The following is a 56,562-nucleotide window of genomic DNA, read 5'->3' as shown; positions in this document are numbered from 1 at the left end:
TATCTGTTATACGCAAAAAAACCCTCTTGCGACCGTAGTCGTAAGAGGGTTGATTCCGTTCGTAATCCAATCTTAACGTTTCGAGAACTGAGGCGCACGACGAGCTGCTTTAAGACCGTATTTTTTACGCTCTTTCATACGTGGATCGCGCGTCAGGAAGCCTGCTTTTTTCAAAGACGGACGAAGCTCTGGATCAGCTTTCAGCAATGCACGGGAAATACCGTGACGAATTGCGCCAGCTTGACCAGTGATACCGCCGCCATGAGCCAGAACCAACACGTCATATTTGCCGAGTGTTTCTGTAAGGTTCAACGGTTGCTTCACGATAAGCTTCAAAGTTTCCAAACCGAAGTATTCATTAAGGTCGCGTTTGTTGATAACGATGCGGCCTTCGCCCGGTACTAGGCGAACGCGCGCTACCGAATGCTTACGACGACCTGTCCCATAGTATTGTACTTGTGCCATGAAACTGTCCTCCCCTTTCTATTATCCGCGAAGTTCGTAAACTTCAGGTTGTTGTGCTTGATGTGGGTGCTCTACGCCGGCATAAACTTTAACACGAAGTTTCATTTTATTGCCCATGCGCGTTTTTGGCAGCATGCCTTGAACAGCGAGTTCCACCATACGCTCAGGTTTTTTGTTCAACATTTCTTGAGCGCTTGTCACTTTCAAACCACCTGGATAGAAAGAGTGACGGTAGTACATTTTGTTTTGCAATTTCTTGCCAGTCAACACGATTTTGTCAGCGTTAACGATGACAACGAAGTCACCTGTATCAACGTGAGGCGTAAATGTTGTTTTGTGTTTGCCGCGAATCAATGCAGCTGCTTCACTTGCCAGACGACCAAGCGTCTTACCTTCAGCGTCAATAATGTGCCATTTGCGCTCAACTTCAGCTGGCTTGGCCATGTATGTGGTACGCATGAAATATCCTCCTCTGATGACATTTGACGCAACAGTAAGTTGCGTTACAAATTCATTGTTAACGTTCATTCCATTGTTGCATGTCTATATTCGTTCAACTCAATGTTATGTCTTGTTAAAAACTGCTACAAGCAGTGTGATTTCTTTATCGGGGCCGTGGGAAGCCTAAAGAAACACAAATGTTATTTTACAATATTAAAGCGATTTTTGCAAGGGATTTTTTCGATTCACTTGGATGCGTTGTTATCCGTGTGAAACTGTTCTTCTCCATTGTAATCCACGTGCCAGAGTGTAAGTCCGTGGGGTACTGCAGTTGGACCGGCGGCTTTTCGACTCTTGGCTTCCAAAATGCGTGGAATATCAGCCGGAATGAGCTTTCGTTCGCCAACCCGCAAGAGTGTCCCTGCAATGATGCGCACCATATTGTATAGAAATCCGTTTCCGGTCAGTTCCAAATGAAGGCGGCCCCTGCCCTCTTCCCCTGTCTCACTTGGCTCAATATCCAACCGAGCGGTGTAAAGGGTACGCACATTGGACGTTTTCGTCGATTTCGGCGAAACGAAAGAAGTAAAGTCATGCTCTCCAACAAAATAGCGGACTGCCTCTTGCATGGCTGTCATATCAAGAGGTCTGTGATAATGGAATTCATAATTCCGGCGGAACACATCCGGTTGCCGTTCTGCACATATGGAGTAACGATACGTCTTGCGTTTCGCCGAGTAGCGAGCGTGGAATGACTGCGGCGCTTCCCAGGCTTCTCGAATGACGATGTCATCAGGTAATCGTGAATTCAACGCCAGACACCAGCGGTCGGCAGGAATCATCGATGCGGTTGCAAAGTTGAACACTTGACCGTACGCATGAACTCCTGCGTCTGTGCGGCCAGATGCCATAATGGACGTCTGTTCGTTGGTCAGCATGTATATCGCGCGTTCGATGCGGCCTTGAACCGTATCCAGCTCCGGTTGAGCTTGAAAACCGCAGTAAGCTGTCCCGTCATAGCTTAATACCATTCCAATGTTACGCATTGGTTGTAACCCTCCCGATAAAAAGAAAAGCTCCTCAGGGGGAGCCTTCCTTCACGCCGCAAAATGCGTCGTTATCGTACGTGTGACATCACCGCGATTACGCGCGGTCAACCAGTTCCAAATACACCATAGGCGCGGAGTCGCCACGGCGAGGACCAAGTTTCAAAATGCGCGTATATCCGCCCGGACGCTCAGCATAACGTGGTGCTAGCTCCGAGAACAGCTTTTGAATTGCGTCTTGTTCGCCATTCAACGTTTCGCGGCGCACGAATGCAGCCACTTGACGACGAGCATGCAAATCACCGCGTTTTGCAGACGTGATTAGTTTTTCAGCGATGGAACGAACTTCCTTCGCCTTCGCTTCTGTCGTTTGAATGCGCTCATACAAGAACAAGTCAGTTACCAAGTCGCGGAACAATGCTTTACGGGCACTGGAATCGCGACCCAACTTTTGGTATGCCATTGCTATTTCCCCTCCTTCTAAGCCAAGTCCCGTTTAGTCTTCCATGCGTAAGCCCAATCCGAGTTCTTCGAGCTTCTCTTGAACTTCCTCCAAAGACTTGCGGCCCAAGTTGCGAACCTTCATCATATCTTCTTCGGTCTTCGTAATCAGCTCTTGAACCGTATTGATGCCTGCACGCTTCAAGCAGTTATAGGAACGAACGGAGAGATCGAGCTCTTCGATAGTCATCTCAAGCACTTTCTCTTTCTTGTCTTCCTCTTTTTCGACCATGATTTCTGCGTCTTTCGCTTCATCCGTCAATCCGACGAAAAGCATCAGATGCTCCGTCAAAATTTTCGCGCCGAGGCTCACCGCTTCTTCTGGTCGAATGCTTCCATCCGTCCACACTTCAAGGGTTAACTTGTCGTAGTTGGTTACTTGACCTACACGCGTATTTTCAACGCTGTAGTTTACACGCGAAATCGGTGTGTAAATCGAATCTACCGGGATAACCCCGATAGGTTGGTCTTCCCGTTTGTTTCGATCCGCAGGAACGTAACCACGTCCACGATTTGCGAAGATTCGCATGTGGAGTCTGGAGCCTTGTGCTAATGTCGCAATGCGGAGATCCGGGTTCAAAATTTCCACATCGCTATCCGCTCGAATATCGCCAGCCGTTACAACCCCGTCGCCTTCCGCATCGATTTCGAGAACTTTCTCTTCATCAGAATGGATTTTCAGCGACAAGGACTTCAAATTCAAGATAATTTCAGTAACGTCTTCATAGACGCCTGGAATCGTCGAGAACTCATGTAAGACGCCGTCGATTTGAACAGACGTCACTGCCGCGCCCGGCAACGAGGAGAGCAGAATACGGCGCAGGGAGTTGCCCAGCGTTGTTCCGTATCCTCGCTCTAATGGTTCTACGACAAATTTGCCGTATGTGCCTTCCTCATTGACGTCAACGGTCTCAATTTTCGGCTTTTCGATCTCAATCACTGTATAACCCTCCTTCAAACGTCGCTGGCGTTTATCAACGTCAAACACCTAAGGTCGGTCGATTCATGCAGTATGCCTAAACAACCATTATTCCCAACAGGCGCTAGCTTAATACTACACGCATCGGTGTGCCATCATTAAACGCGACGACGTTTTGGTGGGCGGCAGCCGTTGTGCGGGATTGGCGTTACATCTTTGATCATGCTAACTTCCAAACCTGCAGCTTGCAAGGAACGGATGGCAGCTTCACGACCTGCGCCTGGTCCTTTAACCATAACTTCAACCGACTTCATGCCATGTTCCATTGCTGCTTTAGCAGCGGACTCAGCAGCCATTTGAGCTGCGAATGGCGTCGATTTACGAGAGCCTTTATAGCCCAAACCGCCGGAACTAGCCCAAGAAATTGCGTTGCCGTGTGGATCCGTGATAGTTACGATCGTGTTGTTAAACGTAGAACGGATGTGTGCCACACCGGTCTCAATATTTTTACGGTCACGACGTTTAGTACGTACGACTTTTTTTGGTTTAGCCATTGCTACTTATCCCCCCTTACTTCTTCTTGTTCGCTACCGTACGACGAGGGCCTTTACGTGTACGAGCATTTGTCTTAGTACGTTGTCCACGAACAGGCAATCCGCGACGATGACGGATACCACGATAGCATCCGATTTCAACCAAACGTTTCACGTTCAGAGAGATCTCACGACGAAGGTCACCCTCAACCTTTACCGTTTTGTCAATCAGCTCACGAATTTTGTTCACTTCGTCTTCCGTCAAATCGCGAACGCGAGTATTAGGGTTAACGCCAGCCTCAGTGATTACTTTTTTAGAAGTTGTTTTACCAATACCAAAAATGTATGTCAAGGCGATCTCAACGCGTTTATCCCGTGGCAAGTCTACACCAGCTATACGAGCCATTTACGCTACACCCCCTTCTTATCCTTGTTTTTGTTTGTGCTTTGGATTCTCACAGATTACCATAACATTGCCCTTGCGTCGAATGACTTTGCATTTTTCGCAAATTGGCTTAACAGAAGGTCTTACCTTCATGCTGAATACCTCCCAGTTCTCAAGTTGCACGTCAAACCGTCTTCTGACGCGTCGAACGGTCTGCAAGTGCATGCAAGCGCTGCTCGGAACGAGCCGAGTGCTACTTCCGATAAGTGATGCGACCTTTGCTCAAATCATATGGCGACAGTTGCACGACCACTTTGTCCCCCGTCAGGATACGGATGAAGTGCATCCGCAGCTTTCCGGAAACGTGGGCAAGAATTTGATGACCGTTCTCCAACTCAACCCGAAACGTCGCATTCGGCAACGGCTCAATGACCGTACCTTCCACTTCAATTACGTCTTCTTTGGCCACCGTCATTCTCCTCTCTGTTCAGCATGCTGAGCGGCTTGTTCCTCGGCAAACTTCGATATAACGTAACGAAGCTTGCTATTGGTTACCCGACCGCTTTCATTTAAACTTTGGACAACTTCATGACTCATTGCGGTTTGCAATTCGAGATGAAGCAAGTTTTTTCGTTTAGGCTGGTCAAACTTACGTTTGTCCCCATCCGCTATCTTGACGTAGCGCGATTCTTCAATGCCAATGATGACTGCATACTTGCTGGCATCACGACCTCGAAGCACCTTGACGAATTGGCCGAGACGTGGTTCTCGCACTTCATTCATGTAAGTTCACCTACTCAACCAGCTTCGTCAAAATTTCGCAACCGTCCGGCGTCACAGCTACTGTATGCTCGAAATGAGCGCACAGCGTCCCGTCCACCGTCACGACCGTCCAGTTATCCGCGAGCGTCTTGACGTGTCGTTCTCCGGCAATGACCATCGGCTCAATCGCCAACGTCATGCCCGGTTTGAGCCGCGGGCCGCGATCCGGGATACCATAGTTCGGGATTTGCGGCTCTTCATGAAGCTCCGCACCGACCCCGTGCCCGACGTACTCCCGCACGACGGAAAAACCTGCATCTTCGATAACGCGTTGAATCGCGTGGGATATCGTGTACAGACGAACGTCTGGCTTTACCAAAGCGAGTCCCGCAAACAGCGATTGCTCGGTTACGTCAAGCAACTGCTGAGCCGACTCCGAAATGGCACCAACCCCGTAGGTCCAAGCCGAGTCGCCATGATACCCGCGGTATTCCGCACCGATATCGATGCTGATGATGTCGCCTTCGTTTAATTTGCGTTTGCCGGGAATGCCGTGTACCAGTTCTTCGTTAACTGATGCGCAAATGCTGCCAGAAAAACCATTATAGCCCTTGAACGAAGGTGTCGCTCCTTGACTGTGAATGAACGTTTCTGCGATTGAATCGAGTTCACGAGTCGTTATGCCCGGCTCAATCGATTTAGCCAGAAGACGATGCGTTTCCGCTACAATTCGTCCAGCTTCCCTCATGAAGCCTAGTTCCACTTCGGACTTACAAATGATCATTTGGTTTAACCTCGCAGTAAAGATACGATTTCAGATGTCACCGTATCAATTTCCTTCTCCCCGTCAACCTGACGCAACAAACCTTTGTTCTCATAATATTCGAGCAAAGGAGCCGTTTTGTTGATATATTCGTCAAGACGCGTGCCAACCTTCTCTTCGGAATCATCCGAACGCTGGTACAATTCGCCCTGGCATTTATCACAAACGCCCTCTTGTTTTGGCGGGTTAAACATGACATGGTACGTCGCGCCGCAAGATTTGCAAATGCGTCGTCCCGTAAGACGTGCCAGCAGCAAATTGCGGTCAACACTCAGGTCGATGACGTGATTCAGCTTGCGATTCAATTGTTCCAAAATTTCATCCAGAGCTTCGGCTTGCGCCAAAGTACGCGGGAATCCATCCAACAGGAAGCCTTGTTCACAATCCGGCTGCGCGAGACGTTCGCGCACGATGCCGACCGTAACGTCATCTGGAACGAGCAGACCTTGATCAATGTATTCTTTCGCTTTCAATCCGATGGGTGTGCCCTCGCGCATTGCTGCACGGAACGCGTCACCGGTCGAAATGTGTGGAATGCCGAATTGTGTAACGATACGTTCGGCCTGCGTTCCTTTTCCTGCCCCAGGAGGCCCCATGAATAGAATGTTCATCGAATGTCACTCCCTTTACTGTAAGCACAGGCTTAACTTCGTCGGAAGTGGGGTGCTTCGATGCCATTCGTTAAGCCTCTGCCCTACAAGAAACAGCACAATAGGTGCCGATGAGCCGTTCTTGGCTTCATCAGTACCTATCGCCTATTTGTTGATGAAACCTTTGTAATGGCGTTTAATCAATTGGCTCTCAATTTGCTTCATCGTATCCAGCGCAACGCCGACGATGATGAGAATTGAAGTACCACCGATTTGAACGGAACGCGGCAATCCGGCAAGTGCTCCGAAGAACACAGGCAAGATAGAGATAAGCGCCAGGAACAGCGCACCTGCCAACGTAATGCGGGACATAACCCGAGTCAAATACGTAGCAGTCGCTTTCCCAGGACGAATGCCCGGGATGTATCCGCCGTTCTTTTTCATTTGATCCGCCATTTGTTGCGGGTTCAATTGAACGAACGTGTAGAAGAACGTGAACCCGATAATCAACAGCACGTACAAGACCATGCCAAGCGGCTTGTCATAGTACATGTGGGTGATTACCCATTTGGCCCACGGCTTATCCGCCCAGAACTGCGCAATCGTAATTGGGAACATCAACAGCGATACTGCGAAGATGACCGGAATAACGCCAGCGCCATTTACTTTGAGTGGAATATGCGTGTTCTGCCCGCCGTACATTTTGTTACCAACAACACGTTTTGCGTATTGCACCGGGATTTTGCGGTTACCTTGCTGAATGAAGATAACACCGACCACTATCAACACGATGAACAACGCGATTAGAATCATTTTGACGATGTTCAGGAACATTTGTCCGCTGCCATCGATAAATTGCGAACGATAAATCTCGCCGATATGCGTAGGGACTCCCGCAACGATACCCGCAAAGATTAGGATCGAGATGCCGTTCCCGATGCCCTTCTCTGTGATTTGTTCACCAAGCCACATCAAGAAGGCCGTACCGGCAGTCAGTACAATGGCGATTACAATATAATCCGCAAATGTGGCTCCCGGAACCAATTCCATGCCATACATACGGTTAAATCCAATCGCTGTACCGAATGCTTGAATCAATCCCAAAATAATCGTGCCGTAGCGCGTAATCTGGGCTAGCTTACGTTTGCCGACTTCTCCTTCTTTCGCCCATTCCGCAAACTTTGGAATAACGTCCATGGTTAGAAGCTGCACGATAATGGATGCCGTAATGTACGGCATGATACCGAGCGCAAAGATGGAAAACTTGAACAACGCACCACCGGAGAACGTGTTCAGCAGGCTGAACAGGTCCGTTCCTTGGTTTGCTGAAGCAAAGACCGAAGTATCTACGCCAGGAACCGGAATGAAGGAACCGACGCGATATACGATCAAGACCATGAGTGTAAATAAAATCTTACGTCTCAGATCCTCGACTCGCCATATATTCGATACGGTCTTGAACATTAGATCACCTCGGATTTACCGCCGGCAGCCTCGATCTTCTCTACCGCAGATTGAGAGAACTTATTTGCTTTGACCGTCAATTTAACGGACAATTCACCATTACCCAAAATTTTGATTCCGCTCATTGGGTTTTTCACGATGCCTTGTTCCATCAGCAATTCCGGAGTTACTTCCGTGCCTGCTTCAAAGCGGTTCAATTCCGTCACGTTAATAACCGCATACTCTTTGCGAGTAGGGTTGATGAAACCGCGTTTTGGCAAACGACGGTACAGTGGGTTTTGTCCACCCTCGAAGCCTGGACGAACACCACCGCCGGAACGAGAATTTTGACCTTTATGACCACGGCCAGATGTCTTCCCATTTCCTGTCGCGATACCACGGCCAACGCGCTTACGTACGCTGCGGGAACCAGGTGCCGGAGAAAGTTCATTCAACTTCATCGTTCGACGCACCTCCTTAAATATTTATGCATTCATCATTAATTGTTGTACATGTTTCGAACAGTTGAATAGAAGCATGCAGTAGAGAACCTTATGCTTCGATTTCTTTTACTTCAACCAGATGTTTCACTTGATTGACCATTCCGCGGATCGCATCGTTGTCATTATGAACAACCGTCTGATTCATTTTGCGCAAGCCCAATGTGTTCACCGTGCTACGTTGAGTTTGCGGGCGACCGATCAGACTGCGAACGAGGGTAATTTGCAATTTCGCCATCTTTGTCCCCTCCTTATCCTAACAGTTCTTCAACGGATTTGCCGCGCAATTTCGCTACTTGTTCTGCCGTCTTCAGACGGGACAGACCTTCAAGCGTTGCGTTAACCATGTTCATAGAGTTCGAGGAACCAAGCGATTTCGTCAAGATATCGCCTACACCTGCCAACTCTAACACGGCGCGAACAGGACCGCCAGCGATAACCCCTGTACCTTCGGAAGCTGGTTTCAAGAGAACTTTACCAGCGCCGAACTGACCCATAACTTGGTGAGGGATTGTCGTGTTAACAAACGGAACATGAATCAGATTTTTCTTTGCGTCTTCGATGCCTTTGCGGATAGCGTCAGGTACTTCGGATGCTTTACCGATTCCTGCGCCGACCCAACCATTGCCATCTCCAACAACTACGAGTGCGCTGAAGCTAAAGCGGCGTCCGCCCTTTACGACTTTAGCTACGCGGTTAATTTGAACAACTTTTTCAGAAAGTTCTAACGTGTTTGGATCAACTCGCAAGTCGTCTACCTCCTTCGATTGAATTCATTAGAATTCAAGGCCAGCTTCGCGTGCCGCGTCAGCCAACGCCTGAATACGTCCGTGATACAAGTAACCGCCGCGATCGAATACGACTGTTTCGTAACCTTGTGCTTTTGCACGTTTCGCGATCAATTCTCCCACTTTGCGTGCCGATTCGACGTCACCGCCGTTTTTGATATCGGCATTAAGCTCTTTGTCCATCGTTGATGCAGATGCGATTGTTACACCTTTAACATCATCGATAAGCTGAGCGTAGATATGTTTAGAGGAACGGAATACGTTCAAACGCGGACGTTCTGTCGTTCCTTCAATTTTCTTACGGACACGAAGGTGTCTTTTCAAACGAGCTTTGTTTTTATCGGCTTTCGTAATCATCTGATTGTTTCACTCCCTTCAGTTTGACCGTCAAGCTACTAAGGTAAGTGAGCTAGGCAAGATTTTATTTCTTCTTGCCTGCTTTACCTTCCTTGCGAATAATACGTTCGCCTTCGTACTTAATCCCTTTACCTTTGTAAGGCTCAGGTTCGCGTACAGAACGAATCTTCGCTGCGTATGCACCAACGCGCTCTTTGTCGATGCCTTTAACGATAATTTTTGTTTGAGCAGGCACTTCGAACTCAATGCCAGCTTCCGGTGTAATTTCAACCGGATGGGAGTATCCAACGTTCAAGACGAGCTTGTCGCCGGACTTGTTCGCACGGTAACCTACACCGACCAACTCCAGAGTTTTGGAGAAACCTTCCGTTACTCCATTCACCATGTTGCTGATAACACTGCGAGTAGTTCCGTGCAACGAACGATGAGTTTTATTATCAGAAGGACGTTCTACGGAAATGAGAGTTTCTTCAACGGACACTTTCATGTCTTTATGAAGTTCACGCGTCAATGTTCCTTTCGGTCCTTTTACAGTAATAACGCTGTTATCCAGAGTGACAGTTACGCCACCTGGCACGTTAATTGGCTTGCGACCAATACGAGACATGTGTTGTTGCACCTCCAATCTTATGCGAATGGTTTACCAAACGTAGCAGATTACCTCGCCACCAGATTTTGCTTGGCGAGCTTCTTTGTCTGTCATAACGCCCTTAGACGTCGAAATAATTGCGATACCGAGACCGCCCAATACGCGTGGAACCTCTGTGGATTTCGTGTACACGCGCAAGCCTGGTTTACTGATGCGCTTCAAGCCTGTAATAACACGCTCGTTGTTTGCACCGTATTTCAGGAAAACGCGGATCATACCTTGTTTGTTGTCATCGATATATTCTGCATCGCGGATAAAACCTTCACGCTTCAAGATTTCAGCAATTTGCTTCTTCATCGTCGAAGCTGGCATTTCCACCGTTTCATGACGTACTGTGTTTGCATTGCGAATGCGTGTAAGCATATCTGCAATCGGATCGGACATAACCATTAGTGTAAACCTCCTTCCCGCAACAGGGTTGATTACCAGCTAGCTTTTTTAACGCCAGGAATCTGGCCTTTGTATGCCAATTCGCGGAAACAAATTCTGCAAATTTTGAACTTACGTAATACAGAGTGCGGACGACCACAGCGCTCACAGCGCGTATATGCCCGTACTTCAAACTTCGGTTTGCGTTGTTGCTTGATTTTCATCGAAGTTTTTGCCACGTAGTTGACACCTCCTAGAGATTTGTGTCGATGTATTCGGAACGAATGCTCTCCGTCCGTTTCACAATCTTAACCGTCCTGCGCGAATTACTTCACGAAAGGCATGCCGAGTTGCGTCAACAGTTCGCGGGACTCTTCATCCGTATTCGCCGTCGTTACGATGACGATATCCATACCGCGCACTTTATCTACTTTATCGTACTCGATCTCAGGGAAGATAATTTGCTCCTTCAGACCAAGTGTGTAGTTGCCGCGGCCGTCAAACGCTTTGTTCGAGATACCGCGGAAGTCGCGGACACGAGGGAGCGTGACATTGAACAATTTGTCCAAGAAGTGATACATACGCTCACCGCGCAGTGTCACTTTCACACCAATCGGCATTCCTTCACGAAGTTTAAAGCCTGCGATAGACTTCTTCGCGCGTGTGATAACTGGTTTTTGACCAGCGATTTGTTGCAGTTCAGCAACCGCTGTATCCAATACTTTGGAGTTCTGAACAGCCTCACCCATACCCATGTTGATGACGACTTTCTCCACTTTTGGAACTTTCATAACAGATGTATAGTTGAACTTCTGCATCAACGCAGGAGTAATTTCGTTTAAATAACGTTCTTTCAAACGAGCTGCCATGTAAAAAGGACCTCCTTTCCGTAAGCGTTAGTCGATGATTTCGCCGGAGCGTTTCGCTACGCGCACTTTTTTGTCGTTCACTACTTTGTAACCGATGCGCGTTACTTTACCCGACTTCGGATCCACGTGCATAACGTTCGATGCATGAATTGGCGCTTCTTGCTCGAGAATGCCGCCTTGTGGGTTCATAGCGTTAGGCTTCTGATGCTTCTTCACCATGTTTACGCCTTCTACAAGAACGCGGTTCTCACGAGGGTAAGCTGCGATAACGCGGCCTTTTTTGCCTTTGTCTTTACCCGTGATGACGATAACCGTGTCGTCTTTTTTCACGTGCAATTTATTGTTATGCGACTCGAGAATTTTCTTCAATCGTGGCATGTGTCACACCTCCTGAGTCTTGCCTGGCGGGCAAGTTGATTAAATAACTTCCGGAGCCAGGGAAACGATTTTCATGAAATCTTTTTCGCGAAGCTCGCGAGCAACAGGTCCGAAAATACGAGTCCCGCGAGGGCCCTTGTCTTCTTTCACGATAACCGCTGCGTTCTCGTCAAATGCGATATAAGAACCGTCTTTACGACGAACAGCGCGCTTTGTACGAACAATAACCGCTTTTACAACGTCACCTTTTTTGACAACGCCGCCTGGTGTTGCTTGTTTTACGGAGCATACGATCAAATCACCAACGTGAGCTGCTTTACGTCCAGTACCGCCCAACACGCGAATGCACATCAGTTCCTTCGCACCAGAGTTGTCTGCTACCGCCAAGCGTGAAAATGGCTGAATCATTCGATTGTCCTCCTTTCGGTGAAACTATCCGTCCATTAAACGAGTACTGCTTTTTCTACGACTTCAACGAGTCTCCAGCGCTTGTCTTTCGACAACGGACGCGTCTCCATGATTTTAACTGTATCGCCGATCTTTGCTTCGTTATTCTCGTCATGCGCTTTGAACTTCTTCGTATATTTGATGCGTTTGTGGTACAAGTTATGCTTCTTGTACGTCTCAACCGCAACTACGATTGTTTTGTCCATTTTGTCGCTAACGACTTTTCCGATCTGCACTTTACGAGCGTTACGTTCTTCACTCATGAGTGTAAAGCCTCCTTCCTGGATACAGGATGTCTATATTCCGAAATTGACATCAAGGTCAATTAACTGGTAATCCCAAGTTCTCTTTCACGAACAACCGTTTTTGCACGGGCAATCGCTTTACGTACGTCACGGATGCGAGTTGGGTTGTCAAGCTGTCCGGTAGCCAATTGGAAACGGAGGTTGAAGAGTTCTTCCTTGAATCCGGCAATCTTTTGTTCAAGTTCAGCAGTGGTCAAGTTGCGGAATTCACTAGCTTTCATTTGCTTCACCACCCATTTCTTCGCGTTTCACAAACTTCGTCTTGATCGGCAGCTTATGAGCAGCAAGACGCATTGCTTCGCGTGCTACATCCTCAGGGACACCAGAAAGTTCAAACATGATCTTACCTGGCTTAACTACAGCCACCCATTTCTCGACGTTACCTTTACCGCTACCCATCCGAACCTCAAGCGGCTTCGCCGTTACTGGTTTGTCAGGGAAAATTTTAATCCATACTTTACCGCCACGTTTGATGTAACGAGTCATCGCAATACGGGCAGCTTCGATTTGACGGTTCGTAATCCATGTAGGTTCCATAGCTTGTAAACCGTATTCACCGAAGTTCAACGTCGTGCCACCCTTAGCTTGACCTTTCATGCGGCCTTTTTGATGCTTACGGTGTTTGACACGTTTAGGTACCAACATGATTAGTTGCCTCCTTCCTCAACAGCCTTTTTCTTAGCCGCAGGAAGTACCTCTCCACGATAGATCCATACTTTTACGCCGATGCGGCCGTAAGTTGTATGAGCTTCAGCTGTGCCGTAGTCTATGTCGGCGCGAAGCGTATGAAGTGGCACTGTCCCTTCGCTATATCCTTCCGAACGAGCGATTTCAGCACCGCCCAGACGACCGCTAACTGCAGTTTTAATCCCTTTTGCGCCTGCACGCATGGAACGTTGAATTGCTTGTTTCAATGCACGACGGAATGAAACACGGCGTTCCAACTGTTGTGCAATGCTTTCAGCAACCAGAATAGCGTCCAAATCTGGAGTTTTAATTTCCGAAATGTTGATGTGCACTTTCTTACCGCCAGCAATTTTCGTTACTTCACGGCGAAGAGCTTCAACCTCGGAACCACCTTTACCGATGACCATGCCCGGCTTAGCAGTGTGGATTGTGACGTTAACGCGGTTAGCCGCGCGTTCAATCTCAATCTTGGAAACGGCTGAATCTTTCAATCTATTTTTAAGGAATTCACGAATTTTAACATCTTCGATCAGTAATGTGCCGAAGTCTTTCTCAGCATACCACTTGGATTCCCAGTCACGGATAATACCAACTCGAAGTCCGACTGGATTTACCTTTTGGCCCACACGTTATCCCTCCTTATTTCTCAGATACCACGATTGTAATGTGGCTAGTTCTCTTGTTGATGCGGCTTGCACGTCCCATAGCGCGTGGGCGGAAACGTTTCATCGTAGGCCCTTGGTTCGCATACACTTGCGCAATAACAAGTTTGTTCACGTCCATTTGGTAGTTATGTTCTGCATTGGCAATTGCCGAGTTCAACAATTTCTCCACCACTGGGGACGCCGATTTCGGCGTGTGGCGCAAAATTGCGATTGCTTCGCCCACTTCTTTACCGCGAATCAAGTCGATAACGAGCTTGACTTTGCGTGGAGCAATGCGAACATTATTCGCATGTGCTTTCGCTTGCATGGAAGTACCTCCCCTCAAATGCTATATCTCAAAATTATCGTCTGCCCGTTTTCTTATCGTCATCATGACCTTTGTACGTACGCGTTGGCGCGAATTCGCCAAGCTTGTGTCCGACCATATCTTCCGTTACGTACACAGGCACGTGTTTACGGCCGTCATAGACTCCGAATGTGTGGCCGATGAATTGAGGAAAAATAGTAGAACGACGGGACCAAGTCTTAACAACAACTTTCTTGCTGGACTCGTTCAACTCTTCAACTTTCTTCATCAGATGACCATCGACGAATGGTCCTTTTTTCAAACTGCGACCCATGTGTGAATCCTCCCTTCACGAGACCTTATACTTGCGCATGTTACGCCACTTCGTATTCAATCCGTGAAATATTATTTCGTGCGGTGACGAACAATATATTTATCGGAATGCTTACCTTTTTTACGCGTTTTGTAACCAAGTGTCGGTTTACCCCATGGAGACATAGGAGACTTACGACCGATCGGCGCGCGACCTTCACCACCACCGTGTGGGTGATCAACCGGGTTCATGACGACACCGCGAACGACTGGGCGTTTACCCAACCAACGGCTGCGTCCTGCTTTACCGACTTTGATAAGCTCATGGTCACCGTTACCAACGGAACCAATTGTCGCACGGCAAGTTCTCAAAACTTTACGAACTTCACCAGAAGACAAACGAACCGTTACATACTTTTCTTCTTTACCGAGCAATTGGGCTTCCGTACCAGCGGCGCGAACCAGCTGACCACCTTTACCCGGTTGCAACTCGATATTGTGGATAACTGTACCCACTGGAATGTTCTCAAGCGGCAATGCATTACCAATTTTGATGTCCGAACCCGAACCCGATTCGATAACATCGCCTACTTTCAAGCCTTTCGGTGCGATGATGTAACGTTTCTCACCGTCAGCATAATTGATCAAAGCGATGTTGGAAGTACGGTTTGGATCATACTCAACTGTAGCAACGCGGCCTGGAATGCCATCCTTGTTGCGTTTGAAGTCGATAATACGGTATTTACGTTTGTGTCCTCCGCCTTGATGGCGAACCGTAATTTTACCTTGGTTGTTCCGGCCTGCTTGCTTGCTCAAAGGTGCAAGCAACGATTTCTCCGGTGTGCTTGTCGTAATTTCTTCGAACGTAGACACGCTCATACCACGACGAGCCGGGGATGTCGGTTTGTACTTTTTGATTGGCACTAGTTTTCCCTCCTTACTTTACAAGTCGTGTATTTATACCGTTTCGAAGAACTCGAGCGGCTTGCTGTCTTTCGTCAACGTTACGAATGCTTTCTTCCATTCGGAAGTATAACCAGAGTAGCGGCCATAGCGCTTAGGCTTTGCTGGCACGCGAAGCGTGTTCACGTTCGCTACTTTCACTTTGAAAATCTGCTCAACAGCTTGTTTGATTTCCGTCTTATTCGCACGGATATCAACCTCAAATACGTATTTCAGGTCGTTCATCATGTCAGCTGTGCGCTCAGTGATAATGGGACGCTTAATGATATCGCGAGGGTCTTTCATTACGCGAACACCTCCTCTACCTTCTGAACCGCATCTTTCGTAATGATGAGCTTCTCATGGCGAAGAACATCATATACGTTAACACCGTCTGCTGCAACCAACTTCACCGAAGGAATGTTGCGAGCGGAGAGTGCCACGCTGTCATTGTACTCAGGGAGCACAACAAGCGCTTTGCGATCCACTTTCAGATTGTTCAAGATCGCCGCAAATTCTTTAGTTTTCGGCGCGTTCATAGCCAATGCATCCAATACGATGATTTGCTCTGCCAATACTTTAGAAGACAATGCGGATTTAATCGCCAGACGGCGTACTTTCTTAGGAAGCTTAAAGGCATAACTGCGTGGCGTTGGTCCAAATACGACTCCGCCGCCTTTCCATTGTGGCGAACGAATAGAACCTTGACGCGCACGGCCTGTTCCTTTTTGTTTCCAAGGTTTACGACCGCCGCCGCGAACTTCGGAACGGGTTTTAACTTTGTGCGTACCTTGACGCATCGATGCAAGCTGCATAACAACCGCATCATGAAGCACGTGTTTATTCGGTTCGATACCGAATACTGTGTCGGCCAATTCAATCTCGCCGACTTGTGCGCCGCTAATGTTGTATACTGCTACTTTAGGCATTCTGAGCTCCTCCTTTCCTCACCAATTACTTTTTAACTGCTTGTTTCACGTTAACGAAGCTGTTTTTAGGACCTGGAATGGAACCTTTAACGAGGATGATATTACGTTCTGCATCCACTTTAACAACTTCGAGATTTTGAATTGTAACCGTATCTGTACCCATGTGACCTGGAAGGCGTTTGCCTTTAGGTACGCGGTTCGCTTGAATGGAACCCATGGAACCTGGTCCGCGGTGGTAACGGGAACCGTGAGTCATTGGACCGCGGTGTTGTCCCCAACGTTTGATAACGCCGGCGAATCCCTTACCTTTGGAAATACCAGTAACGTCTACGAATTCACCTTCTGCAAAGATGTCGGCTTTCAACTCCTGGCCAACTTCATATTGAGAAAGTTCCACACCACGAAGTTCTTTTACGTAGCGCTTAGGCGTTGCATTTGCTTTTTTAGCGTGACCGATCTCTGGCTTCGTCGAACGCTTTTCCTTCTTATCAGCATAGCCGATTTGGATAGCTTCGTAGCCATCGTTCTCAACGTCTTTCTTCTGAAGAACGACGCAAGGACCAGCTTCGATAACAGTTACCGGCACTACATTACCTTCAGCGGTAAAGATTTGAGTCATGCCGAGCTTTTTACCTAAGATACCTTTCATGTTGACACCTCTTTTCCATCCTTAATCCGTTCATTCTAATGAAGAAATCAGTTATTCAGTTGTGGATAACTGTTCTCCAGTAAAGTTTATAGCTTAATTTCAATATCTACACCGGACGGCAAGTCCAGACGCATCAGTGCATCCACCGTTTGCGGCGTTGGATTCACGATGTCGATCAAGCGCTTATGTGTGCGCATTTCGAACTGCTCGCGGGAATCCTTGTACTTGTGCACCGCACGAAGCACGGTGATGATTTGCTTCTCCGTTGGCAACGGGATTGGCCCGGATACTCCTGCACCGGAACGTTTTGCCGTTTCAACAATTTTCTCAGCGGATTGGTCAAGAATTCTGTGATCGTATGCTTTCAAGCGGATACGAATTTTTTGCTTTGCCATTTTAGTCCCTCCTTTTATCGCCCAATTTTGCATCGGACATACTCCGTGAAAATTTTCCTCGCACCGCCATGGCAAAGGGGCCAGGTGTGTCGGTAACCTCTCACTTCATCGCAACGTCGACGAACAACATTCATTATTATATATAAATGTCCCGGTGATTGCAAGTTTTTTTCACAACGATTTTCATCGGCTGCTTGCATCCTACTAGGACATTGTATAATCCGACTCTAGCAAATCTGCTATATGAGTTTAACATGAATACCGCACATATTGTAAGATGCAGGTTTTGGATATGGATTCATCATTCAGTGACTATAAAAGTTGCAGGGCTGCAGGCTTGCCGTCCCCCTATTGTCTGTCCCATCTTACAATGCATGAAAACTGCCGCTATGCCTCTTTAGAGCAGGCTTCATTGGAATATGCAGCAGCATGATAGAACGAATTTTTTTCATTCTTGGTGATGGTAACGGAACGTCGACAGGGTGGTTTGTCCAATGTTTTGGTCGCTTGTACCGCAGATATCGCTGAAATAGAGCCCGATCCACTGTACGATATCCAGTCCACATTCTATTCTGCCGACCAATCGATACATTTGACTGTATATTCTACAACTGGGCTCACATCGATTGCAGAAACTTCTACTTATATATAAGCAGCATCGTAATCCGTTTCATCATTATTTTCATCTTAATCCTCCTGCTCTCTATATATGAAGTATGACGATTGCAATCGTATCATGTCCTATGTTCGAAACACAGAAAAAGACTGGCGTAATAGCTCAGCCTTTTCCAATAAAGATATACGCACCATTCTCTCAGCGGCTTCCCTCTCTATAAATGCAGCGTCGCTTCATTCAACCGTTCCGCCGAAGCGGCAACTTCGTCAGTTGATTGGCCGATGCCTGTAGTGATCTGCAGCAGCGTCTTCATTTCTTCCTGCATGTGCTCCATGTCCGTCGTGCTCTGCTCCACCTGTTCTACGATGTGGCGGAACGTGTCACCCGTCGCATCCGCTTGTTCTCTGACGGTGCTTACATTGCCCTTCACCTGCGTAATGATATGGACAACCGCATTCGTGACCAGCGTGGAATTCCCAATCAACTCTTCAATATCCGTAACCGTATCCTTCGTATGCGCAGCCAGCTTGTTGACTTCTTTGGCAACGATCGCAAAACCTGCCCCATGCTCGCCGGCACGCGCAGCCTCGATTGAAGCATTGAGCGATAACAAATTCGTCTGGTCCGCAATTTCTTTTACAGCTCCTACAATCGAACGGATACGCAAAGATGTATTTTTCAATTCGTCAATGCTGGATTTCATTTGATGTGTATGCGCAACGATTTGCTGCATACTGCTCTTAAATTGCATTATGAGCCGTTCTCCGTCTTCCGCTCTGGCCTGCGTATGACGGGCTGAATCGCTCGTTTGCACGACCTTTTCATTCAAATTCATACCGCGCGCGATTAAGCTTTGTATCGTCTCATTCGTACTAGCGGTAAGCTCTGCCAAGCGACTGCTTAACTCCGCAATATTACGTTTCAGCTCATCCTTTACCTCTTGATACTGTTGTTCTCGTTCTATCCGATGTCGCTCCTCGTAAGATTCCAACACAATTTGCTGTTCCAGATTCATGATCTTCATAATGGCCATCATCATCCGTATTTGCAGCTGCGAGTCACCGATGTGCTGATGAATGATGTCGATTAACCCGGTCTGCACATTTTGAAAGGCACCCATGTACCATTTGGAATCCAAGCCGATACGATGGTGGACTTCCGCAATCTTAAAGCGCTTCTTCAAAAAAGCCTCATCGATCACTCCGTCAAATATTTCCGAAATATGCTGTTCCAACGTCTTCTTCAGACGATCTATTGTACTGTGACTTTGAATCATTTCACTGAGGCTCGTTACATCAAGGATAGTGGCATAAAAAACGTCCGTTATGGAGGCGATATGAGGAAGAAGATGAGGCTTTATCGCTCTAAGCAATGATAAATCGCTATCAGTTATTCCAATCATACCTATTTGCTTATGTATGGGATGACTCTCTGGCAGTCGAATTCCTTGTTCCATCATGAATTCCGTATCGATATCCCAATACTTCACGTGACTTGGTTGGGCAACAGCTCCACCATCGGTCTGTGTCTTTCCAGCTGTATCTCTCCACCGTTTAACCCATTGCTTTACACGCATGTTTTGCTTCCTTTCTGCTAGTACATTCTAACAACATTCGACACAAAACAGGTCTATAAGCCTATTTAAATTTCAATGAATGCATGATTTAAGCTTTATTATACAAGTCTTGCGTAAAAAACAAAGAGAGAACGATGAACGAACTGTGAATTCCAATGATGGTTATGTAAAAAAATAATATAAAAAACCCCTGTCCCGAAGGACAAGGGGTTCTATGAAGCGCCGACTACTGCCGGCAGCTTACATTATTTGATGATGGATGCAACCGCACCAGCACCTACTGTACGGCCACCTTCGCGGATAGCGAAGCGAGTACCTTCTTCAATCGCGATTGGATTGATCAGGTTAACAGTAACTGTGATGTTGTCACCAGGCATAACCATTTCAGTGCCTTCTGGCAAATCGATTACACCAGTTACGTCCGTTGTACGGAAGTAGAACTGTGGACGGTAGCCAGTGAAGAAAGGCTTGTGACGGCCACCTTCTTCTTTAGTCAACACGTACACTTGTGCAGTAAACTCAGTGTGTGGTTTAACCGAAGCTGGTTTAGCCAATACTTGACCGCGCTCGATGTCTTTACGGTCAACACCACGGAGCAATGCGCCAATGTTGTCGCCCGCTTGAGCGGAATCAAGAAGTTTACGGAACATTTCAACGCCCGTAACAACACATTTACGAGTTTCTTCTTGAATACCAACGATTTCAATCTCGTCGCCGACTTTAACTGTACCACGCTCTACACGGCCAGTAGCAACTGTACCGCGGCCTGTGATGGAGAATACGTCCTCGACAGGCATCAAGAAAGGCTTATCAGTGTCGCGCTCTGGAGTTGGGATGTACTCGTCAACTTGGTTGAACAATTCGACGATTTTTTCAGCCCATTCTCCTTCTGGGTTTTGAAGAGCTTCACGAGCAGAACCGCGAATGATTGGAGTATCGTCGCCAGGGAATTCATATTCGCTAAGAAGATCACGAATTTCCATTTCAACCAATTCCAACAACTCTTCGTCTTCAACCATGTCGCATTTGTTCATGAATACGACGATGTAAGGTACGCCTACTTGGCGGGAAAGCAAGATGTGCTCACGAGTTTGCGGCATTGGGCCGTCAGCTGCGGATACAACGAGAATCGCGCCGTCCATTTGAGCAGCACCCGTAATCATATTCTTAACGTAGTCGGCGTGACCTGGGCAGTCAACGTGAGCATAGTGACGGTTATCCGTCTCATACTCAACGTGGGAAGTGGAAATTGTGATACCGCGTTCGCGCTCTTCTGGAGCTTTATCGATTTGATCGAATGCGATAGCGGATCCACCGCCGTATTTTTTTGCCAGAACTGTAGTGATTGCAGCAGTCAAAGTTGTTTTACCATGGTCAACGTGACCGATCGTACCGATATTAACGTGCGGTTTCGTACGTTCAAACTTAGCCTTTGCCATTTGAACTAGTTCCTCCTTAATAAGTGGAATGTATGGTTTAATGGCTGGAAGCGCACGGGCAAGCCATGCGCTCAGCCGATTGAAAACAATTCAAGGACGAATTACTCGCCTTTGTTCTTAGCAATAATCTCTTCCGAGATGTTGCGTGGAACTTCTTCATAGTGAGAAATCTCCATCGAGAACACACCGCGGCCTTGTGTACCGGAACGAAGTGTTGTCGAGTAACCGAACATTTCTGCAAGAGGCACTTTAGCACGGATAATTTGTGCGCCTGCACGAGAATCCATACCTTCGATGCGACCGCGGCGAGAGTTCAGCATACCCATAACGTCGCCCATGTACTCTTCAGGCACAGTGACTTCGACTTTCATGATTGGCTCGAGCAAGCAAGGATTACACTTCTCTTTTGCTGCTTTAAGCGCCATAGAACCGGCAATCTTAAACGCCATTTCACTGGAGTCGACATCGTGGTAAGAACCATCGAAAATTGTCGCTTTAATATCAACGAGCGGGAAGCCGGCCAAGACACCGTTCTTCATCGACTCTTCGATACCGGCTTGTACCGGTGCGATGTATTCACGCGGAACGACACCACCGACAATTTTGTTCTCGAAGGTAAAGCCAACACCTGGCTCTTGCGGTGCGAATTCGATCCATACGTGCCCGTATTGACCACGGCCACCGGACTGACGTACGAACTTACCTTCAACCTTAGCAGCTGTACGGAATGTTTCACGATAAGCAACCTGAGGTTTACCTACGTTTGTTTCCACTTTGAACTCACGACGCATACGGTCAACGATGACATCAAGGTGAAGCTCACCCATACCGCCAAGAATCGTTTGTCCCGTTTCTTCATCCGTGTGGGCACGCAGTGTTGGATCCTCTTCCGTAAGCTTGGACAAAGCTACACCGAGTTTGTCTTGGTCTGCTTTTGTCTTCGGCTCAACGGCAATGTGGATAACCGGATCAGGGAAGTTCATGGACTCCAAGATTATCGGATTTTTCTCGTCGCACAGCGTGTCGCCTGTACCTGTATCTTTCAAGCCAACTGCAGCCGCAATGTCACCGGAGAAAACTACGGCAATTTCTTCACGGCTGTTCGCGTGCATTTGAAGGATACGACCGATACGCTCGCGCTTGTTCTTCGTTGCATTCAGTACGTAAGAACCGGAGTTCAGTACGCCAGAGTATACGCGGAAGAATGTCAGCTTACCAACATAAGGGTCAGTCATAATCTTGAACGCGAGGGCCGAGAACGGCTCTTCGTCCGAAGAATGACGAATGGCTTCCGTACCATCTTCGAGATGACCTTGAATATCAGGCACATCCAATGGAGACGGCAGGTAGTCAACAACAGCGTCGATCATCATCTGAACGCCTTTGTTGCGGTAGGAAGATCCGCATACAACAGGGAAGATTTGAACGCTGCATACCCCTTTGCGAAGAGCTGCTTTCAGTTCAGGAACTGTAATCTCTTCGCCTTCAAGGTATTTCATCATCAAGTCTTCGTCGAGTTCTGCAATCTTCTCAACCATTTCCATGCGAAGCTCTTCAACTTTGTCTTTCAACTCAGCTGGAACTTCAGCTTCATCTACTTCTTTACCGAGGTCATCTTTAAAGATGTACGCTTTTTCCGTCATCAAATCGATGATACCTACGAAATCATTCTCTGCGCCAATCGGCAATTGAATTGCTACAGCGTTCGCTTTCAAACGATCTTTCATGGAATCAATAACGCCGAGGTAATCAGCGCCGATGATATCCATTTTGTTCACGTAAGCAATACGAGGCACGCCATAACGGTCAGCTTGACGCCATACCGTTTCGGATTGCGGCTCAACGCCTTCTTTTGCAGAGAAAACGCCTACGGCTCCGTCCAATACGCGAAGGGAACGCTCAACCTCTACCGTAAAGTCAACGTGGCCCGGAGTATCGATAATGTTAACGCGGTGACCTTTCCATTGTGCGGTTGTTGCCGCAGATGTAATGGTGATACCACGCTCTTGTTCTTGTTCCATCCAGTCCATTGTTGCAGAACCTTCATGAGTTTCACCGATCTTATGAGTACGACCAGTGTAGAACAAAATACGCTCCGTTGTCGTTGTTTTACCGGCATCGATGTGAGCCATGATCCCGATGTTACGCGTATTTGCCAAGGAGAACTGTCTTGCCATGGAGTGATCTCCCTTCAAAATGGGTTTGGTGACTCGATATTCGAGACCCGAATAGCTTTATTCTACCAACGGTAGTGAGCAAACGCTTTGTTTGCTTCAGCCATTTTATGCGTATCTTCACGTTTCTTAACAGCTGCGCCAGTGTTGTTGGAAGCATCGATAATCTCTGCTGCCAAACGCTCTTGCATTGTTTTTTCACCGCGGTTGCGCGAGTAGTTAACCAACCAGCGCAATCCCAAGGATGTGCGGCGCTCAGGTTTAACCTCGATAGGTACTTGATAGTTAGAACCACCTACACGGCGAGCTTTAACTTCAAGGACCGGCATAATATTTTTCAATGCTGCTTCAAACACTTCCATAGGATCATTCCCTGTACGTTCACGAACGACTTCAAATGAATCGTACAGAATTGTTTGAGCAACACCACGTTTACCGTCGATCATGATGCGATTAATCAGGCGAGTAACCAACTTGCTGTTATACACCGGATCCGGCAACACGTCGCGCTTAGGAACTGGACCTTTGCGTGGCATGTGAATCCCCCTTTCCAATTGACTTCATAAACGCGAACAATTACTTCTTCGCTTTTGGACGCTTCGTACCGTATTTGGAACGAGCTTGCATACGGTTGTTCACACCCGCAGTGTCCAATGCACCGCGAACGACGTGATAACGAACACCCGGAAGGTCTTTAACACGGCCGCCGCGCACAAGCACGACACTGTGCTCTTGCAGGTTATGACCGATACCGCCGATATAAGCATTCACTTCAACTCGGTTCGTCAAACGAACACGTGCATATTTACGAAGCGCGGAGTTCGGTTTCTTCGGAGTCAATGTACCTACACGAGTGCAGACACCGCGTTTTTGAGGCGCGCTCAAATCCGTTTCTTCGCGTTTCAACGCGTTGAACCCTTTTTGCAATGCTGGGGATTTGGATTTTTTGATTTTAGCTTCGCGGCCTTTACGTACCAATTGATTAATTGTTGGCATGTTGCCACCCCCTTCCCATAAAATTAAACACCTTTACAACTCATTCATTTAAGCCCACAGATCCAGGTGGTTCATAAATGAACAAATGAAAAGTTTTTGCCGTAGGACTTCACCCTTAACAAAAACATAGGTTTCCTTATTCATCACCATCGACGACAGCCACCATGGCAGCGCCCACTTCAATGCCGCATGCTTTGCCGAGATCGCGCATCGTGCTTACATATGTAAGCTTAACGCCCTTCTTCTCGCACAGCGCAATGACCTTGGACGTTACACGCGAGTCTGCGTCTTCTGCAACATACACTTCAATGGCCTTGTCATACTCAACCATCTTTAACGTTTGTTTCGTCCCAATTCTTACATTGCTATCCTGTAACCCTTTATCATTAGACATGAAACATGTTCCTCCAAAAGTACAGGTCATTGTCTCGGGCACACTACGATATAGTAGCACTTCAAAAACCGAGTGTCAAGCATTCTTTTTACTTTTTATTCAAACTATCACTTCAAAAAAAACGAAGGAAGAGGCTCATACCACAACTGCAGCAAGAATCCTCTGCGCTCGTGAAACAGAAAGCCAGTTGGCACCCTATCTTGCCGGGGTGCCAACTGACACATTCCGCTATCCATTGTACAGCTAAGTCAAGCTTACTCCGAAGCGCCTACACCAGCAGGGTCCAGAGCTTCCGTCACTTCTTCTTCCAGCGGATTGATTAGCTTCACGCTGCGGTAACGGTTCATACCAGTACCTGCAGGAATCAGCTTACCGATAATGACGTTCTCTTTCAAGCCGAGCAATTGGTCGACTTTGCCTTTGATCGCCGCATCGGTCAACACGCGCGTCGTTTCTTGGAATGATGCTGCCGACAGGAAGGAATCTGTCTCAAGAGACGCTTTGGTGATACCAAGCAAAATTGGCTTCGCCACAGCAGGTTCTTTTCCAGCAAGAATCGCATCTTTGTTGGCTGCTTCATATTCATGCATATCTACAAATGATCCTGGCAGAAGAATCGTGTCTCCCGCATCAACAATGCGGATTTTGCGTAGCATCTGCTTGATCATGACTTCAACGTGCTTGTCGTTGATTTCTACCCCTTGGTTCCGGTAAACGCGCTGAACTTCCTGCAAAATATAGTTCTGCACGCCGCGGATACCTTTGATGCGGAGCATTTCTTTTGGATCGATCGAACCATCTGTAATCTCGTCTCCGGCTTCGATCTGCGTGCCTTCGGCTACACGAATACGGGAACCATAGGTGACCGGGTACACTTTCGTCTCGGCTTCACCTTGGACTTCCACTTCACGACGGTCTTTAGCTTCACGAATCTCTTTGACGACACCATCGATCTCGGAGATAATCGCTTGACCTTTCGGATTCCGCGCTTCGAAGAGCTCTTGGATACGCGGCAAACCTTGTGTAATATCGTCTCCAGCAACCCCACCGGTGTGGAACGTACGCATCGTGAGCTGCGTTCCTGGTTCACCGATGGATTGCGCCGCGATAATACCGACGGCTTCCCCGATTTCCACGTGTTTGCCTGTTGCCAAGTTGCGGCCATAACAGATCTTACATACGCCATGACGGGCACGGCAGCTAAGCACAGAGCGAATTTGCAGCTTTTTAACACCGGCATTGACAATGGCTTCCGCCTTATCAGTGTCGATCAAATCGTTACGGTGAACGATAATCTCACCTGTTTCCGGATGACGAATCGTTTCAAAGGAATAACGGCCTTCAATTCGGTCGTACAAGCCTTCGATGACTTCTTTACCATCGGAGATATTGCTGACCATGAAGCCCTTGTCCGTACCGCAGTCGTCCTCGCGGACGATAACATCCTGCGCAACGTCAACAAGACGACGGGTCAAGTAACCCGAGTCCGCTGTACGGAGCGCCGTATCTGCGAGACCTTTCCGCGCACCGTGAGTGGAAATAAAGTATTCCAAGACCGTAAGGCCTTCACGGAAATTCGATTTGATTGGCAATTCGATAATCCGACCAGATGGGTTCGCCATCAGACCCCGCATACCGCCGAGCTGAGTAATCTGCGATTTGTTACCCCGTGCTTTCGAGTCTACCATGAGCATGATGTTGTTATAACGATCCATCGATTTCATGAGAATCTCGGTAATTTTATCCTTCGTCATGGACCAGACTTCAATAACACGGTCATAACGCTCGTCATTCGTAATCAGACCACGACGATATTGATTCGTAATGACTTTAACCTTCTCTTCGGATTCCTTCAGGATATCCACTTTCTCCGGAGGTACGATAACATCCGACACCGCAATCGTAATTCCGGCGCGTGTGGAGTACGTAAATCCGATCTGCTTGATACGGTCCAAAATGACCGACGTCTTCGTCGTATGGAATATATCGAAGCAACGGGCAATGATTTGACCGAGATAGTCTTTACCGACTGCCCCGGATTGCGGAATATTCTGAATAATTTCATGAATATTCGCGCCTTTTTCATAAATAAAGTAATGATCCGGAGTTCCCTCGAACAAGTTGCGCTTAGTCGCTTCGTTGATGTACGGGAAATCTGCCGGGAAGATTTCATTGAAAATAATGCGTCCAACCGTCGTAACGATAAACGCCTCTTGTTGCTTATCTGTAAACGATGTCTTCTTCAAAGCTTTCGCCGGAATTGCGACACGCGCGTGCAAGGATGCCGTACCGCGTTGGTATGCGGACACTGCTTCATTGGCAGTAGCGAAAATCATGCCCGAGCCTTCTGCTTCTTTGTTGTCCATCGTCAAGTAGAATGATCCGAGAACCATATCCTGAGATGGCGTAACGACCGGTTTACCGTCTTTCGGGTTCAAGATGTTACCGGATGCCAACATAAGCAAGCGTGCTTCTGCTTGCGCTTCTGCCGACAACGGAACGTGAACAGCCATCTGGTCACCGTCAAAGTCCGCGTTGTACGCCGTACAAACGAGCGGGTGAAGACGGATCGCACGGCCTTCGACCAAGATTGGTTCGAACGCTTGGATACCGAGACGGTGAAGTGTCGGCGCACGGTTCAACAGAACCGGATGCTCGCGGATGACTTCTTCGAGAACGTCCCATACTTCTGGGCTGACGCGCTCCACTTTGCGTTTTGCGCTCTTGATGTTATGTGCCAAACCTTTATTCACGAGCTCTTTCATGACAAAAGGTTTGAACAGCTCAAGCGCCATTTCTTTAGGCAAACCACATTGGTACATCTTCAAGTACGGACCTACAACGATAACGGAACGACCGGAATAGTCAACCCGTTTTCCAAGCAAGTTCTGACGGAAGCGGCCTTGTTTCCCTTTCAGCATATGGCTAAGCGATTTGAGCGGACGGTTCCCTGGTCCGGTTACCGGACGGCCGCGACGGCCATTATCAATCAGGGCGTCTACCGCTTCTTGAAGCATCCGTTTCTCATTCTGTACGATGATATCCGGTGCACCCAAGTCGAGCAAACGCTTCAAACGGTTGTTCCGGTTAATGACACGACGATATAGATCGTTCAAGTCGGACGTAGCAAAACGGCCGCCATCGAGCTGTACCATCGGACGAAGTTCCGGAGGAATGACCGGCAGCACATCAAGAATCATCCAATCCGGACTATTGCCGGAGTTGCGGAATGCCTCGATGACTTCCAGGCGTTTGATAGCCCGGTTACGGCGTTGGCCTTGAGCGGTACGCAGCTCTTCTTTGAGCATATCCAGCTCTTTGTCCAAATCCAAATCTTGAAGCAGCTTCTTTACAGCCTCTGCACCCATACCAGCCTGGAACGCATGACCATATTTCTCACGGTAGCTGCGATATTCTTTTTCAGACAGCAATTGTTTCCTCTCAAGCGGCGTATCTCCTGGGTCCGTTACGACATAGGAAGCGAAGTAAATAATCTCCTCCAATGAACGCGGGGACATATCCAGCGCTAGGCCCATACGGCTCGGAATTCCTTTAAAGTACCAAATGTGCGATACCGGAGCGGCCAATTCAATATGCCCCATCCGTTCACGTCGTACTTTTTGGCGAGTTACTTCAACGCCGCATCGATCACAGACGACGCCTTTATAACGTACACGTTTGTATTTACCGCAATGACACTCCCAATCCTTCGTCGGCCCGAAAATCTTCTCGCAGAACAAGCCCTCTTTTTCCGGCTTCAGCGTGCGATAGTTAATCGTTTCTGGCTTCTTGACTTCGCCGCGAGACCACGAGCGAATTTTGTCGGGAGAGGCAAGCCCGATTTTCATAAATTCAAAATTGTTGACGTCCATCAAGGAGCGACCCTCCTTAATCTGTACTTGAGTTCACCGCTTTTGTTTTTACACAGGAAGCGGTCTTCTGTGTTCGAATCTATATGGATTGACGATGGCCGGAACGGCAAAGGAGCCGCCGACCATCGTCCGAACCAACAACGCTATCCTACTTGGGGAATTGTTACTCTACCACGTATTCGCCTTCCGCACCAAGATTCAACTTGTCTTGGGAGGCATCGTCGTCTTCGTCCAATTCACGCATTTCAATTTCTTCTTCGTTCTCTGTCAAAATCTTGACGTCCATACCTAAGCTTTGCAACTCTTTGATCAAGACTTTGAATGACTCTGGAACGCCCGGCTCCGGTACATTTTCGCCTTTGACAATCGATTCGTACGTCTTCACGCGGCCGACAACATCGTCAGACTTGACGGTAAGAATCTCTTGCAAGGTGTATGCCGCACCGTAAGCCTCGAGTGCCCATACTTCCATCTCACCGAAACGCTGGCCACCGAACTGTGCTTTACCACCGAGCGGCTGCTGCGTAACGAGAGAGTAAGGACCCGTGGAACGGGCATGAATTTTGTCGTCGACCATGTGCGCGAGCTTAATCATGTACATGACGCCGACCGTTACTTCACGTTCAAACTGTTCGCCCGTACGGCCGTCATACAACCGCGTCTTACCGTTGCGTTGCATACCAGCTTCTTCCATCGTATCGAACACGTCATACTCGGTCGCACCGTCAAATACCGGGGTAGACATATGCATGCCGAGATAGCGCGCTGCCATACCCAAGTGAACTTCAAGCACCTGACCGATATTCATCCGAGATGGAACGCCGAGTGGGTTCAAGACGACCTGTACCGGCGTGCCGTCCGGCAAGAATGGCATATCTTCTTCCGGGAGGATACGTGCGATGACACCCTTGTTACCGTGGCGCCCCGCCATTTTGTCACCCTCGGAAATTTTACGTTTTTGGGCAATATATACTCGAACGAGCTGATTGACGCCTGGTGGAAGCTCATCGCCATTCTCGCGCGTGAACACCTTAACGTCAACGACGATACCGTCGGTACCATGCGGTACGCGCAGGGACGTGTCACGAACTTCACGAGCTTTCTCACCGAAGATGGCGTGCAGCAAGCGTTCCTCTGCCGTCAATTCCGTAACCCCTTTTGGCGTTACTTTACCGACCAGAATGTCACCTGCTTTAATCTCAGCACCGACGCGGATAATGCCGCGTTCGTCAAGGTTCTTGAGCGCTTCTTCGCCGACGTTCGGAATGTCACGAGTAATTTCTTCCGGTCCGAGCTTCGTATCACGGGCTTCGGATTCGTATTCTTCAATGTGAATGGACGTGTAGACGTCCTCTTTCACCAACTTCTCGGACAACAGAATCGCATCCTCGTAGTTGTAGCCTTCCCACGTCATAAACGCAACGACGACGTTGCGTCCGAGGGCCAACTCGCCCACTTCGGTGGAAGGGCCGTCCGCCAAGATATCGCCTTTTTTGACGATTTCGCCTTTTCTGGCAAGCGGACGTTGGTTAATGCATGTTCCTTGGTTGGAACGCATAAACTTCTGCAATTTATATTTCACGAGGTCGCCTTTAACCTCTTTGCCGTCCACTACTTCGACGCGGCGCACTTGCACTTCATTAGCCGTTACGCGTTCAACGTAGCCGTCTACTTTGGATACGATACATACGCCGGAATCCTTCGCAGACTTATGTTCCATTCCCGTACCGACAAACGGCGCCTCCGGAATAAGCAAAGGCACAGCCTGCCGCTGCATGTTCGAACCCATGAGCGCACGGTTGGAGTCATCGTTTTCCAAGAACGGAATGAGCGCAGTCGCTACCGACACAACCTGCTTCGGCGAGACGTCCATGTAGTCCACACGTTCGCTCGGCATCGTCAAGATGTTGTCAGATTGCTTGTTGTAACGAACAATGATCATATCGTCCTGGAACGATCCATCATCATTCAACAGCGCATTCGCTTGGGCAATGACGTAATTGTCCTCTTCGTCCGCTGTCATGTAATCGATCTGTTCGGATACTTTGCCTGTCTTCGGATCCACCCAACGGTATGGCGCTTCAATGAAGCCGTACTCGTTGACGCGGGCGAATGTAGACAAGGAGTTGATCAAACCGATATTCGGTCCCTCCGGCGTCTCAATTGGACACATACGGCCATAGTGAGAGTGGTGAACGTCTCGAACTTCAAAGCCCGCACGTTCACGTGTCAAACCACCGGGTCCGAGTGCAGACAAGCGGCGCTTATGCGTCAGCTCTGCAAGCGGGTTCGTCTGGTCCATAAACTGCGACAACTGTGAACTACCGAAGAACTCTTTAATCGATGCAATAACAGGTCGGATGTTAATCAGAGCCTGTGGTGTAATGACATTCGCGTCTTGTATCGACATCCGCTCACGAACAACACGCTCCATACGGGACAAGCCGATACGGAACTGGTTCTGAAGCAGTTCACCTACCGAACGCAGACGACGGTTGCCCAAATGGTCGATGTCATCCGTGCTGCCAATGCCATGCAGCAAGTTCATAAAGTAGTTGATAGACGAGATAATGTCCGCCGGTGTAATATTTTTAACGGTTTTGTCGATGATACCATTGGCGATGACTTTGATGACCTTGCCCTCTTCAATCGGCGAGAACACCTCAATCACCTGCATCGGAATATCGTCGCTTTCCAATACGCCGCCCGCAACATGATAGGTTTTAAATCCAACATTGCTTTCGAGACGAGGCAAAATTTCATCTAATAGACGACGGTCAATCATTTGACCTGCTTCTGCAATAATCTCACCCGTATCCGGATCGACCAGCGTCTCAGCCAAGCGGTGGTTAAACAAGCGGTTCTTAATGTGAAGCTTCTTATTCATCTTATAGCGACCAACATTCGCTAAATCATAGCGTTTAGGATCGAAGAAACGTGCGATCAGCAAGCTTCTCGCATTATCCAATGTCGGCGGCTCACCCGGACGCAAGCGTTCATAAATTTCAATCAGCGCTTTCTCCGTCGAATCTGTATTGTCTTTATCCAGCGTGTTGCGGATATATTCGTCATGACCAAGCAAGTCTAAGATTTGTTCATCGGTACCAAAGCCCAAGGCACGAAGCAATACCGTCACTGGAATCTTCCGTGTACGGTCGATACGAACGTAAATAATATCTTTAGCGTCCGTCTCCAGTTCCAACCATGCCCCACGGTTCGGAATGACCGTCGCCGTGTAGGTTTTCTTCCCGTTCTTGTCAACTTTAGTACTAAAATAGACACTTGGGGATCGAACCAACTGGCTGACAATAACGCGTTCCGCACCATTGATGATGAACGTACCCGTTTCGGTCATAAGCGGGAAATCACCCATGAACACTTCCTGCTCTTTGACTTCTCCGGTCTCTTTGTTGAGTAGACGCACCTTTACCCGAAGCGGCGCCGCGTATGTTACATCGCGTTCCTTTGAATCATCGACCGAGTATTTTGGTTCGCCCAAGCTGTAATCAATAAATTCCAGAACTAAATTGCCTGTGAAATCCTGAATTGGCGAAATGTCTTGGAACATTTCACGCAATCCCTCGTCCAAAAACCATTCGTACGATTTCTGTTGGATTTCAATCAAGTTCGGAACTTCGAGTACCTCTTTGATTCGCGCGTAGCTGCGCCGAGTGCGTCGTCCATACTGAACAAGATGTCCTGCCAACTTTAACTCACCCCTCATGTCTACTACAAAAATGGATTGCGAATCCTTTTCGGTATCCTTTATAATAAAGTCCACGAAAGAGACTCTGAAACAAGTTGAAAATGTAGAAAATAAAGCAAAAAGAAAAACGCACGTTCACGGCAAAAATGCGAATTGCGATGGACGCCGTTTCCCCGTGCCGCCGTTTCATGTTGTCGTTTGTCCTTCATATCGATAGACTTGCCCAAAATGTAAACATTATACGTCATTTCCTAAAAAAGTATGCACCGTTTTAAAAAAGACTTGACATTTTGGTCATGTAAAGACATGAAGTCCATCCTAATACTGACATTTTATAATAATATCACATTGGGCATATGAAGTCAACTTAGAAATTGTGTTATCGTCTATTATCGTTTCGTTGCCCGATAGACGCGATATCCTTTATCCTTCGTTACCAACTCCACATTCTCTTCTCCGAACAACGTGTGCAGCTTCGCCTCAGCTGACGGCGCCCCCTGCTTCTTCTGAATCACGATCCAGAGTGCTCCTTGTTCGTTTAATTGTTCATAGGACTGTTCGAAAATGCGATGGACGACTTCTTTGCCGGCCCGGATCGGAGGATTGGTCAAAATGACATCAAAACGCTCGCCGGCAAGTGCGGCCAGGCCGTCACTTTCTTGAACCGTGACATTATGAATGCCGTTTTGCGCGGCATTTTCCTGTGCCAGCTGCAAGGCGCGTTCATTGACGTCCACCATCTTAACACATCCCTGCTGTGCCAAGCGAGCAGCCGTTAAACCAATAGGACCGTACCCGCAACCAACGTCAAGCACTTGTGCTCGTACGGGAATATCCATGCTATCAATCAATACGCGGCTTCCGTAGTCAACTCCGCCCTTCGAGAATACGCCTGCATCAGAAACGAACTGGAAGTTCATCCCGCGAAGCATCGCCCGCCACTGCTGACGGTCATGCGACGCATCCGGCTGTTTGCTGTAATAGTGTCCGTTCATTCCCTTACCTCCTAGCGAGTTACGCTCCAGCAGGTCAAAATCGCTGCCGTTCATTGGCTAAGATGCGCACCGAGGTCGTATCCTAGACAACAAACCCCTTGAATGGTCTTCAAGGGGTTCGCACTTCACAGAGCTGAAATTACTTCACTTCTACAGATGCGCCTGCTTCTTCGAGCTTCGCTTTCACAGCTTCTGCTTCTTCTTTGCTTACTTTTTCTTTCAATGGTTTCGGGCAGTTGTCTACCAAGTCTTTCGCTTCTTTCAGGCCAAGACCTGTGATTTCGCGAACTACTTTGATAACGTTGATTTTGGCAGCGCCAGGGCCGTTCAAAATTACGTCGAATTCTGTTTGCTCAGCTGCACCAGCATCGCCAGCGCCACCAGCCATAACTGCTACAGGTGCTGCAGCTGTTACGCCGAATTCTTCTTCGATTGCTTTAACAAGGTCGTTCAGTTCCAATACGGACATGCCTTTAATGGCTTCCAAGATTTGATCTTTGCTCATTGTTAAACCTCCATATTCGTGATTAATTATTAGATACTCGCGCAATACCCCATCTCGGGAACGCGATCATGATTACGCTTCGGCTTCGTTCTTCTCTGCGACTGCTTTGACAGCAAGTGCGAAGTTGCGCATTGGCGCTTGAAGCACGCTGAGCAACATGGACAGCAAACCTTCGCGGGATGGCAATTCTGCCAACGCTTTGATTTGAGCCACATCGACGACGCGGCCTTCTACCACGCCACCTTTGATCTCAAGAGCTTCGTTCTTCTTCGCAAAGTCGTTCAAAATCTTCGCAGGAGCTACTGCGTCTTCGCGGCTGAATGCGATTGCCGTTGGACCGGACAATACTTCGTCAAGTTCCGACAATTCCGCTGCTGCTGTCGCACGGCGAACCAATGTATTTTTCAATACTTGGAATTCAATGCCTGCTTCACGCAGTTGTTTGCGGAGCTCGGTAACTTGAGACACGTTCAAGCCACGGTAGTCGGCAACAACCGTTGTTGCGCTGCCACGCAATTTCTCAGCGATCACTTGCACTTCTTGCTGCTTCGCTTCGATTATTTTTGCGTTTGCCACTCAATCCACCTCCTACAAGTATCATTACTAACCGCATCCCGACCGTTCTGTTCTACCTACTTCAGCATAAGAAAAGCCTCTGCAGATTACTACAGAGGCATCACGAAAAGGTCAGGTGCGCAGCCGCGTCAACGACGCACACCTTCGCACTCATTCTATTTCGAACACCTCGGTAGGAGATTAAGCCTTCCGGCACCTACTGTCTACGGTACGATTATTCAAATTTAGTTGCACACTGTCTCTCAGCAACTCTATCAGGATAGCACGAACGGTCGAATCATGTCAACCTCTTCCGTTACTTTCCAACAGAGGCCAGATTCTTCCCCTGAGGGAATCTATCTTAGCGGAATGTTGCAGTTTCAACGCGTGCTGCAGGTCCCATCGTCGAAGAAACAGCGATGTTTTTCATGTATACGCCTTTTGCCGCTGCCGGCTTAGCACGGTTCAATGCATCGATGAGAGCTTTAAAGTTGTCGTGCAACTTGTCTGCATCGAAGGACACTTTACCGATTGGCGCATGAATTTGGCCTGCTTTGTCCAGACGGTATTCGATTTTACCCGCTTTGATCTCTTGGATCGCTTTAGATACATCGAATGTAACCGTACCGGCTTTAGGGTTAGGCATCAGACCTTTACCACCGAGGATACGGCCCAATTTACCGACTTCACTCATCATGTCTGGTGTTGCTACGCAGACATCGAATTCGAACCAGCCTTGTTGAATTTTGTTGATCATATCTTGATCGCCTACAAAATCAGCGCCTGCTGCTTCTGCTTCCTTCGCTTTTTCGCCTTTTGCAAAGACGAGAACGCGTTTAGTCTTACCTGTACCGTGAGGAAGTACAACAACCCCACGAACGTTTTGGTCTTGTTTACGAGGGTCTACGCCCAGGCGAACAGCCACTTCAATCGTTTCGTCAAATTTAGCCGTAGCCGATTTTTTCACTAACTCAATAGCTTCCATCGACTGGTAAGTTGTGTCTTTATCGAACAACTTAGCGGCTTCAACGTATTTCTTGCCACGTTTTGCCATGTTATGTTCCTCCTTTGTGGTATTAACGGTTAAACCTCCCACATGCGTCCAGAAAACTTGAATTAGTCTTCTACGACGATACCCATGCTGCGAGCCGTACCTTCAACCATACGCATAGCTGATTCAACAGATGCTGCGTTCAGGTCAGGCATTTTTTGTTCTGCGATTTGACGAACAACGTCGCGTTTTACAGTCGCAACTTTGTTCTTGTTTGGTTCGCCGGAACCTTTTTCTACTTTCGTCGCTACTTTCAACAATACAGCAGCCGGCGGCGTCTTCGTAATGAACGTAAAGGAACGATCTTCGAACACAGTGATTTCGACAGGAATGATAAGACCTGCTTGGTCAGCTGTCTTCGCGTTGAACTCTTTACAGAACGCCATGATGTTAACCCCTGCTTGACCCAAAGCTGGACCTACCGGAGGCGCAGGATTTGCCTTTCCCGCTGGTATTTGCAACTTAACGATTTTAATGACTTTTTTCGCCACGTAGTACACCTCCTTGCGCTAATATGTGAGTTCAAAGCTTGCGCCCTCCCTCACAGCAGAAACCTGAAAAGATGTATTAAATCTTCTCCACTTGGTGGTAATCCAACTCAAGCGGGGTTTCTCTTCCAAACATGTTAACATGGACCTTCAACTTCTGCTTGTCCGTAATGATTTCTTCAACCGTACCGACAAAGTTAGCAAAAGGTCCGACCTTAATACGCACCGATTCCTTCAAGTCGAAATCGACTTTTGGCTTCGGCGCTTCCATTCCCATTGTCTTCAAGATTTGTTCAACCTCATCAGGCAACAGCGGGATAGGCTTTGAACCAGAACCAGTAGAACCGACAAAACCAGTGACCCCTGGCGTATTGCGAACAACATACCAAGACTCATCCGTCTGGATCATCTCTACCAAAACATAGCCAGGGTAAACCTTGCGCATGACGATCTTTTTCTTGCCGTCTTTGTTTACCACTTCTTCTTCCATTGGAACAAGAACTCGGAAAATTTTGTCTTCCATGCCCATGGATTCGACGCGCTTTTCCAAATTGGCCTTAACTTTGTTTTCATACCCCGAATAGGTATGAACAACGTACCATCTCTTTTCCATAACCAAGCCACCTTGGGACTTTATTAAATAATCGCTTCGACGATCGCGCTAATTCCGATGTCAAGGACCCAAAAATAAAGCGTCATAAAGACAACCGTGGCTAATACGACGATCGTATAGCTTGTCAATTCTTTACGATTGGGCCAGCGAACTTTTTTCAATTCGCCCCAGCTGTCGGCAAAGAAGGAAAACATTGAACCGAAACTACGTTTCAGATTCCCGAAGAAAGCCACGGACTACACCTCCATCTGACTTATCTTGTTTCGCGATGAGAAGTATGCTCGTTGCAGAACTTGCAGAATTTCTTCAACTCAATGCGGTCTGGGTGATTGCGTTTGTTCTTTGTTGTCGTGTAGTTGCGTTGTTTGCAGTTCGTGCAAGCCATCGTAACGATTACCCGCATATAGTACACCTCCTGAAGACACCTTAATGATAAGAAGCGTCGAATTTATCCCAAGGGGAAACAGTTTGTTCCCATTCCATAAGGAATAAAAACCGCCTCTCGAGCTGAATAAGACAGACTTATTCAGTAAAAACGTACGCATATTTAGGGCTACCTAAAACACTTTATCATAAGGGTCAAATCATGTCAACGAAAAGTATTGACGCTAGGGGGGGGTTACGACCTCCACTCTATCATAACCGACAGCTGCATGCAAAAGGAATAATCTCGAATGTCGAAGTCTATACCAGTATGGTAGATTTTCAATCAATCTAAACCTGCGCCCTATCATCACCTTTTCACGATCGCGGCATTCCCGCTCCTTCACCAGTCAGAACCATTCCTTAATAGTAAAAAAAGCTTATTCCCTCACTCGTGAGGTGGATAAGCTCTTCATGACATCTCTCTATCGTTCGCTATTCCTCATGTGCGCCATCGCGCAATTCCAAATACCGCTCCAGCTTGCGCTTCACACGCTGCAGAGCATTATCAATGGATTTGACATGTCGATCTAGATCGACGGCAATCTCCTGATAGGATCGTCCGTCCAAATAAAGCATTAACACTTTGCGTTCCAAATCGCTCAGTATTTCGGACATCTTGTCTTCAAGTCCGACAAACTCTTCTTGATTAATAATGAGCTCTTCCGGGTCCGATACACGCGAACCCCCGATAATGTCCAGCAACGTCCGGTCCGAATCTTCATCGTAAATCGGCTTGTCCAAGGAAACGTATGAATTTAAAGGGATATGTTTCTGACGCGTCGCGGTCTTGATCGCGGTAATGATCTGTCTTGTGATGCACAGTTCGGCAAACGCCTTGAATGAAGCCAACTTGTCACCTTTAAAATCCCGAATCGACTTGTATAGGCCGATCATACCCTCTTGTACAATATCTTCACGGTCAGCCCCGATCAAAAAATAAGAGCGTGCCTTCGCCCGTACGAAATTGCGGTATTTGTTAATTAAGTATTCAAGCGCTTCACTGTCCCCATCACGAACCGCGTCGACTAGCTGTTCATCCGCCAACCGATCGTATGAGGAGGCGCTTAATACTCTGAGGTCAACACTCACTAGCAATCCCTCCGGCCTGCAACGCAATCCACTGTTACATCACAAATGATAGATTCAGTATATATGAATCTATCTAACACCGTCAACCAAGTGAAGCCTTATCCAGAGCGGAATCCAAGGTATTTCACAAATAAAGAGACAATCACTTGGAAAAAAGATACCAAAATCCGTACTGGGCGAACATCTCTTCTCTCGATTCTAGCGCGTGTTCAAAAAAACTGCTTTTCAACCTCTGCTAGTCTTCTTCGCCGCGGCGCATCCGTTCCAGCTTCAACAGTTGCTCCAGACTCAGCTTCCCTTCCAACGGATTACGTTTGATCGGCTGCGATGCATGCTCCCGGATACGAGACTGCACTTCTTGTCTTGCCTGCTCAATGATGAGCCGAAGCTCCCGCGCAGAGACACGAAGCGCACCCTGCCCGAAGGTGACGCGCTGCTCCGTCATGTCGGAGGTGGCAACATAGATTTGACGGCGGCGATGCGTCAGTTCCTTTACGAGACGTTCAATGCATTCATCCGCCGTTTCTTTTTCTTTTGTAAAATAAACCGTCATATTCCCCTGCTTGTATTTCATCCCGAGACCGGGAACGCGATACGCGTCGAACACGGCAATGACTTTTCGCCCCGAATAAGCTTGATAATCCGCAAGCATGTGCAGCAGCCGATCCCGCGCTTCTTCCAATCGGTTATCCGCAAGCTGCGACAATTCCGGCCATGCCCCAATCATATTGTAACCATCGACCAAGAGCACATCGCGCCAATCCTGCCGTTCCATGTTCCGTAGCCTCAGCCGCGGCGCCGGCGCACAACCTCATACATAAAGATGCCAGCGGCTACCGACGCGTTTAGCGAATTGATTTGCCCTGCCATTGGCAATGTACAGAGAACATCACACGTTTCACGGATAAGACGACCCATGCCTTTGTTCTCGTTGCCAATTACAAGCGCAACCGGAAGTGTGAACACATCCGCATCGTATATTTCCTGCGTCGCCGATACGTCTGTGCCGACAATCCACACGCCGCGCTCTTTCAGCTGTTCCATTGTCTGTGTCAAGTTCGTGACGCGGGCAACCGGCACATATTCGACTGCCCCTGCCGATGTCTTCGACACCGTAGCGGTAAGTCCAACCGAGCGACGCTTCGGAATGATAACACCGTGAACTCCCGTACAATCAGCCGTACGCAAAATCGAGCCCAAGTTATGCGGGTCTTCGATTTCGTCTAGCAACAGCAAAAAAGGAACTTCCCCTTTGGCCTCGGCCCGGGCGAGAATATCTTCCACTTCCACATAATCATAAGCAGCGACTTGAGCGACAACACCTTGATGCTGCACGCCTTCGACTATCTGGTCCAGCTTACGCTTGTCCACCGTCTGAATGACAACTCCCGCTTTCTTCGCTTCAGCGATGATAGGCAGGGTCAAATGCTTCTGCGCATTATCCGCAATCCATATCTTGTTGATGGTGCGCCCAGATTTGAGCGCTTCGGTAACCGAGTGTTTCCCGGCGATAAATTCTTCATGCATGCGTGTAATGGCCTCCCGTTATGTGTAGCTTCGTGTATTGCATCCGTGCTCCACACGTTATTTATTGTCGTGCTCCGCTTCATGGGCGTGAACGATCATATTCATCAGTTGGCGCAAGCGATCATGCTGCCCGCTGAAATATAAATAGCCGAACAACGCTTCCAGCGCCGTTGCCTGTCGGTATTCGCTCACATCGGCACTTTTCGGCACACTCGACTTCGTATTCCGCCCTTGGCGTACGATATCGGCTTCCTCTTCCGTCAAGAAGGAGGCGATGCTGCCGAGAATGCGAGCCTGTGCTTTCGCAGACACATAGCTTATTACTTCTCTGTGCAAATGATTAGGGCGATGATTCGGCTTCGATATCAAATATTGGCGTATCGCTGCTTCGTAGATGGCATCGCCCATATAAGCGAGCACGATCGGGTTCAAATGCTTCGCTTGCTTGGATGGAGCGAAGGGGAAGAGCAAATGTTGCGGCTCCCCTTGTCCCGTGCTCGCTTCGTCTATTTCATGCCGTGCTTGTTCATCCTTGTTCATGGCGCTGTTATTCGCTCCTTTGCCTCCGGACGCCGGTTGTTCGTCTCTCTTCATTTGCGACGCCAACGTACGCCTTGCGGCGTGTCCTCCAGCAATATTCCTTGAGCTGTCAGCAAATCGCGAATCTCATCGGCGCGCGCCCAGTTTTTAGCTTTGCGCGCATCATTGCGTTCTTGAATGAGTTGGTCCACTTCTTCGTCAAGCAGCTCATCCTCCTGATCCATCACGAGGCCGAGCACATCATTCATCGCTTCGAACGCATCGAGCAGCGCTTGCAAATTGCCGGCCTGCTGCGCTCCTTGGGTACCGTGCTGCAAGTAGGTGTTAGCCTCGCTTGCCCATTCGAACATGGCCGTAATGGCATCAGCCGTGTTGAAGTCATCCCGCATCTTCGCATCGAACGTGTCGAGGATGCCGGCCAGCTTCGCCTGCAGCGTGTCATCGGGCTCCTGTTCATGCACCGCTTCCGCACCCGCTCCATTCGTCACCGTCTGCAGAGCATGCTGCACATTCGCCATCGCATTGGCAATCCGGCTCACGCTCTTCTCCGCCTGCACCATTGCCTCTTCGCTGAAGTTAAGCGGATTGCGATAGTGCGTCGCCAGCATGAAATAGCGGAGCGCCGCCGGTTGATACTGCTTGCGCAAATCTTTGACAAGCACGCCGTTGCCAAGCGACTTCGACATTTTTTCATTATTAATATGAATATACCCGTTATGCATCCATACATTCGCCAGCGGCTTGCCGGTGATGGACTCCGATTGCGCTACCTCGCACTCGTGGTGCGGGAATTGCAAATCCTGGCCCCCGCCGTGTATATCCAGCGTCTCACCCAAATATTTGCGCGCCATCGCGGAGCATTCGATATGCCAGCCTGGACGGCCATCGCCCCACGGACTCGGCCAGGAGATTTCTCCAGGCTTTGCCGCCTTCCAGAGTACGAAATCTTCAGGGTTCTCTTTGCGCTCATCCACTTCAATTCGAATGCCGAGTTGAAGTTCTTCTATATTTTGATGAGATAGCTTCCCATAATCATGAAACTTCTTCGTGTGGAAATAGACATCTCCGCCGGATTCATATGCGAAGCCACGCTCCACCAATTCAGCGATGTAGGCGGTGATTTCCGACATATTGTCCATTACGCGCGGGTTCTGCGAAGCACGGCGGACGCCAATCCCGTCGATATCTTCATAAAAGGCTTGGATAAAGCGATCAGCGACCTCCGGCACGGTAGATCCAAGTTCCGCCGCTTTGCGAATTAGCCTATCGTCCACATCCGTGAAGTTGACGACATATTTCACATCATAGCCAAGCGTCTCCAAATAACGGCGGACCACGTCAAAGAAAATCTGCGGACGCGCATTGCCGATATGAATATAATCGTATACGGTCGGACCGCATACATACATGTTCACCTTATCCGGGTGTATCGAGATGAACGGCTCTTTGCGGCGCGTCATCGTATTATAAATGTGCAGCGTCATGGGTGCGCTAACCTCCTACATTAATCTCGTTTCGCTTTATTTTTTGATTACATTGGCTTCAACAAGCCGTTCCGCGGCGTCTTCGTCCTCTTTTGGCTGTTTACTGGCTGCGTCCGGGTCTCCTGCTTGATCATCGACTTGATCACCAGCAATATTTCTTGGCTTGGAAGGCTTGCATAGTTGCAATTCGGCTTTCAGCACATCGATCTCGCCTTGCAAGCTGCGCAGCATATCGATGACCGGGTCAGGCAATTGGGCATGATTCAGACGGTCAATGCGAATGCCGTCCTGCTTCACGATTCGCCCTGGTATACCGACTACGGTACAGTTCGGCGGAACTTCCCGCAATACGACTGAATTGGCCCCAATGCTGGAATTGTCTCCAACCTTGAACGATCCGAGCACCTTGGCACCGGAAGAAATGACTACGTTGTTCCCGATCGTGGGGTGCCGCTTTCCTTTTTCTTTCCCTGTCCCTCCAAGGGTCACCCCTTGGTAGATGACGACATCGTCTCCGATTTCACACGTTTCACCGATTACGACCCCCATCCCATGGTCTATGAACAGACGGTTCCCTATACGGGCACCTGGATGTATCTCAATTCCGGTCACAAAGCGGCTCGCCTGCGAAATGATGCGGGCCACCGTAAACCAACGGTGTCGGTACAACCAATGAGCGATTAGATGCGCCCATATCGCATGCAGTCCAGAATAAGTAAAAATGACTTCAAACCGGCTTCTTGCCGCAGGGTCGTTATCGAACACCGCTCGCACATCAGATTGCATTCGTCGAATGATACGCCACATGACCCGTCCCCCCCGGAACTTCCTAGAAGTGGTGAACCTCTAAAATAAAAACGCCTCTGCAGCATGATGCTGCAGAGGCGCGGTGCGCGGTTCCACTCTGCTTGGATAACGTTACATCCAGACCAGACGCCTCATTCCCTCGAATTCACCTGGAATCTGGCCGCAATCGCGGTCTGTAAACTGTAACAGCTATCCCACTCAACGTTCAGTAACGCGAACGACACGTCATCTCCTACCCATGCTCTTCAAGCACGCTCAGAGACGAAGCTTCCGGGTGCAACGCATCAGCATCGAACCGGAACGACTCTCAGCCTGCAAGAACATGATGCGCATGTCCTTGACCGTTCGTTCTCTCTGTACGCTTCATAATTGCCAATGCTTTCCCGTTCAACGCTTTTCCTTACTCGTATTATATCGTCTAGTATAGCGGATGTGCAGCGCAGCTGACAATAAGGGCTTCTCGTCCGATGTTGCCAGACTGCTACGCCAGCTGACGCAGACGTTTGAATACTTTGGCTTGGCCAAGCAAGACAATCGTCTCGTTCAGGTCGCGGCCATGCATTTGGCCCGATACCGCCACACGGACAGGCATGAACAATCCTTTGCCTTTGGCGCCCGTTTCTTTCTGAACTTCCTTCATCGCCGCTTTGACCGTATCGACATCCCATGATGCGGCGGCTTCCAGCTTCTGAAGCAAAGCGCTCAGCACGGCGGGAACTTGCGGTTCTTCCAGGACTGGCTTCGCTTCTTCGTCGACGACAAGCTCGTCGCGGAAGAACAGTTCAGACAGTTCCACGATGTCGGAAGCGCAGTTCATCTGCTCTTGATACAGCTTGATAAGCGATGTCGCCCACGCGAGCTGCTCTTCGTTCAAGCTCTCCGGCAGTCGACCCGCTTGCTGCAGATGCGGTATGGAGAGTGCCGCGATGCGCTCTATGTCTGCTTTCTTCATATACATATTATTGATATGCGTCAATTTATTCGTATCGAATACCGCAGGACTCTTCGATAAGCGATTCGCATCAAAAATCGAAATCAGCTCATCGAGCGAGAACAGCTCTTCTTCGCCTTTCGGAGACCAGCCGAGAAGCGCAATGAAGTTGCAGATGGCTTCCGGCAGATAGCCGAGCTGCTCGTACTGTTCGATAAACTGAATAATCGACTCGTCGCGCTTGCTGAGCTTCTTGTGGTTCTCATTGACGATAAGCGTCATATGACCAAATACCGGCGCTTCCCAGCCGAACGCCTCGTAAATCATCAGTTGGCGCAATGTATTCGTAATATGGTCTTCACCGCGCAAGACGTGCGATATGCGCATCAAATAATCGTCGAGCACGACCGCGAAGTTGTACGTCGGAATACCGTCTTTCTTCACGATGACCCAATCACCCGTCGTGTCGGACTCGAAGGTAATATCGCCCTTTACAAGGTCGTCAAACGTATAAGAGCGGCCTTCCGGAACGCGAAAACGAATGCTCGCTTGGCGGCCTTCCGCTTCAAGACGCGCATGGTCCTCTGCGGATAATCCACAGCATTTGCCCGAATATTTCGGTGTTTCCCCGCGGGCGACTTGCGCCTCCCGCTCCGCTTCAAGCTCCTGCTCCGTGCAGTAACAGCGATAAGCCCAATCGCGTTCAAGCAGCTCATTCACATATTTATTGTATATATCCAGACGCTCGGTCTGACGATATGGGCCGTAATCGCCACCCACATCGATGCTTTCATCCCAATCCATGCCAAGCCATTTCATGTACTTGAATTGGTTCTCTTCTCCGCCTTCCACGTTGCGCTTCACGTCCGTGTCTTCGATACGAACGATGAATTTCCCGCCATGGTGACGTGCGAACAAATAATTGAACAGTGCTGTACGTGCATTTCCGATATGTAAGTGTCCCGTTGGACTTGGTGCATAACGAACACGAATGTCTTTATTCATGATAGCTTCCCTCACACCGATTATTTTAGTCTACCTTTTAGAGGTGGTTCAAAAATTCCCCTTTTGAATACTCACTTTTAGTTATACCATATCTTTAAAGAGGCAGACAACCGCCTGAGCGGCAATTCCCTCGCTTCTTCCCGTAAAGCCAAGCTGTTCCGTCGTCGTCGCTTTCACGTTCACCTGCGACTCATCCGCTTCCAATATGCGTGCGATATTCGCAACCATGGCCGGTATGTGCGGCAGCATCTTCGGCTTCTGCGCAATAATGGTGCAATCCACGTTGCCAAGCCGGTAGCCCCGCTCCTTCGCGAACGCCCAGACATGTTCCATCAGCTTCACGCTGTCCGCGTCTTTGTATGCCGGATCCGTGTCTGGGAAATGCTTCCCAATGTCGCCGAGACCCAAGGCTCCGAGGACGGCGTCACTTACCGTATGCAGAAGCACGTCGGCGTCCGAATGCCCCAACAGACCTTTTTCATATGGAATATGTACGCCGCCGATAATGCACGGACGTCCTTCCACCAATTGATGCACATCGAATCCCTGTCCTACTCGTATCACGAATTCTCCCTCTCCCTTACCATGTTATTGATTCCGCAACATCCACCAGGCCGCCCAATCCAGATCGTCCGGTGTCGTAAGCTTGATGTTCGTGTAATCCCCTTCCACGACATGAACTGGAACGCCCATGCGCTCCACGAGCATCGCGTCGTCCGTCCCGATGAATCCCTCCAGCTCCGCCTGCTCATGGGCAGACATACATATGGAAAGACGAAAAGCCTGTGGGGTCTGAATCGCCCACAAGCTGCGTCGGTCCGGCGTTGCCGTTATGACGCCATCCCCATTCACCTGCTTTATCGTATCTTTCACCGGTACGGCCAATACGGACGCCTCATGCTCCCGGGCCGTGGTAAAGCATGCCTTCACCTTGCCTGGGTCCACAAAAGGCCGTACGCCATCGTGAATCAATACATAATCCAAGCCGCGTGCCTGCAGCGCCTGCAGCCCTGCATACACCGAGTGCTGCCGTTCCTTGCCGCCGGCTACGATATCGCGGACTTTATCCAGTCCATATTCACGTACCCAATCTTCACAGCGGGGCATGTCCTGCGCTGACGTCACCCAAGCGATCGTCTCGCATTCAGGAATCGCTTGAAACCGCTCCACCGTATGTACAATGACCGGCTTGTCCAGCAGCCGTAAATATTGCTTACTCTCCTCGGTGCCCATGCGCGTGCCTTTGCCGGCAGCCACGATCACCACTCCAAAGCCTTGTTCCATCCCTGTTAACCCTCCATGATGGTGCTACCCCCATCATACCTGTTTATTGGGCTTTTTCCAACAGTTTTGGCTTGGCAAAAATCATGCGTCCCGCTGACGTCTGCAGCACGCTCGTTACGAGCACTTCCATCGTCATGCCGATGTAGTCGCGCCCGCCCTCAACCACGATCATCGTACCATCATCCAGATAGGCGACACCCTGACCGTGTTCCTTGCCGTCTTTGATTACTTGCACGACAATCTCTTCACCAGGCAGTACGACCGGCTTCACCGCATTGGCAAGGTCGTTAATGTTCAACACAGACACGCCCTGCAGCTCGCACACTTTATTCAAGTTGAAGTCATTGGTGACGACTTTGCCCTTCAACAGCTTGGCAAGCTTGACGAGCTTGCTGTCCACTTCGGAGATCTCATCGAAGTCACCTTCATAAATCAGCACCTTGACCTCAAGTTCCTTCTGAATCTTATTTAAAATATCCAATCCCCGACGTCCACGATTTCGTTTTAACAAATCCGAAGAATCCGCGATATGCTGCAGCTCTTCAAGCACGAATTCTGGAATGACAATCGTCCCTTCGATAAATCCCGTCTTGCAAATATCCGCTATACGGCCGTCAATAATGACGCTCGTGTCCAATATTTTGTGCTCCTCATAACGGTATTCAGATTCTTCTTCACTGCTGCGTTCCAACCATTTGAACGAAGAGAGCCACAATCCCATATCTTCCTGTTTGAGCAGCGCAATTTGCATGCCTGCACACCCGCTCGCTATCGCGATAATAACCGATGCCATATGCCCCACGCTCCCGAATTGCCCCAAGAGTGGTGTGATGAGCGAAGCAAAACATAGACCGAGCAGTGTACCTGCTGCACCCGTCACCAATATTCCCGTGGACATCTCCGCAATTCGTTCTCGCCCGGTATTCCAAATACGTGACAATGGCATAAAGAGTGCACGACCTACTACATAAAAGCAAAATGCCCCGCCAAACGCCCATAACAAGCGGACAGAAGAGAATCCTTGATTCATTACCGCGGCAAATTCCATCGTCTGTGTATACCAATAATGTTGCAGCTCTAACCCGCTCCAAGCGCCAATCAGTCCAGCCAATCCTAGAAATATTCGTTTAAACACAAACGTCCACCTCCTTACTCTATTTGGATTTCCTTACAATTATGGCCCAACGAAATGGCTCCTAATCCTCGAATTCTGAATTTTATCGCGGTGCCGAGTTGATAAATGGGAATTCCTAGTCGTATAATGTTCTTGAAAACGTTATGCGTAACAAGCGATCTCGTGCGACGCTTGCACCGTTGCACTATTCCAAGAATAGAGGTGGATGGAAATGAGCACTCCCAGTTTGCAAGCGCTTCAAGATCAGGTAGCTGATTTACTGCTAAGACACCGGAGCCTATTGGACATTCTCTCCAAATACGGTCAGTCCGACGCCTCGGTGAACCGCGCCGTGACCAAAGCTATTACCGAATGCGGATGCTTGGAGCTGCATGCCACGCGGCAGCCATATTGCGCTGATATGGATGTTGATCAAGCGAAGCAGAGCATGGAAAGCCACGTCCAAGGATATTTGTGCGACAATTGCAAAGACGTCGTGAAGAGCGAGCTTGGTAAGCACCTTTTCTACATGTCCGCCCTTTGCAACCTGCTCGACATCGAGCTGGATGATGTCGTGAAGCAGGAATCGAGCAAATGCTCTACGCTTGGTATTTTTAATTTGTCTTAACGTCAGGGGGCAACAATACTTGCTACTACGCTATTACAGAGCCGAGGGCGGGTATCTGCGCTGCACACAGGGCAGCATGGATAACCGTTCTCGGCTTTTTTATGCCAAAAAGCCGGTATCCCTGTTGGATACCGGCTCAGTATAAACAACAACAGCACTTGACGCTAAAGGGATACTGTCCCTTTAGCGTCAAGTGCTGTATCGTTAATTAGATCAGGAATGTTTCGATTGGTACCATTCTTCCGCATCTCTTTGCTTCTTGCGACGCCTATTCAGCATTCTAACGTTTTTTTTTAAGCCGAGGAGAGCATATAGCACCAAGGGAACAAATATGAGCTTCGGTGTCTGCTCTGGCTTCCAAAATGCAATCGCAGCGGATGCCGCGATGACGATAGGCGTAATCCAAATCGCTTTCTTCGGAATGCCAACCTTCTTGAAATTCGGATATTTCACAGTGCTTACCATCAAATAAGACAAAAGGAGCATGGCGATAATCAAGTAAGCTCCGGGAATGGTCTCATGAAATAGCGCAAGCGTACAAGCAACGCCGCCTGCAGCCGGAATAGGCAAACCGATGAAATAGCCCGGAATCCCATCCTTAACGTTAAATCGAGCCAAGCGAAGCGCACCGCAAATTGGAAATATGGCTGTTACAATCCAGGCAAGCGCCGAGTTCATTTCGCTAAATGCCACCACATACATAATGAATGCCGGGGCTACGCCGAACGAAATAACGTCGGACAAAGAGTCCAGCTCTTTGCCGAATTCACTCTGCGCATTCAATGCCCGTGCTACCCGACCATCAAGACCGTCAAGCAGCATGGCGATAATGACCATAAGAGCGGCTTTGCTGTAGTCGTCGTGAAACGCAAGCATAATGGATATAATTCCGAGAAACAAGTTGCCGATCGTAAACAAGCTCGGAATAGACTTTATAATCATAGGTTCACCTCTAATTTTACTATGCCCAACGTTCGTGTTTTCATTGTTGGAAAATCAAATCTGCCTGTCAATGAAAACCTGCTCTTGAATACGTTTGAGTCCTTCCTTAATGGTGCGTGCACGCACCTCACCGATGCCATCCACTTCATCCAGTTCCTCAATGGTAGCCATCATGACGTGCGGCAGGAACTCGAATGTCTCCACTAAGTTATGAGTGATGACGTTCGGAAGTCTCGGGATTTTACTTAAGACGCGATAGCCGCGCGGTGAAATGGACTCATCTTGAATCGCACTTGTCGTCGGATACCCCAACAGGCGAATCAGGTGATGGGTATCGAGCAGTTCATCCGCGGTGCATTTTTTCAGTTGGGCAAAAATTTCGCGGATCTTCTCATCACTCTCATCCCGGGCGTAATCCTTCACAAGCAGCCAAGCATCTTCTTCGGTGTTGCTTACCAGTTCCTCCAGCTGCATGCTAATGAGACGTCCTTCGGTACCCAATTCATTGATGTAACGCTTTATCTCCATTTTAATACGTAATACCATTTCAATACGTTGCACAACGTTTACAACATCGGCCAATGTCACCAGTTCTTCGAACTCGGAAGCCGTCAAATTGGTCATGCCTTGTACGAGTACCGCTTTATATTTCTCTAGCGTCTGAATCGCTTGGTTGGCTTTCGTCAAAATGACGCCAATCTCCTTCAGCGCATAGCGAAGGCTGCCTTGGTATAGCGTAATGATGTTGCGGCGCTGGGAGATAGACACGACAAGTTTACCGGTCTGCTTCGCAACACGCTCCGCGGTACGGTGCCGAATCCCCGTCTCTGTCGACGGAATGGAGGAATCCGGAATGAGCTGTGTATTTGCATAAAGGATTCGCTTAATGTCCTCGCTTAAAATGATGGCGCCGTCCATCTTGGCAAGCTCATACAAATAGCTGGGCGAAAAATCGCAATTAATTGAAAATCCGCCATCAACGACTTCCATTACTTCTGGACTGTAGCCGACCACAATAAGAGCGCCTGTCTTTGCACGCAATACGTTCTCTAACCCTTCACGGAATGGGGTACCCGGCGCAACCATCCGCAGTAGGTCATTCATTATATCTAGCTGGCTTTCCTTCATTCTTTGTCTATGCCCCCTAACCTAGCGCCGCAGTTAATGCTTCAGCAACCGTATTTACGCCGATAATATCAATATGATCAGGCGGTTTCCACCCCCGCAAGCTACTTTCTGGTAAAATAATTCGCTTAAATCCGAGTTTCTCTGCTTCTTTCACCCTTTGTTCCGCGCGCGAGACGGCGCGCACTTCTCCTGTCAAGCCAACTTCACCGAATACGACATCATACGGCTGTGTCGGCATATCGCGAAAGCTTGAGGCAATGGCGACGGCCATAGCCAAATCGACCGCCGGCTCATCCAGCTTCAAGCCACCCGCTACATTCACATATGCATCTTGATTCTGCAAAAACATTCCCATGCGCTTCTCCAGCACCGCAATGATAAGCGACAGCCGCTGATGATCAATCCCCGTCGACATGCGGCGCGGGGAAGGGAAATTGGTAGCTGATACGAGAGCCTGCATCTCCACCAGCACCGGCCGCGTCCCCTCCAAGCTGGCCACGACCGTAGAGCCGGCTACACCGAGCGGCCGTTCTTGCAGGAACATTTCGGAAGGATTCTTCACTTCCACCAATCCGCCTTCGGTCATCTCGAATATGCCGATTTCATTCGTGGAGCCGAACCGATTCTTGACCGCACGCAATATACGATAAGAATGGTGCCGCTCCCCTTCAAAGTAGAGCACGCAATCCACCATATGCTCCAGAAGGCGAGGGCCTGCAATAGCCCCTTCCTTCGTCACGTGGCCGACCAGCACCGTTGCAATTCCTCTGCCTTTAGCGATGCGCATAAAAGTGCTTGTGCATTCGCGCACTTGTGCCACGCTGCCCGGAGCGGATTCAACTGACGGCTGAAACACCGTCTGAATCGAGTCGATGACGAGAAAGTCGGGCTTCATTGCGTCAATCGCTTCTTCGATATATTGTAGATTCGTCTCGCTTAAGACGAACAAACGCTCAGACAGCACACCTAACCGATCTGCTCTAAGCTTCGTCTGCCGCATCGATTCCTCGCCAGACACGTACAATACCTTCAGCCCGCTGGTCGCGAGCGCATTTGAGGTCTGCAAGAGCAGTGTGGATTTCCCGATACCCGGGTCCCCGCCGACTAAGATAAGGGAACCAGGAACGACTCCGCCGCCCAAGACACGATTCAGTTCGCTTAGTGTCGTCGTTAATCGAGGTTCGCGTCCACTCTCTATATGTATGATCGATTGCGGCTTTTCTTTCGTTTGAATCAAGGAAGTATGGACTCCTGCAGTCTTCACGACGGTTTCACGTTCCTCGACCATCGTATTCCACTCGTTGCAGCCCGGACACTTCCCCATCCACTTTGGAGACTCATAGCCGCACTCGCTACAATAAAATTTCGTTTTTACTTTGGCCATGTCAGCCGACACTCCTAATTGATAATCACGGACTCAATCCATGGTCTACTAAAGTTCGTTGTTGATACTCATTGTATCGGAGTAAACCAATTGATTTATTACCCACCTCGTTCAAGTTTACCATTTTTAAGGAGCGGGATAAAGGGATTTAGCAATTGAGGTAGGAAAGATGAGGAAAATGTACGAATAGCCTGAGTATTCACTCTTATTAACGTGGTTCCCCCCTTTATGAGGCGACATATTATCCCATAAGAAAACCAGACCATGAAGCGGAAGCCTGACATCATGTTCTTTGGCTAAGAACAAAACCGCATAAAAAAACGCACCCCTTGCTTATCGCAAGAGATGCGCCTGTGGCATTACCGATTATGCATTCGTTGTTGCAGCCGGAGTTTCCGTATTGCGCAGTACAACAAGTTCGCCGTCCTTCTCGTCTATAAGCACCGCATCGCCCTTGATGATTTGACCTCTCAGCAGCTCCTCGGACAATCTGTCCTCAATGTGCTTCTGAATGGCACGGCGCAGCGGACGCGCTCCATAAGCCGGGTCGTAGCCCTCTTTTGCCAAGAATGCTTTGGCGTCGTCAGTAAGTTGAAAATCGATGTCTTGTTCCTTCAGACGCTTGCGCAGTTCATCTGCCATCAGTGTGACGATTTCGGCAATGTGCTTCTCATCAAGCGAATGGAAGACGATGATTTCGTCGATCCGGTTCAAAAATTCCGGACGGAAGCTCTTCTTCAATTCCGCCATCACTTTATCTTTCATGTTGTTGTAATCACGGCTCGTGTCGTTCGCAGCTGTGAATCCGAGCGTTGAATTGCGCTTAATTGCTTCGGCGCCGACGTTCGACGTCAATATAATGAGTGTGTTGCGGAAGTCCACCACGCGTCCTTTGGAATCGGTCAGACGGCCGTCTTCCAACACTTGCAGCAAAATATTGAACACTTCTGGGTGAGCCTTCTCAATCTCATCCAACAGGACAACCGAGTATGGCTTACGGCGTACTTTCTCAGTCAGCTGGCCGCCTTCCTCGTAGCCGACGTATCCTGGAGGCGCCCCTACCAGACGCGCTGTTGAGTGTTTCTCCATATATTCGGACATATCGATGCGGATAACCGCATTATCATCACCGAAGAGCGATTCCGCAAGCGCACGCGCCAGCTCGGTCTTCCCTACCCCAGTAGGGCCGAGGAAGATGAAGGAGCCCATTGGACGCTTCGGATCTTTCAGACCTGCACGAGCGCGGCGAATAGCACGGCTGACCGCCTTGACTGCTTCGTCTTGCCCGATAACACGTTCATGCAATATTTCTTCCATATTGAGCAGGCGTTCGCTTTCCTCCTCTTTCAGCTTCAACACCGGTATGCCGGTCCAGCTGGCTACGATCTGAGCGATGTCTTCCGGCGTAACCTCGGAGTCCATGCGTCCCTGCTTCTCTTTCCATTGATTGCGTACCGTCTCCAGCTCTTCGCGCATCTTCTGCTCTGTATCGCGCAGCGCGGCTGCTTTCTCGAATTCCTGGCTCTGAACAGACGCATCCTTCTCTTTGCGGATGTCCTCCAAGCGGGCTTCGAGCTCTTTCAAGTTAGGCGGTACCGTGTATGAATGAAGGCGTACTTTCGAGCTGGCCTCATCAATCAGGTCAATCGCTTTATCCGGCAGGAAGCGGTCGGTAATGTAGCGGTCTGACAGCTTTACTGCTTGGTCAATCGCTTCGTCCGTAATTTTGACGCGATGGTGCGCTTCGTAACGATCGCGCAGCCCTTTTAGAATTTGAACTGTTTCTTCCGGCGTCGGCTGATCCACCGTAATTGGCTGGAAGCGGCGTTCTAATGCAGCATCTTTTTCAATATATTTGCGGTATTCATCCAACGTCGTCGCACCGATACATTGCAGCTCCCCGCGTGCCAGCGCCGGCTTCAAGATGTTAGAAGCGTCAATCGCTCCTTCGGCACCGCCAGCGCCAATCAGCGTATGCAGTTCATCAATGAACAGGATGATATTCCCGGCTTGGCGAATTTCGTCCATAATCTTTTTTAGCCGATCCTCGAACTCACCACGGTATTTTGTGCCAGCGACGACTGAGCCCATATCAAGTGTCATGACGCGCTTGTCACGGAGCGTCTCTGGAATTTCATTATTAATAATCTTCTGGGCCAAGCCTTCGGCAACGGCCGTCTTCCCGACGCCTGGTTCTCCGATTAATACCGGATTATTCTTCGTCCGGCGGCTTAGCACTTGAATGACGCGTTCAATCTCCTTGCTGCGGCCAATGACAGGGTCTAGGTTGCCTTCCTTCGCAATCGCCGTCAAATCGCGTGCCAAGCTGTCCAGCGTCGGTGTGCTCACATTTTGCGATTGGCCGTGATGGCTCGATACCGCTTCGCTGCTGCCGAGCAACTGCAGCACTTGCTGACGCGCTTTGTTCAGGCTGATGCCCAAGTTGTTCAACACGCGTGCTGCTACCCCCTCGCCCTCACGAATCAGGCCGAGCAAAATATGCTCTGTTCCGACATACGTGTGGCCAAGCTTGCGCGCTTCGTCCATGGACAGCTCAATGACTTTCTTCGCCCGAGGCGTATAGGCGATATTGGTCGGCTGTTCTTGACCGCGCCCGATAAGCGATTCGACTTCGTCTTGAATCTTCTCCAGACCAAGGCCGAGCGCAACTAAAGCTTTTGCAGCAATGCCTTCCCCTTCACGAATGAGGCCGAGCAAAATATGCTCTGTTCCGATATTATTGTGTCCTAAGCGGACCGCTTCTTCCTGTGCCAAAGCCAATACTTTTTGTGCACGTTCTGTAAATCTTCCGAACATCATCGTCTAAGCACCTCCATAAACTTTATGATTTGGATTTGGATTTCGATAACGTCTCCCGAATCAATCTCGCCCGATACACGTCCCGTTCATCGGTTGGCAGCGATTTGTTGTATATATGCTGCAAAAATCCTGGTTGTGTCATGACAAGCAATTCGTTCAATTCAGATGAGTGAATATGGTTTAGAATGTTCAAATCCGAGCCGAGACGAATATCAGACAGCCGTTGCGCCGCTTCCTTCGAATCCATGATAGCCGCGTGCTTCATAATGCCATAAGACCGGCATACACGGTCTGTCAGTCGTGTCCGACTATCCGTTAGCAGGAGCTCACGCGCCGCCTTCTCATGCTCGATAATTTGCTTCACAACACTGTACAGATTATCGATAATCTCGGTTTCAGATTGACCGAGTGTAATCTGGTTCGAGATCTGGAACAGGTTGCCGATCGCTTCGCTTCCTTCCCCGTATATACCCCGAACAGCCAAGCCTACTTGTGTAACCGCCTGAAGGATGCGGTTAATTTGCTGTGTCATCACAAGAGCTGGCAAATGCATCATGACCGACGCCCGAATTCCGGTACCGACATTCGTCGGACACGAGGTAAGGTAACCGCGCTTCTCGTCGAAGGCATAATCGACATGTGATTCGAACACGTCATCGATGCGGCTCGCTTGTTCCCACGCCTCACGAATTTGTAACCCCGGATACAGGCATTGAATCCGCAGATGGTCTTCTTCATTAATCATAATGCTAATCGATTCGTCATCGCTTAATATGACGACTCCGTTACGCGACTCGTTAGCCAGACTCGGAGAGATTAAATGTTTCTCAACCAGCACCTGCTTCTCGGTGTCGTTCATTTCCACAAGCGAAAACTTCTGAAAATGATTGATCGCTGCAAATTCAGGTTCATCCACAACCGCCGTCAAATGGGTATGCACTTCAGCCGACTGCTGGTTCGTCGCCAGCAGCGGGAACGGCAGTCCGCTCAAGTTCCGTGCTACACGGATACGACTGCTGATGACGATATCGGAGTCTGGACCCGTACCGCGCATCCAGTCACTAAGCGCTTGCTCCATAAATCGTCTCCCTGCCATCTCGCCATCTCCTTCCATTTCATTCGTTCAATTCCCATTATTTATGTGCACGATACTAACCGTTATGTTCCGCAGCACCAGACGGATTCTTCTCCAAGTCCCGGATGCGATCACGCAGCTTGGCCGCTTGTTCGAATTCCTCATTCATGATGCTGAGCTGCAGCTGCTTCTTTAAATCTTCTAATTCGCGCTTACGTTGAATTCTTCCTCCGCCACGCTTCGGAATTTTGCCGATGTGAACAGTATTGCCGTGAACTCGCTTCAGCAATGGATCCAAGCGGTCGCCAAAGAAGGAGTAGCATTCATCACACCCGAAACGGCCGAGCTTGCTGAATTGTGAATAAGTAAGTCCGCATTTCTCACATCGCGTCGCCTGTGGCTTGTTAGCATGAGCAGTACCGCTTGTACCCGAATCACCGCCTGACAGATCAAAGTCAAGCAATCCAGAAAGCAAGTTATGAATGGAGAATCCGTTAGACGTGCCAGGAATCCATTCGCCCTTCTCCCGGGCACATGATTCGCAAATATGGAATTCCGTCTTTTGCCCGTTAATGATTTTGGTAAAATGCAAGGTGGCTGGTTTCTGACCGCATTGTTGACAGATCATATCCGTTTCTCCTCCTTTATAGGTGACATATTCAACCTTATATACATCGGTCGATCTATTTGCTAAGCAGAGCCAGCAGCATGGCCCGCAGCAGCCTAGCACGCAATTCATCGCGGTAAGGAAGCTTAATCGGCAAGTTGTCGCGCGATACGGCAGCCTTCAATAAATTCGCTTCCCGGCGGGAGATAAATTCTGCTTCTTCCAGTTGATAAATGAGCCCCTCTGCCGCCGACTGACTGATTAGCTCTCCAATAGATTCGCACAGATGATTGTGGATACCTTCATGTTCCGGCAAATCGACGCGTTGAATGCGGATGTATCCGCCGCCTCCCCGTTTGCTTTCCACGACGTAACCTTTTTCCAAGGTGAACCTTGTGCTGATAACGTAATTGATTTGCGAAGGCACACATGAAAATTGCTCCGCCAAATCATTTCGTTGAATTTCTACAGCGCCTTCCGTGCTCTCCACTAACATATGCTTTAAATAATGTTCAATCAAGTCGGAAATATTGCGCATCTTCTCCCTCCTTTCCGCACGCTTCTATATTAGGTTTAACCAATTTTGACGGTACCTTATTCGACTTTTCCTAACTATTTGACTTTTTGTGCTTTATTCTGACTTTGACTTTCTTTGACTTTACGTTTATTATAGCGGAATTTTTTTGCTTTGCCAATACTTTATTTTCATTTTTTGTCCATTGTATGCTGCGTGCGGAAAGAGTTCAGGTGCATATACCGTTCCGAACATTTTTAATTCATGCTGAAAAAGTCGAAAATGTGTATATTTCGTGACTTTTCCACAGAGCGTGGATAAGCTGGGGATGAATATGTATATAGGGATATATTTTCGTATATCTTATCTAGATAGATTGTTGATAAATACTTTATAGTGTATACGATTTGAGAAGTTAATACTTTTTTATGATAGATTGTGGATAGACATCATATAATGCGAGAGCTCTTATACGTTTACTGATTGAATCGATGGTCAGTAGTACATAATTGTTCATAAGTAGGGGAATAAGTGGGGATTGAGGAGGTAAAGACAATGGAGTCAGTAACCTCTAACACAGTCTACAGCTCTATGATCAGGTCAGTTTGTTAGTTATGCGAGTGGAGAATGTGGTCATTGTTGATATCATTAAATACAGTGTGGATAGAATGGCAAAAATCAGAGGGATATCATATGGGGAAGGCATTGGCTCTGTGGATAAGTTGTGGACAAGACAAAAAACCACTAACATAATGTCAGTGGTTTGTCTGCTTGGCAACGTCCTACTCTCCCGGGACCCTGCGGTCCAAGTACCATCGGCGCTGGAGGGCTTAACGGTCGTG

General features: G+C 48.7%; 68 protein-coding genes and 1 other annotated feature. Of the genes, 1 reads left to right on the top strand and 67 read right to left on the bottom strand.

Annotated elements, in window-relative coordinates:
* Positions 1–72: 72 nt before the first annotated feature.
* From rpsI to M3650_RS28220, 60 genes are all read right to left on the bottom strand, one after another.
* Entirely contained in the window at positions 73–465 is a 393-nt protein-coding gene (gene rpsI, locus M3650_RS28515) for a 30S ribosomal protein S9 (protein WP_251579551.1), read from the bottom strand.
* Positions 466–486: 21 nt separating this feature from the next.
* Positions 487–924, bottom strand: a complete 438-nt coding sequence (gene rplM, locus M3650_RS28510) for a 50S ribosomal protein L13 (protein WP_019420725.1) — start codon at positions 922–924, stop codon at positions 487–489.
* A 227-nt stretch (positions 925–1,151) separates the two neighbouring features.
* Complete coding sequence (gene truA, locus M3650_RS28505; protein WP_251579550.1) at positions 1,152–1,952, bottom strand: tRNA pseudouridine(38-40) synthase TruA; 801 nt, start codon at positions 1,950–1,952, stop codon at positions 1,152–1,154.
* A 97-nt stretch (positions 1,953–2,049) separates the two neighbouring features.
* Positions 2,050–2,415 (bottom strand): 50S ribosomal protein L17, encoded by a 366-nt coding sequence (gene rplQ, locus M3650_RS28500; RefSeq protein ID WP_019420723.1) that lies wholly within the window; start codon positions 2,413–2,415, stop codon positions 2,050–2,052.
* Positions 2,416–2,448: 33 nt separating this feature from the next.
* The gene (locus tag M3650_RS28495) at positions 2,449–3,393 is read right to left on the bottom strand and encodes a DNA-directed RNA polymerase subunit alpha (RefSeq protein ID WP_019420722.1); all 945 of its coding nucleotides are present in this window, start codon (positions 3,391–3,393) and stop codon (positions 2,449–2,451) included.
* 137 nt (positions 3,394–3,530) lie between these two features.
* The gene (gene rpsK, locus M3650_RS28490; RefSeq protein WP_019420721.1) at positions 3,531–3,926 is read right to left on the bottom strand and encodes a 30S ribosomal protein S11; all 396 of its coding nucleotides are present in this window, start codon (positions 3,924–3,926) and stop codon (positions 3,531–3,533) included.
* Between the two features lie 16 nt (positions 3,927–3,942).
* Positions 3,943–4,311, bottom strand: a complete 369-nt coding sequence (gene rpsM / locus M3650_RS28485) for a 30S ribosomal protein S13 (RefSeq protein ID WP_019420720.1) — start codon at positions 4,309–4,311, stop codon at positions 3,943–3,945.
* A gap of 18 nt (positions 4,312–4,329) precedes the next feature.
* The gene (gene rpmJ, locus M3650_RS28480; RefSeq protein WP_003333770.1) at positions 4,330–4,443 is read right to left on the bottom strand and encodes a 50S ribosomal protein L36; all 114 of its coding nucleotides are present in this window, start codon (positions 4,441–4,443) and stop codon (positions 4,330–4,332) included.
* Between the two features lie 100 nt (positions 4,444–4,543).
* Positions 4,544–4,759, bottom strand: coding sequence for a translation initiation factor IF-1 (gene infA, locus M3650_RS28475; RefSeq protein WP_006676514.1), 216 nt, complete (start codon positions 4,757–4,759; stop codon positions 4,544–4,546).
* A 2-nt stretch (positions 4,760–4,761) separates the two neighbouring features.
* Entirely contained in the window at positions 4,762–5,073 is a 312-nt protein-coding gene (locus tag M3650_RS28470; protein ID WP_019420718.1) for a KOW domain-containing RNA-binding protein, read from the bottom strand.
* Positions 5,074–5,083: 10 nt separating this feature from the next.
* Entirely contained in the window at positions 5,084–5,836 is a 753-nt protein-coding gene (map, locus tag M3650_RS28465; protein ID WP_019420717.1) for a type I methionyl aminopeptidase, read from the bottom strand.
* 5 nt (positions 5,837–5,841) lie between these two features.
* Positions 5,842–6,486 carry an adenylate kinase gene (locus M3650_RS28460; protein WP_019420716.1) on the bottom strand — a complete coding sequence of 215 codons (645 nt, stop codon included), beginning with the start codon at positions 6,484–6,486 and terminating at the stop codon, positions 5,842–5,844.
* A gap of 144 nt (positions 6,487–6,630) precedes the next feature.
* Positions 6,631–7,929 (bottom strand): preprotein translocase subunit SecY, encoded by a 1,299-nt coding sequence (gene secY, locus M3650_RS28455; protein ID WP_019420715.1) that lies wholly within the window; start codon positions 7,927–7,929, stop codon positions 6,631–6,633.
* Positions 7,929–8,369, bottom strand: coding sequence for a 50S ribosomal protein L15 (gene rplO, locus M3650_RS28450; RefSeq protein ID WP_019420714.1), 441 nt, complete (start codon positions 8,367–8,369; stop codon positions 7,929–7,931). The genes secY and rplO overlap by 1 nt, the downstream gene beginning before the upstream one ends.
* Positions 8,370–8,460: 91 nt before the next feature.
* A complete protein-coding gene (gene rpmD / locus M3650_RS28445) occupies positions 8,461–8,646 on the bottom strand; it encodes a 50S ribosomal protein L30 (RefSeq protein ID WP_019420713.1) in 186 nt (61 codons plus the stop codon).
* Positions 8,647–8,659: 13 nt separating this feature from the next.
* Positions 8,660–9,157, bottom strand: a complete 498-nt coding sequence (rpsE, locus tag M3650_RS28440; RefSeq protein WP_019420712.1) for a 30S ribosomal protein S5 — start codon at positions 9,155–9,157, stop codon at positions 8,660–8,662.
* Positions 9,158–9,184: 27 nt separating this feature from the next.
* On the bottom strand, positions 9,185–9,553 hold the full coding sequence (rplR, locus tag M3650_RS28435) for a 50S ribosomal protein L18 (RefSeq protein ID WP_019420711.1): 369 nt from the start codon (positions 9,551–9,553) through the stop codon (positions 9,185–9,187).
* A gap of 64 nt (positions 9,554–9,617) precedes the next feature.
* The gene (gene rplF, locus M3650_RS28430; RefSeq protein WP_019420710.1) at positions 9,618–10,160 is read right to left on the bottom strand and encodes a 50S ribosomal protein L6; all 543 of its coding nucleotides are present in this window, start codon (positions 10,158–10,160) and stop codon (positions 9,618–9,620) included.
* Positions 10,161–10,193: 33 nt separating this feature from the next.
* A complete protein-coding gene (gene rpsH / locus M3650_RS28425; RefSeq protein WP_019420709.1) occupies positions 10,194–10,592 on the bottom strand; it encodes a 30S ribosomal protein S8 in 399 nt (132 codons plus the stop codon).
* Between the two features lie 32 nt (positions 10,593–10,624).
* On the bottom strand, positions 10,625–10,810 hold the full coding sequence (locus M3650_RS28420; RefSeq protein ID WP_005544535.1) for a type Z 30S ribosomal protein S14: 186 nt from the start codon (positions 10,808–10,810) through the stop codon (positions 10,625–10,627).
* A gap of 87 nt (positions 10,811–10,897) precedes the next feature.
* Positions 10,898–11,440 (bottom strand): 50S ribosomal protein L5, encoded by a 543-nt coding sequence (gene rplE, locus M3650_RS28415; protein WP_019420708.1) that lies wholly within the window; start codon positions 11,438–11,440, stop codon positions 10,898–10,900.
* 27 nt (positions 11,441–11,467) lie between these two features.
* A complete protein-coding gene (rplX, locus tag M3650_RS28410) occupies positions 11,468–11,818 on the bottom strand; it encodes a 50S ribosomal protein L24 (protein ID WP_019420707.1) in 351 nt (116 codons plus the stop codon).
* A gap of 39 nt (positions 11,819–11,857) precedes the next feature.
* Positions 11,858–12,226, bottom strand: a complete 369-nt coding sequence (gene rplN / locus M3650_RS28405) for a 50S ribosomal protein L14 (protein ID WP_019420706.1) — start codon at positions 12,224–12,226, stop codon at positions 11,858–11,860.
* A 35-nt stretch (positions 12,227–12,261) separates the two neighbouring features.
* Entirely contained in the window at positions 12,262–12,528 is a 267-nt protein-coding gene (gene rpsQ / locus M3650_RS28400; protein ID WP_019420705.1) for a 30S ribosomal protein S17, read from the bottom strand.
* A 62-nt stretch (positions 12,529–12,590) separates the two neighbouring features.
* Complete coding sequence (gene rpmC / locus M3650_RS28395) at positions 12,591–12,791, bottom strand: 50S ribosomal protein L29 (RefSeq protein ID WP_019420704.1); 201 nt, start codon at positions 12,789–12,791, stop codon at positions 12,591–12,593.
* Entirely contained in the window at positions 12,781–13,215 is a 435-nt protein-coding gene (gene rplP, locus M3650_RS28390; RefSeq protein WP_019420703.1) for a 50S ribosomal protein L16, read from the bottom strand. The genes rpmC and rplP overlap by 11 nt, the downstream gene beginning before the upstream one ends.
* A 2-nt stretch (positions 13,216–13,217) precedes the next feature.
* A complete protein-coding gene (gene rpsC / locus M3650_RS28385; protein ID WP_087432348.1) occupies positions 13,218–13,883 on the bottom strand; it encodes a 30S ribosomal protein S3 in 666 nt (221 codons plus the stop codon).
* Positions 13,884–13,896: 13 nt separating this feature from the next.
* On the bottom strand, positions 13,897–14,229 hold the full coding sequence (gene rplV / locus M3650_RS28380; protein ID WP_019420701.1) for a 50S ribosomal protein L22: 333 nt from the start codon (positions 14,227–14,229) through the stop codon (positions 13,897–13,899).
* Positions 14,230–14,263: 34 nt separating this feature from the next.
* Positions 14,264–14,542 (bottom strand): 30S ribosomal protein S19, encoded by a 279-nt coding sequence (gene rpsS, locus M3650_RS28375; RefSeq protein ID WP_019420700.1) that lies wholly within the window; start codon positions 14,540–14,542, stop codon positions 14,264–14,266.
* A gap of 71 nt (positions 14,543–14,613) precedes the next feature.
* Positions 14,614–15,444 (bottom strand): 50S ribosomal protein L2, encoded by an 831-nt coding sequence (gene rplB, locus M3650_RS28370; protein ID WP_019420699.1) that lies wholly within the window; start codon positions 15,442–15,444, stop codon positions 14,614–14,616.
* A gap of 33 nt (positions 15,445–15,477) precedes the next feature.
* Positions 15,478–15,768, bottom strand: coding sequence for a 50S ribosomal protein L23 (gene rplW / locus M3650_RS28365; RefSeq protein WP_019420698.1), 291 nt, complete (start codon positions 15,766–15,768; stop codon positions 15,478–15,480).
* Positions 15,768–16,391, bottom strand: a complete 624-nt coding sequence (rplD, locus tag M3650_RS28360) for a 50S ribosomal protein L4 (protein WP_019420697.1) — start codon at positions 16,389–16,391, stop codon at positions 15,768–15,770. Before rplD ends, rplW begins: the two co-directional genes overlap by 1 nt.
* Positions 16,392–16,416: 25 nt before the next feature.
* The gene (gene rplC / locus M3650_RS28355) at positions 16,417–17,040 is read right to left on the bottom strand and encodes a 50S ribosomal protein L3 (RefSeq protein WP_019420696.1); all 624 of its coding nucleotides are present in this window, start codon (positions 17,038–17,040) and stop codon (positions 16,417–16,419) included.
* Positions 17,041–17,126: 86 nt separating this feature from the next.
* Positions 17,127–17,435 carry a 30S ribosomal protein S10 gene (rpsJ, locus tag M3650_RS28350; protein ID WP_006037947.1) on the bottom strand — a complete coding sequence of 103 codons (309 nt, stop codon included), beginning with the start codon at positions 17,433–17,435 and terminating at the stop codon, positions 17,127–17,129.
* Positions 17,436–18,265: 830 nt separating this feature from the next.
* Positions 18,266–19,627, bottom strand: coding sequence for a globin-coupled sensor protein (locus M3650_RS28345; RefSeq protein ID WP_251579549.1), 1,362 nt, complete (start codon positions 19,625–19,627; stop codon positions 18,266–18,268).
* Between the two features lie 245 nt (positions 19,628–19,872).
* Positions 19,873–21,066, bottom strand: coding sequence for an elongation factor Tu (gene tuf / locus M3650_RS28340; RefSeq protein ID WP_019420694.1), 1,194 nt, complete (start codon positions 21,064–21,066; stop codon positions 19,873–19,875).
* Between the two features lie 101 nt (positions 21,067–21,167).
* Positions 21,168–23,243, bottom strand: a complete 2,076-nt coding sequence (gene fusA / locus M3650_RS28335) for an elongation factor G (protein WP_019420693.1) — start codon at positions 23,241–23,243, stop codon at positions 21,168–21,170.
* Between the two features lie 62 nt (positions 23,244–23,305).
* Entirely contained in the window at positions 23,306–23,776 is a 471-nt protein-coding gene (gene rpsG, locus M3650_RS28330) for a 30S ribosomal protein S7 (RefSeq protein ID WP_251579547.1), read from the bottom strand.
* Between the two features lie 40 nt (positions 23,777–23,816).
* The gene (gene rpsL, locus M3650_RS28325) at positions 23,817–24,236 is read right to left on the bottom strand and encodes a 30S ribosomal protein S12 (RefSeq protein ID WP_019420691.1); all 420 of its coding nucleotides are present in this window, start codon (positions 24,234–24,236) and stop codon (positions 23,817–23,819) included.
* A 136-nt stretch (positions 24,237–24,372) separates the two neighbouring features.
* Positions 24,373–24,630, bottom strand: a complete 258-nt coding sequence (locus M3650_RS28320) for a ribosomal L7Ae/L30e/S12e/Gadd45 family protein (protein WP_019420690.1) — start codon at positions 24,628–24,630, stop codon at positions 24,373–24,375.
* A 254-nt stretch (positions 24,631–24,884) separates the two neighbouring features.
* Positions 24,885–28,502, bottom strand: coding sequence for a DNA-directed RNA polymerase subunit beta' (gene rpoC / locus M3650_RS28315; RefSeq protein ID WP_251579545.1), 3,618 nt, complete (start codon positions 28,500–28,502; stop codon positions 24,885–24,887).
* A 163-nt stretch (positions 28,503–28,665) separates the two neighbouring features.
* Positions 28,666–32,208 carry a DNA-directed RNA polymerase subunit beta gene (rpoB, locus tag M3650_RS28310; RefSeq protein ID WP_019420688.1) on the bottom strand — a complete coding sequence of 1,181 codons (3,543 nt, stop codon included), beginning with the start codon at positions 32,206–32,208 and terminating at the stop codon, positions 28,666–28,668.
* A 389-nt stretch (positions 32,209–32,597) separates the two neighbouring features.
* Positions 32,598–33,203, bottom strand: a complete 606-nt coding sequence (locus M3650_RS28305; protein WP_233698718.1) for a class I SAM-dependent methyltransferase — start codon at positions 33,201–33,203, stop codon at positions 32,598–32,600.
* Between the two features lie 139 nt (positions 33,204–33,342).
* The gene (gene rplL, locus M3650_RS28300; RefSeq protein ID WP_019420686.1) at positions 33,343–33,708 is read right to left on the bottom strand and encodes a 50S ribosomal protein L7/L12; all 366 of its coding nucleotides are present in this window, start codon (positions 33,706–33,708) and stop codon (positions 33,343–33,345) included.
* Positions 33,709–33,780: 72 nt separating this feature from the next.
* The gene (gene rplJ, locus M3650_RS28295) at positions 33,781–34,284 is read right to left on the bottom strand and encodes a 50S ribosomal protein L10 (RefSeq protein WP_019420685.1); all 504 of its coding nucleotides are present in this window, start codon (positions 34,282–34,284) and stop codon (positions 33,781–33,783) included.
* Positions 34,285–34,344: 60 nt separating this feature from the next.
* Positions 34,345–34,511: a sequence feature (ribosomal protein L10 leader region), on the bottom strand.
* Positions 34,512–34,624: 113 nt separating this feature from the next.
* Positions 34,625–35,317 carry a 50S ribosomal protein L1 gene (gene rplA / locus M3650_RS28290; RefSeq protein ID WP_233698719.1) on the bottom strand — a complete coding sequence of 231 codons (693 nt, stop codon included), beginning with the start codon at positions 35,315–35,317 and terminating at the stop codon, positions 34,625–34,627.
* Between the two features lie 62 nt (positions 35,318–35,379).
* Positions 35,380–35,805, bottom strand: a complete 426-nt coding sequence (rplK, locus tag M3650_RS28285; RefSeq protein WP_019420683.1) for a 50S ribosomal protein L11 — start codon at positions 35,803–35,805, stop codon at positions 35,380–35,382.
* A 76-nt stretch (positions 35,806–35,881) separates the two neighbouring features.
* Positions 35,882–36,415 carry a transcription termination/antitermination protein NusG gene (gene nusG / locus M3650_RS28280; RefSeq protein ID WP_019420682.1) on the bottom strand — a complete coding sequence of 178 codons (534 nt, stop codon included), beginning with the start codon at positions 36,413–36,415 and terminating at the stop codon, positions 35,882–35,884.
* 23 nt (positions 36,416–36,438) lie between these two features.
* Positions 36,439–36,630, bottom strand: a complete 192-nt coding sequence (gene secE / locus M3650_RS28275; protein ID WP_026010982.1) for a preprotein translocase subunit SecE — start codon at positions 36,628–36,630, stop codon at positions 36,439–36,441.
* 38 nt (positions 36,631–36,668) lie between these two features.
* Complete coding sequence (gene rpmG, locus M3650_RS28270) at positions 36,669–36,818, bottom strand: 50S ribosomal protein L33 (protein WP_019420680.1); 150 nt, start codon at positions 36,816–36,818, stop codon at positions 36,669–36,671.
* Positions 36,819–37,273: 455 nt separating this feature from the next.
* Positions 37,274–37,930 carry an RNA polymerase sporulation sigma factor SigH gene (gene sigH / locus M3650_RS28265; RefSeq protein WP_251579543.1) on the bottom strand — a complete coding sequence of 219 codons (657 nt, stop codon included), beginning with the start codon at positions 37,928–37,930 and terminating at the stop codon, positions 37,274–37,276.
* A 235-nt stretch (positions 37,931–38,165) separates the two neighbouring features.
* Entirely contained in the window at positions 38,166–38,705 is a 540-nt protein-coding gene (locus M3650_RS28260) for an NYN domain-containing protein (protein ID WP_251579541.1), read from the bottom strand.
* Between the two features lie 11 nt (positions 38,706–38,716).
* On the bottom strand, positions 38,717–39,457 hold the full coding sequence (rlmB, locus tag M3650_RS28255; protein WP_251579539.1) for a 23S rRNA (guanosine(2251)-2'-O)-methyltransferase RlmB: 741 nt from the start codon (positions 39,455–39,457) through the stop codon (positions 38,717–38,719).
* Positions 39,458–39,514: 57 nt separating this feature from the next.
* On the bottom strand, positions 39,515–40,051 hold the full coding sequence (locus tag M3650_RS28250; RefSeq protein ID WP_251579537.1) for a Mini-ribonuclease 3: 537 nt from the start codon (positions 40,049–40,051) through the stop codon (positions 39,515–39,517).
* Positions 40,048–41,481, bottom strand: a complete 1,434-nt coding sequence (gene cysS, locus M3650_RS28245) for a cysteine--tRNA ligase (RefSeq protein WP_251579535.1) — start codon at positions 41,479–41,481, stop codon at positions 40,048–40,050. The genes M3650_RS28250 and cysS overlap by 4 nt, the downstream gene beginning before the upstream one ends.
* Before the next feature lie 36 nt (positions 41,482–41,517).
* Entirely contained in the window at positions 41,518–42,288 is a 771-nt protein-coding gene (gene cysE, locus M3650_RS28240; protein WP_251579533.1) for a serine O-acetyltransferase, read from the bottom strand.
* A 481-nt stretch (positions 42,289–42,769) separates the two neighbouring features.
* A complete protein-coding gene (gltX, locus tag M3650_RS28235) occupies positions 42,770–44,224 on the bottom strand; it encodes a glutamate--tRNA ligase (RefSeq protein WP_251579530.1) in 1,455 nt (484 codons plus the stop codon).
* Positions 44,225–44,305: 81 nt separating this feature from the next.
* Positions 44,306–44,788 (bottom strand): 2-C-methyl-D-erythritol 2,4-cyclodiphosphate synthase, encoded by a 483-nt coding sequence (ispF, locus tag M3650_RS28230; RefSeq protein ID WP_019420672.1) that lies wholly within the window; start codon positions 44,786–44,788, stop codon positions 44,306–44,308.
* A gap of 24 nt (positions 44,789–44,812) precedes the next feature.
* Positions 44,813–45,508, bottom strand: coding sequence for a 2-C-methyl-D-erythritol 4-phosphate cytidylyltransferase (ispD, locus tag M3650_RS28225; RefSeq protein ID WP_251579528.1), 696 nt, complete (start codon positions 45,506–45,508; stop codon positions 44,813–44,815).
* A gap of 43 nt (positions 45,509–45,551) precedes the next feature.
* The gene (locus M3650_RS28220) at positions 45,552–46,643 is read right to left on the bottom strand and encodes a PIN/TRAM domain-containing protein (protein ID WP_019420670.1); all 1,092 of its coding nucleotides are present in this window, start codon (positions 46,641–46,643) and stop codon (positions 45,552–45,554) included.
* Positions 46,644–46,854: 211 nt separating this feature from the next.
* On the opposite strand from M3650_RS28220, the gene M3650_RS28215 reads away from it, so the two are divergent.
* Positions 46,855–47,250, top strand: coding sequence for a nucleoside triphosphate pyrophosphohydrolase family protein (locus tag M3650_RS28215; protein WP_019420669.1), 396 nt, complete (start codon positions 46,855–46,857; stop codon positions 47,248–47,250).
* A 213-nt stretch (positions 47,251–47,463) separates the two neighbouring features.
* Here M3650_RS28215 and pssA read toward each other — a convergent pair whose 3' ends face one another.
* The 7 genes from pssA to M3650_RS28180 form a co-directional block, all read right to left on the bottom strand.
* The gene (gene pssA / locus M3650_RS28210; protein WP_251579526.1) at positions 47,464–48,192 is read right to left on the bottom strand and encodes a CDP-diacylglycerol--serine O-phosphatidyltransferase; all 729 of its coding nucleotides are present in this window, start codon (positions 48,190–48,192) and stop codon (positions 47,464–47,466) included.
* A gap of 54 nt (positions 48,193–48,246) precedes the next feature.
* A complete protein-coding gene (gene disA, locus M3650_RS28205; RefSeq protein ID WP_251579524.1) occupies positions 48,247–49,320 on the bottom strand; it encodes a DNA integrity scanning diadenylate cyclase DisA in 1,074 nt (357 codons plus the stop codon).
* A 16-nt stretch (positions 49,321–49,336) separates the two neighbouring features.
* Positions 49,337–50,704, bottom strand: a complete 1,368-nt coding sequence (radA, locus tag M3650_RS28200) for a DNA repair protein RadA (protein ID WP_251579522.1) — start codon at positions 50,702–50,704, stop codon at positions 49,337–49,339.
* Between the two features lie 366 nt (positions 50,705–51,070).
* Positions 51,071–53,524 carry an ATP-dependent protease ATP-binding subunit ClpC gene (gene clpC / locus M3650_RS28195; protein WP_251579520.1) on the bottom strand — a complete coding sequence of 818 codons (2,454 nt, stop codon included), beginning with the start codon at positions 53,522–53,524 and terminating at the stop codon, positions 51,071–51,073.
* 22 nt (positions 53,525–53,546) lie between these two features.
* Positions 53,547–54,620, bottom strand: coding sequence for a protein-arginine kinase McsB (gene mcsB / locus M3650_RS28190; protein WP_019420664.1), 1,074 nt, complete (start codon positions 54,618–54,620; stop codon positions 53,547–53,549).
* A 55-nt stretch (positions 54,621–54,675) separates the two neighbouring features.
* Entirely contained in the window at positions 54,676–55,227 is a 552-nt protein-coding gene (gene mcsA / locus M3650_RS28185) for a protein-arginine kinase activator protein McsA (RefSeq protein WP_251579519.1), read from the bottom strand.
* A gap of 55 nt (positions 55,228–55,282) precedes the next feature.
* Positions 55,283–55,744, bottom strand: coding sequence for a CtsR family transcriptional regulator (locus tag M3650_RS28180; RefSeq protein WP_251579518.1), 462 nt, complete (start codon positions 55,742–55,744; stop codon positions 55,283–55,285).
* Positions 55,745–56,562: the final 818 nt, after the last annotated feature.

Origin of the sequence: Paenibacillus sp. MER TA 81-3 (assembly GCF_023713585.1) — a bacterium.
GTDB classification, from domain to species: domain Bacteria; phylum Bacillota; class Bacilli; order Paenibacillales; family Paenibacillaceae; genus Paenibacillus_B; species Paenibacillus_B profundus.
This window is presented reverse-complemented; position numbering and strand designations above follow the sequence as displayed.

What these genes read in the sequence shown, in the direction of transcription:
- secY (WP_019420715.1), bottom strand. Translation starts at nt 7,929, where the DNA reads ATGTTCAAGACCGTATCGAATATATGGCGAGTCGAGGATCTGAGACGT.
- rplE (WP_019420708.1), bottom strand. Translation starts at nt 11,440, where the DNA reads ATGGCAGCTCGTTTGAAAGAACGTTATTTAAACGAAATTACTCCTGCG.
- tuf (WP_019420694.1), bottom strand. Translation starts at nt 21,066, where the DNA reads ATGGCAAAGGCTAAGTTTGAACGTACGAAACCGCACGTTAATATCGGT.
- rplC (WP_019420696.1), bottom strand. Translation starts at nt 17,040, where the DNA reads ATGAAAGGTATCTTAGGTAAAAAGCTCGGCATGACTCAAATCTTTACC.
- nusG (WP_019420682.1), bottom strand. Translation starts at nt 36,415, where the DNA reads ATGGAAAAGAGATGGTACGTTGTTCATACCTATTCGGGGTATGAAAAC.
- rplQ (WP_019420723.1), bottom strand. Translation starts at nt 2,415, where the DNA reads ATGGCATACCAAAAGTTGGGTCGCGATTCCAGTGCCCGTAAAGCATTG.
- ispD (WP_251579528.1), bottom strand. Translation starts at nt 45,508, where the DNA reads ATGGAACAAGGCTTTGGAGTGGTGATCGTGGCTGCCGGCAAAGGCACG.
- rpsQ (WP_019420705.1), bottom strand. Translation starts at nt 12,528, where the DNA reads ATGAGTGAAGAACGTAACGCTCGTAAAGTGCAGATCGGAAAAGTCGTT.
- M3650_RS28180 (WP_251579518.1), bottom strand. Translation starts at nt 55,744, where the DNA reads ATGCGCAATATTTCCGACTTGATTGAACATTATTTAAAGCATATGTTA.
- disA (WP_251579524.1), bottom strand. Translation starts at nt 49,320, where the DNA reads ATGAAGGAAAGCCAGCTAGATATAATGAATGACCTACTGCGGATGGTT.
- M3650_RS28345 (WP_251579549.1), bottom strand. Translation starts at nt 19,627, where the DNA reads ATGCGTGTAAAGCAATGGGTTAAACGGTGGAGAGATACAGCTGGAAAG.
- pssA (WP_251579526.1), bottom strand. Translation starts at nt 48,192, where the DNA reads ATGATTATAAAGTCTATTCCGAGCTTGTTTACGATCGGCAACTTGTTT.
- cysE (WP_251579533.1), bottom strand. Translation starts at nt 42,288, where the DNA reads ATGTGGCGTATCATTCGACGAATGCAATCTGATGTGCGAGCGGTGTTC.
- M3650_RS28470 (WP_019420718.1), bottom strand. Translation starts at nt 5,073, where the DNA reads ATGAATGAAGTGCGAGAACCACGTCTCGGCCAATTCGTCAAGGTGCTT.
- gltX (WP_251579530.1), bottom strand. Translation starts at nt 44,224, where the DNA reads ATGAATAAAGACATTCGTGTTCGTTATGCACCAAGTCCAACGGGACAC.
- rpsM (WP_019420720.1), bottom strand. Translation starts at nt 4,311, where the DNA reads ATGGCTCGTATAGCTGGTGTAGACTTGCCACGGGATAAACGCGTTGAG.
- rpmD (WP_019420713.1), bottom strand. Translation starts at nt 8,646, where the DNA reads ATGGCGAAATTGCAAATTACCCTCGTTCGCAGTCTGATCGGTCGCCCG.
- rplX (WP_019420707.1), bottom strand. Translation starts at nt 11,818, where the DNA reads ATGCCACGATTGAAGAAAATTCTCGAGTCGCATAACAATAAATTGCAC.
- M3650_RS28260 (WP_251579541.1), bottom strand. Translation starts at nt 38,705, where the DNA reads ATGGAACGGCAGGATTGGCGCGATGTGCTCTTGGTCGATGGTTACAAT.
- rpsH (WP_019420709.1), bottom strand. Translation starts at nt 10,592, where the DNA reads ATGGTTATGTCCGATCCGATTGCAGATATGCTTACACGCATTCGCAAT.
- clpC (WP_251579520.1), bottom strand. Translation starts at nt 53,524, where the DNA reads ATGATGTTCGGAAGATTTACAGAACGTGCACAAAAAGTATTGGCTTTG.
- rplL (WP_019420686.1), bottom strand. Translation starts at nt 33,708, where the DNA reads ATGAGCAAAGATCAAATCTTGGAAGCCATTAAAGGCATGTCCGTATTG.
- rplD (WP_019420697.1), bottom strand. Translation starts at nt 16,391, where the DNA reads ATGCCTAAAGTAGCAGTATACAACATTAGCGGCGCACAAGTCGGCGAG.
- mcsA (WP_251579519.1), bottom strand. Translation starts at nt 55,227, where the DNA reads ATGATCTGTCAACAATGCGGTCAGAAACCAGCCACCTTGCATTTTACC.
- rplW (WP_019420698.1), bottom strand. Translation starts at nt 15,768, where the DNA reads ATGAAAGACCCTCGCGATATCATTAAGCGTCCCATTATCACTGAGCGC.
- rpsG (WP_251579547.1), bottom strand. Translation starts at nt 23,776, where the DNA reads ATGCCACGCAAAGGTCCAGTTCCTAAGCGCGACGTGTTGCCGGATCCG.
- rplM (WP_019420725.1), bottom strand. Translation starts at nt 924, where the DNA reads ATGCGTACCACATACATGGCCAAGCCAGCTGAAGTTGAGCGCAAATGG.
- rlmB (WP_251579539.1), bottom strand. Translation starts at nt 39,457, where the DNA reads ATGCATGAAGAATTTATCGCCGGGAAACACTCGGTTACCGAAGCGCTC.
- rplA (WP_233698719.1), bottom strand. Translation starts at nt 35,317, where the DNA reads ATGGCAAAACGTGGCAAGAAATACGTTGAAGCCGCTAAGTTGTTCGAT.
- M3650_RS28215 (WP_019420669.1), top strand. Translation starts at nt 46,855, where the DNA reads ATGAGCACTCCCAGTTTGCAAGCGCTTCAAGATCAGGTAGCTGATTTA.
- rplN (WP_019420706.1), bottom strand. Translation starts at nt 12,226, where the DNA reads ATGATTCAGCCATTTTCACGCTTGGCGGTAGCAGACAACTCTGGTGCG.
- rpmC (WP_019420704.1), bottom strand. Translation starts at nt 12,791, where the DNA reads ATGAAAGCTAGTGAATTCCGCAACTTGACCACTGCTGAACTTGAACAA.
- fusA (WP_019420693.1), bottom strand. Translation starts at nt 23,243, where the DNA reads ATGGCAAGACAGTTCTCCTTGGCAAATACGCGTAACATCGGGATCATG.
- rpsL (WP_019420691.1), bottom strand. Translation starts at nt 24,236, where the DNA reads ATGCCAACAATTAATCAATTGGTACGTAAAGGCCGCGAAGCTAAAATC.
- rplR (WP_019420711.1), bottom strand. Translation starts at nt 9,553, where the DNA reads ATGATTACGAAAGCCGATAAAAACAAAGCTCGTTTGAAAAGACACCTT.
- cysS (WP_251579535.1), bottom strand. Translation starts at nt 41,481, where the DNA reads ATGACGCTGCACATTTATAATACGATGACGCGCCGCAAAGAGCCGTTC.
- rpsJ (WP_006037947.1), bottom strand. Translation starts at nt 17,435, where the DNA reads ATGGCAAAGCAAAAAATTCGTATCCGCTTGAAAGCATACGATCACAGA.
- rpsI (WP_251579551.1), bottom strand. Translation starts at nt 465, where the DNA reads ATGGCACAAGTACAATACTATGGGACAGGTCGTCGTAAGCATTCGGTA.
- map (WP_019420717.1), bottom strand. Translation starts at nt 5,836, where the DNA reads ATGATCATTTGTAAGTCCGAAGTGGAACTAGGCTTCATGAGGGAAGCT.
- M3650_RS28250 (WP_251579537.1), bottom strand. Translation starts at nt 40,051, where the DNA reads ATGAAGAGAGACGAACAACCGGCGTCCGGAGGCAAAGGAGCGAATAAC.
- rpsK (WP_019420721.1), bottom strand. Translation starts at nt 3,926, where the DNA reads ATGGCTAAACCAAAAAAAGTCGTACGTACTAAACGTCGTGACCGTAAA.
- radA (WP_251579522.1), bottom strand. Translation starts at nt 50,704, where the DNA reads ATGGCCAAAGTAAAAACGAAATTTTATTGTAGCGAGTGCGGCTATGAG.
- rpmG (WP_019420680.1), bottom strand. Translation starts at nt 36,818, where the DNA reads ATGCGGGTAATCGTTACGATGGCTTGCACGAACTGCAAACAACGCAAC.
- rpsS (WP_019420700.1), bottom strand. Translation starts at nt 14,542, where the DNA reads ATGGGTCGCAGTTTGAAAAAAGGACCATTCGTCGATGGTCATCTGATG.
- rplO (WP_019420714.1), bottom strand. Translation starts at nt 8,369, where the DNA reads ATGAAGTTGAATGAACTTTCTCCGGCACCTGGTTCCCGCAGCGTACGT.
- rplV (WP_019420701.1), bottom strand. Translation starts at nt 14,229, where the DNA reads ATGCAAGCGAAAGCACATGCGAATAATGTTCGCATTGCTCCACGCAAA.
- M3650_RS28320 (WP_019420690.1), bottom strand. Translation starts at nt 24,630, where the DNA reads ATGTCTAATGATAAAGGGTTACAGGATAGCAATGTAAGAATTGGGACG.
- rpmJ (WP_003333770.1), bottom strand. Translation starts at nt 4,443, where the DNA reads ATGAAGGTAAGACCTTCTGTTAAGCCAATTTGCGAAAAATGCAAAGTC.
- M3650_RS28305 (WP_233698718.1), bottom strand. Translation starts at nt 33,203, where the DNA reads ATGAACGGACACTATTACAGCAAACAGCCGGATGCGTCGCATGACCGT.
- rpoC (WP_251579545.1), bottom strand. Translation starts at nt 28,502, where the DNA reads ATGGACGTCAACAATTTTGAATTTATGAAAATCGGGCTTGCCTCTCCC.
- rplF (WP_019420710.1), bottom strand. Translation starts at nt 10,160, where the DNA reads ATGTCTCGTATTGGTCGCAAGCCAATTAACGTGCCAGGTGGCGTAACT.
- rplP (WP_019420703.1), bottom strand. Translation starts at nt 13,215, where the DNA reads ATGTTGGTACCTAAACGTGTCAAACACCGTAAGCATCAAAAAGGCCGC.
- truA (WP_251579550.1), bottom strand. Translation starts at nt 1,952, where the DNA reads ATGCGTAACATTGGAATGGTATTAAGCTATGACGGGACAGCTTACTGC.
- M3650_RS28460 (WP_019420716.1), bottom strand. Translation starts at nt 6,486, where the DNA reads ATGAACATTCTATTCATGGGGCCTCCTGGGGCAGGAAAAGGAACGCAG.
- mcsB (WP_019420664.1), bottom strand. Translation starts at nt 54,620, where the DNA reads ATGGCAGGGAGACGATTTATGGAGCAAGCGCTTAGTGACTGGATGCGC.